The organism is Streptomyces sp. NPDC052396, from assembly GCF_044593195.1.
GTDB lineage: Bacteria > Actinomycetota > Actinomycetes > Streptomycetales > Streptomycetaceae > Streptomyces.
Genome location: NZ_JBIUAW010000013.1, coordinates 1 through 55,311 on the forward strand (window position 1 = coordinate 1; position 55,311 = coordinate 55,311).

54 protein-coding genes, 1 rRNA gene and 1 riboswitch (1 of these 56 only partly in view) are annotated in these 55,311 nt (G+C 70.2%); of the genes, 34 read left to right on the top strand and 21 right to left on the bottom strand.

The genetic code is table 11. The features are described 5' to 3' along the window. The 11 genes from rrf to ACIHFE_RS28240 form a co-directional block, all read left to right on the top strand. Positions 1 to 91 (top strand): 5S ribosomal RNA (gene rrf / locus ACIHFE_RS28190); the annotation flags it as partial. A gap of 142 nt (positions 92 to 233) precedes the next feature. After that, entirely contained in the window at positions 234 to 842 is a 609-nt protein-coding gene (locus tag ACIHFE_RS28195) for a CDP-alcohol phosphatidyltransferase family protein (protein ID WP_400110911.1), read from the top strand. 112 nt (positions 843 to 954) lie between these two features. Continuing rightward, positions 955 to 3,450, top strand: a complete 2,496-nt coding sequence (locus ACIHFE_RS28200; RefSeq protein ID WP_400110913.1) for a sugar phosphate nucleotidyltransferase — start codon at positions 955 to 957, stop codon at positions 3,448 to 3,450. 105 nt (positions 3,451 to 3,555) lie between these two features. Further along, positions 3,556 to 4,452, top strand: coding sequence for a DUF881 domain-containing protein (locus ACIHFE_RS28205; protein WP_400110915.1), 897 nt, complete (start codon positions 3,556 to 3,558; stop codon positions 4,450 to 4,452). Beyond that, entirely contained in the window at positions 4,449 to 4,781 is a 333-nt protein-coding gene (locus tag ACIHFE_RS28210; protein ID WP_004947174.1) for a small basic family protein, read from the top strand. Before ACIHFE_RS28205 ends, ACIHFE_RS28210 begins: the two co-directional genes overlap by 4 nt. Positions 4,782 to 4,786: 5 nt before the next feature. Next, positions 4,787 to 5,746, top strand: a complete 960-nt coding sequence (locus tag ACIHFE_RS28215; protein ID WP_400110917.1) for a DUF881 domain-containing protein — start codon at positions 4,787 to 4,789, stop codon at positions 5,744 to 5,746. A gap of 421 nt (positions 5,747 to 6,167) precedes the next feature. Then, a complete protein-coding gene (locus ACIHFE_RS28220) occupies positions 6,168 to 6,692 on the top strand; it encodes an FHA domain-containing protein (RefSeq protein ID WP_400110919.1) in 525 nt (174 codons plus the stop codon). A 40-nt stretch (positions 6,693 to 6,732) separates the two neighbouring features. Continuing rightward, positions 6,733 to 7,494 carry a MerR family transcriptional regulator gene (locus ACIHFE_RS28225; protein WP_400110921.1) on the top strand — a complete coding sequence of 254 codons (762 nt, stop codon included), beginning with the start codon at positions 6,733 to 6,735 and terminating at the stop codon, positions 7,492 to 7,494. 51 nt (positions 7,495 to 7,545) lie between these two features. After that, the gene (locus ACIHFE_RS28230) at positions 7,546 to 8,019 is read left to right on the top strand and encodes a bifunctional nuclease family protein (protein WP_126913184.1); all 474 of its coding nucleotides are present in this window, start codon (positions 7,546 to 7,548) and stop codon (positions 8,017 to 8,019) included. 167 nt (positions 8,020 to 8,186) lie between these two features. Further along, entirely contained in the window at positions 8,187 to 8,870 is a 684-nt protein-coding gene (locus ACIHFE_RS28235) for a MerR family transcriptional regulator (RefSeq protein WP_400110923.1), read from the top strand. Positions 8,871 to 8,923: 53 nt separating this feature from the next. Continuing rightward, positions 8,924 to 10,336: a DNA polymerase IV gene (locus ACIHFE_RS28240; RefSeq protein WP_400110924.1), complete on the top strand. Its 1,413-nt coding sequence runs from the start codon at positions 8,924 to 8,926 to the stop codon at positions 10,334 to 10,336. Here ACIHFE_RS28240 and ACIHFE_RS28245 read toward each other — a convergent pair. Beyond that, positions 10,264 to 10,629, bottom strand: coding sequence for a PRC-barrel domain-containing protein (locus tag ACIHFE_RS28245; RefSeq protein ID WP_400110926.1), 366 nt, complete (start codon positions 10,627 to 10,629; stop codon positions 10,264 to 10,266). The two genes, ACIHFE_RS28240 and ACIHFE_RS28245, sit on opposite strands and share 73 nt — an antisense overlap. A gap of 156 nt (positions 10,630 to 10,785) precedes the next feature. Next, positions 10,786 to 10,895: riboswitch (glycine riboswitch) on the top strand. Positions 10,896 to 11,079: 184 nt separating this feature from the next. Between ACIHFE_RS28245 and gcvP the strand changes: the two genes are divergently transcribed. Beyond that, positions 11,080 to 13,965, top strand: a complete 2,886-nt coding sequence (gene gcvP / locus ACIHFE_RS28250; RefSeq protein ID WP_400110928.1) for an aminomethyl-transferring glycine dehydrogenase — start codon at positions 11,080 to 11,082, stop codon at positions 13,963 to 13,965. Between the two features lie 83 nt (positions 13,966 to 14,048). Here the strand turns inward: gcvP and ACIHFE_RS28255 are convergent, their stop codons facing one another. Both ACIHFE_RS28255 and ACIHFE_RS28260 read right to left on the bottom strand, forming a co-directional pair. Further along, on the bottom strand, positions 14,049 to 14,255 hold the full coding sequence (locus ACIHFE_RS28255; protein ID WP_400110929.1) for a DUF5999 family protein: 207 nt from the start codon (positions 14,253 to 14,255) through the stop codon (positions 14,049 to 14,051). A gap of 302 nt (positions 14,256 to 14,557) precedes the next feature. Further along, positions 14,558 to 15,148, bottom strand: a complete 591-nt coding sequence (locus ACIHFE_RS28260; protein ID WP_400110931.1) for a hypothetical protein — start codon at positions 15,146 to 15,148, stop codon at positions 14,558 to 14,560. Between the two features lie 482 nt (positions 15,149 to 15,630). Here ACIHFE_RS28260 and ACIHFE_RS28265 point away from each other — a divergent pair, with 482 nt between their 5' ends. After that, positions 15,631 to 17,133, top strand: a complete 1,503-nt coding sequence (locus ACIHFE_RS28265; protein WP_400110932.1) for a glutamate--cysteine ligase — start codon at positions 15,631 to 15,633, stop codon at positions 17,131 to 17,133. Positions 17,134 to 17,186: 53 nt separating this feature from the next. After that, the gene (locus tag ACIHFE_RS28270) at positions 17,187 to 17,999 is read left to right on the top strand and encodes a CPBP family intramembrane glutamic endopeptidase (protein WP_400110934.1); all 813 of its coding nucleotides are present in this window, start codon (positions 17,187 to 17,189) and stop codon (positions 17,997 to 17,999) included. A 12-nt stretch (positions 18,000 to 18,011) separates the two neighbouring features. Here the strand turns inward: ACIHFE_RS28270 and ACIHFE_RS28275 are convergent, their stop codons facing one another. Both ACIHFE_RS28275 and ACIHFE_RS28280 read right to left on the bottom strand, forming a co-directional pair. Then, entirely contained in the window at positions 18,012 to 18,830 is an 819-nt protein-coding gene (locus ACIHFE_RS28275; RefSeq protein ID WP_400110936.1) for a PhzF family phenazine biosynthesis protein, read from the bottom strand. A 134-nt stretch (positions 18,831 to 18,964) separates the two neighbouring features. Further along, the gene (locus tag ACIHFE_RS28280) at positions 18,965 to 19,711 is read right to left on the bottom strand and encodes a TetR/AcrR family transcriptional regulator (protein ID WP_400110938.1); all 747 of its coding nucleotides are present in this window, start codon (positions 19,709 to 19,711) and stop codon (positions 18,965 to 18,967) included. A gap of 136 nt (positions 19,712 to 19,847) precedes the next feature. On the opposite strand from ACIHFE_RS28280, the gene ACIHFE_RS28285 reads away from it, so the two are divergent. The 3 genes from ACIHFE_RS28285 to ACIHFE_RS28295 all read left to right on the top strand — a co-directional run bounded on the left by ACIHFE_RS28285 (position 19,848) and on the right by ACIHFE_RS28295 (position 21,994). After that, positions 19,848 to 20,552 carry an NAD(P)-dependent oxidoreductase gene (locus ACIHFE_RS28285; RefSeq protein ID WP_400110940.1) on the top strand — a complete coding sequence of 235 codons (705 nt, stop codon included), beginning with the start codon at positions 19,848 to 19,850 and terminating at the stop codon, positions 20,550 to 20,552. Between the two features lie 133 nt (positions 20,553 to 20,685). Next, complete coding sequence (locus ACIHFE_RS28290) at positions 20,686 to 21,255, top strand: PadR family transcriptional regulator (RefSeq protein WP_400110942.1); 570 nt, start codon at positions 20,686 to 20,688, stop codon at positions 21,253 to 21,255. Positions 21,256 to 21,442: 187 nt separating this feature from the next. Continuing rightward, positions 21,443 to 21,994 (top strand): Clp protease N-terminal domain-containing protein, encoded by a 552-nt coding sequence (locus tag ACIHFE_RS28295; protein ID WP_400110944.1) that lies wholly within the window; start codon positions 21,443 to 21,445, stop codon positions 21,992 to 21,994. On the opposite strand, the gene ACIHFE_RS28300 is transcribed toward ACIHFE_RS28295, so the two are convergent. After that, a complete protein-coding gene (locus ACIHFE_RS28300; RefSeq protein WP_400111171.1) occupies positions 21,948 to 22,688 on the bottom strand; it encodes a pyridoxamine 5'-phosphate oxidase family protein in 741 nt (246 codons plus the stop codon). The genes ACIHFE_RS28295 and ACIHFE_RS28300 overlap by 47 nt on opposite strands. Positions 22,689 to 22,735: 47 nt before the next feature. On the opposite strand from ACIHFE_RS28300, the gene ACIHFE_RS28305 reads away from it, so the two are divergent. Next, entirely contained in the window at positions 22,736 to 24,067 is a 1,332-nt protein-coding gene (locus tag ACIHFE_RS28305) for an aminotransferase class I/II-fold pyridoxal phosphate-dependent enzyme (protein WP_400110946.1), read from the top strand. Here the strand turns inward: ACIHFE_RS28305 and ACIHFE_RS28310 are convergent. After that, positions 24,058 to 25,038: a DMT family transporter gene (locus tag ACIHFE_RS28310; protein WP_400110947.1), complete on the bottom strand. Its 981-nt coding sequence runs from the start codon at positions 25,036 to 25,038 to the stop codon at positions 24,058 to 24,060. The two genes, ACIHFE_RS28305 and ACIHFE_RS28310, sit on opposite strands and share 10 nt — an antisense overlap. Before the next feature lie 76 nt (positions 25,039 to 25,114). On the opposite strand from ACIHFE_RS28310, the gene ACIHFE_RS28315 reads away from it, so the two are divergent. Then, a complete protein-coding gene (locus ACIHFE_RS28315) occupies positions 25,115 to 26,020 on the top strand; it encodes a LysR family transcriptional regulator (protein ID WP_400110949.1) in 906 nt (301 codons plus the stop codon). On the opposite strand, the gene ACIHFE_RS28320 is transcribed toward ACIHFE_RS28315, so the two are convergent. The 3 genes from ACIHFE_RS28320 to ACIHFE_RS28330 all read right to left on the bottom strand — a co-directional run bounded on the left by ACIHFE_RS28320 (position 26,017) and on the right by ACIHFE_RS28330 (position 28,662). Next, the gene (locus tag ACIHFE_RS28320) at positions 26,017 to 26,523 is read right to left on the bottom strand and encodes a pyridoxamine 5'-phosphate oxidase family protein (protein ID WP_400110950.1); all 507 of its coding nucleotides are present in this window, start codon (positions 26,521 to 26,523) and stop codon (positions 26,017 to 26,019) included. The genes ACIHFE_RS28315 and ACIHFE_RS28320 overlap by 4 nt on opposite strands. A gap of 57 nt (positions 26,524 to 26,580) precedes the next feature. Beyond that, complete coding sequence (locus tag ACIHFE_RS28325) at positions 26,581 to 26,841, bottom strand: Rieske (2Fe-2S) protein (protein ID WP_400110951.1); 261 nt, start codon at positions 26,839 to 26,841, stop codon at positions 26,581 to 26,583. Between the two features lie 672 nt (positions 26,842 to 27,513). Then, complete coding sequence (locus ACIHFE_RS28330) at positions 27,514 to 28,662, bottom strand: FHA domain-containing protein (RefSeq protein WP_400110952.1); 1,149 nt, start codon at positions 28,660 to 28,662, stop codon at positions 27,514 to 27,516. Positions 28,663 to 28,837: 175 nt separating this feature from the next. Here ACIHFE_RS28330 and ACIHFE_RS28335 point away from each other — a divergent pair, with 175 nt between their 5' ends. Both ACIHFE_RS28335 and ACIHFE_RS28340 read left to right on the top strand, forming a co-directional pair. After that, positions 28,838 to 30,583 carry a protein kinase gene (locus ACIHFE_RS28335; protein WP_400110953.1) on the top strand — a complete coding sequence of 582 codons (1,746 nt, stop codon included), beginning with the start codon at positions 28,838 to 28,840 and terminating at the stop codon, positions 30,581 to 30,583. Positions 30,584 to 31,437: 854 nt separating this feature from the next. Continuing rightward, complete coding sequence (locus tag ACIHFE_RS28340) at positions 31,438 to 32,574, top strand: ABC transporter substrate-binding protein (protein WP_400110955.1); 1,137 nt, start codon at positions 31,438 to 31,440, stop codon at positions 32,572 to 32,574. Here ACIHFE_RS28340 and ACIHFE_RS28345 read toward each other — a convergent pair. Both ACIHFE_RS28345 and ACIHFE_RS28350 read right to left on the bottom strand, forming a co-directional pair. After that, entirely contained in the window at positions 32,484 to 33,125 is a 642-nt protein-coding gene (locus ACIHFE_RS28345) for a transposase (RefSeq protein ID WP_400110957.1), read from the bottom strand. The genes ACIHFE_RS28340 and ACIHFE_RS28345 overlap by 91 nt on opposite strands. Positions 33,126 to 33,157: 32 nt before the next feature. Beyond that, entirely contained in the window at positions 33,158 to 33,439 is a 282-nt protein-coding gene (locus tag ACIHFE_RS28350; RefSeq protein WP_400110959.1) for a hypothetical protein, read from the bottom strand. Positions 33,440 to 34,110: 671 nt separating this feature from the next. Between ACIHFE_RS28350 and ACIHFE_RS28355 the strand changes: the two genes are divergently transcribed. From ACIHFE_RS28355 to ACIHFE_RS28375, 5 genes are all read left to right on the top strand, one after another. Next, positions 34,111 to 34,944 carry a HipA family kinase gene (locus ACIHFE_RS28355; RefSeq protein ID WP_400110961.1) on the top strand — a complete coding sequence of 278 codons (834 nt, stop codon included), beginning with the start codon at positions 34,111 to 34,113 and terminating at the stop codon, positions 34,942 to 34,944. Then, positions 34,941 to 35,342 carry a DUF3037 domain-containing protein gene (locus ACIHFE_RS28360; RefSeq protein WP_400110963.1) on the top strand — a complete coding sequence of 134 codons (402 nt, stop codon included), beginning with the start codon at positions 34,941 to 34,943 and terminating at the stop codon, positions 35,340 to 35,342. Before ACIHFE_RS28355 ends, ACIHFE_RS28360 begins: the two co-directional genes overlap by 4 nt. Before the next feature lie 181 nt (positions 35,343 to 35,523). Next, entirely contained in the window at positions 35,524 to 36,285 is a 762-nt protein-coding gene (gene fabG / locus ACIHFE_RS28365) for a 3-oxoacyl-ACP reductase FabG (RefSeq protein ID WP_400110965.1), read from the top strand. Between the two features lie 18 nt (positions 36,286 to 36,303). Beyond that, entirely contained in the window at positions 36,304 to 37,065 is a 762-nt protein-coding gene (locus ACIHFE_RS28370) for an SDR family oxidoreductase (protein WP_400110967.1), read from the top strand. A 103-nt stretch (positions 37,066 to 37,168) separates the two neighbouring features. After that, positions 37,169 to 37,855 carry a uracil-DNA glycosylase gene (locus ACIHFE_RS28375; protein WP_400110969.1) on the top strand — a complete coding sequence of 229 codons (687 nt, stop codon included), beginning with the start codon at positions 37,169 to 37,171 and terminating at the stop codon, positions 37,853 to 37,855. 4 nt (positions 37,856 to 37,859) lie between these two features. Here the strand turns inward: ACIHFE_RS28375 and ACIHFE_RS28380 are convergent, their stop codons facing one another. After that, positions 37,860 to 38,255 (bottom strand): DUF3224 domain-containing protein, encoded by a 396-nt coding sequence (locus ACIHFE_RS28380; RefSeq protein WP_400110970.1) that lies wholly within the window; start codon positions 38,253 to 38,255, stop codon positions 37,860 to 37,862. Positions 38,256 to 38,387: 132 nt separating this feature from the next. Here ACIHFE_RS28380 and ACIHFE_RS28385 point away from each other — a divergent pair, with 132 nt between their 5' ends. Next, positions 38,388 to 39,389, top strand: a complete 1,002-nt coding sequence (locus tag ACIHFE_RS28385) for a helix-turn-helix transcriptional regulator (RefSeq protein WP_400110972.1) — start codon at positions 38,388 to 38,390, stop codon at positions 39,387 to 39,389. Here the strand turns inward: ACIHFE_RS28385 and ACIHFE_RS28390 are convergent. Then, on the bottom strand, positions 39,357 to 39,983 hold the full coding sequence (locus tag ACIHFE_RS28390; protein WP_400110974.1) for a hypothetical protein: 627 nt from the start codon (positions 39,981 to 39,983) through the stop codon (positions 39,357 to 39,359). The two genes, ACIHFE_RS28385 and ACIHFE_RS28390, sit on opposite strands and share 33 nt — an antisense overlap. A gap of 87 nt (positions 39,984 to 40,070) precedes the next feature. Continuing rightward, the gene (gene lnt, locus ACIHFE_RS28395; protein WP_400110975.1) at positions 40,071 to 41,591 is read right to left on the bottom strand and encodes an apolipoprotein N-acyltransferase; all 1,521 of its coding nucleotides are present in this window, start codon (positions 41,589 to 41,591) and stop codon (positions 40,071 to 40,073) included. A gap of 579 nt (positions 41,592 to 42,170) precedes the next feature. Between lnt and ACIHFE_RS28400 the strand changes: the two genes are divergently transcribed. The 3 genes from ACIHFE_RS28400 to ACIHFE_RS28410 all read left to right on the top strand — a co-directional run bounded on the left by ACIHFE_RS28400 (position 42,171) and on the right by ACIHFE_RS28410 (position 44,603). Then, complete coding sequence (locus ACIHFE_RS28400; RefSeq protein ID WP_400110977.1) at positions 42,171 to 42,644, top strand: hypothetical protein; 474 nt, start codon at positions 42,171 to 42,173, stop codon at positions 42,642 to 42,644. Between the two features lie 302 nt (positions 42,645 to 42,946). Further along, a complete protein-coding gene (locus tag ACIHFE_RS28405) occupies positions 42,947 to 43,933 on the top strand; it encodes a terpene synthase family protein (protein WP_400110979.1) in 987 nt (328 codons plus the stop codon). Between the two features lie 22 nt (positions 43,934 to 43,955). Continuing rightward, the gene (locus ACIHFE_RS28410) at positions 43,956 to 44,603 is read left to right on the top strand and encodes a hypothetical protein (protein ID WP_400110981.1); all 648 of its coding nucleotides are present in this window, start codon (positions 43,956 to 43,958) and stop codon (positions 44,601 to 44,603) included. A gap of 121 nt (positions 44,604 to 44,724) precedes the next feature. On the opposite strand, the gene ACIHFE_RS28415 is transcribed toward ACIHFE_RS28410, so the two are convergent. Genes ACIHFE_RS28415 through ACIHFE_RS28435 form a run of 5 tightly spaced genes read right to left on the bottom strand, consistent with a single transcriptional unit; the run spans position 44,725 to position 48,984 of the window. Beyond that, complete coding sequence (locus ACIHFE_RS28415) at positions 44,725 to 46,137, bottom strand: cytochrome P450 (RefSeq protein ID WP_400110982.1); 1,413 nt, start codon at positions 46,135 to 46,137, stop codon at positions 44,725 to 44,727. Further along, positions 46,134 to 46,757 (bottom strand): GTP-binding protein, encoded by a 624-nt coding sequence (locus tag ACIHFE_RS28420; RefSeq protein WP_400110984.1) that lies wholly within the window; start codon positions 46,755 to 46,757, stop codon positions 46,134 to 46,136. Before ACIHFE_RS28420 ends, ACIHFE_RS28415 begins: the two co-directional genes overlap by 4 nt. Beyond that, entirely contained in the window at positions 46,738 to 47,100 is a 363-nt protein-coding gene (locus ACIHFE_RS28425; protein ID WP_400110986.1) for a DUF742 domain-containing protein, read from the bottom strand. The genes ACIHFE_RS28420 and ACIHFE_RS28425 overlap by 20 nt, the downstream gene beginning before the upstream one ends. Then, positions 47,097 to 47,504: a roadblock/LC7 domain-containing protein gene (locus ACIHFE_RS28430; RefSeq protein WP_400110988.1), complete on the bottom strand. Its 408-nt coding sequence runs from the start codon at positions 47,502 to 47,504 to the stop codon at positions 47,097 to 47,099. The genes ACIHFE_RS28425 and ACIHFE_RS28430 overlap by 4 nt, the downstream gene beginning before the upstream one ends. 4 nt (positions 47,505 to 47,508) lie before the next feature. Continuing rightward, the gene (locus ACIHFE_RS28435; RefSeq protein WP_400110989.1) at positions 47,509 to 48,984 is read right to left on the bottom strand and encodes a sensor histidine kinase; all 1,476 of its coding nucleotides are present in this window, start codon (positions 48,982 to 48,984) and stop codon (positions 47,509 to 47,511) included. A gap of 416 nt (positions 48,985 to 49,400) precedes the next feature. Between ACIHFE_RS28435 and ACIHFE_RS28440 the strand changes: the two genes are divergently transcribed. The 3 genes from ACIHFE_RS28440 (at position 49,401) to ligD (ending at position 54,155) form a co-directional block, all read left to right on the top strand. After that, entirely contained in the window at positions 49,401 to 52,103 is a 2,703-nt protein-coding gene (locus tag ACIHFE_RS28440; RefSeq protein ID WP_400110991.1) for an ATP-binding protein, read from the top strand. Positions 52,104 to 52,190: 87 nt separating this feature from the next. Then, entirely contained in the window at positions 52,191 to 53,249 is a 1,059-nt protein-coding gene (locus ACIHFE_RS28445; protein ID WP_400110994.1) for a Ku protein, read from the top strand. Further along, positions 53,250 to 54,155: a non-homologous end-joining DNA ligase gene (gene ligD / locus ACIHFE_RS28450; protein WP_400110995.1), complete on the top strand. Its 906-nt coding sequence runs from the start codon at positions 53,250 to 53,252 to the stop codon at positions 54,153 to 54,155. A gap of 23 nt (positions 54,156 to 54,178) precedes the next feature. Here ligD and ACIHFE_RS28455 read toward each other — a convergent pair whose 3' ends face one another. After that, entirely contained in the window at positions 54,179 to 54,820 is a 642-nt protein-coding gene (locus ACIHFE_RS28455) for an NAD(P)-dependent oxidoreductase (RefSeq protein ID WP_400110997.1), read from the bottom strand. Positions 54,821 to 54,960: 140 nt separating this feature from the next. On the opposite strand from ACIHFE_RS28455, the gene ACIHFE_RS28460 reads away from it, so the two are divergent. Then, positions 54,961 to 55,311, top strand: partial view of a MarR family winged helix-turn-helix transcriptional regulator gene (locus ACIHFE_RS28460; RefSeq protein ID WP_400110999.1) — the 5' portion only. Its footprint extends 150 nt past the window's final position; 351 of the gene's 501 nt are visible here — the first part of the coding sequence; the start codon lies at positions 54,961 to 54,963; its stop codon lies off the right edge, out of view.

Sequence of the window (55,311 nt, forward strand, 5' to 3'; positions counted from 1 at the left end):
GCCCGGTTACATTCCGAACCCGGAAGCTAAGCCTTTCAGCGCCGATGGTACTGCATGGGGGACCGTGTGGGAGAGTAGGACGCCGCCGAACAATCATTCAGTAAGCCCTGGTGGAAACTCCGGTTTCCACCAGGGCTTACTTGCGTTTAGCGCCCCCTCCGCACCGGCCATGGAACGCTACGGGTAAGGTCGGAGCGAATCAGCAGACCACATTTCCCACAGGAGGCCCCCGGGTGGAGGTCCAGGAGACGCGTGTGCAGACCGACCGCGTCCTCACCATCCCGAACATCCTCAGCATGGCGCGCCTGGTCGGTGTGCCCGTCTTTCTGTGGCTGATTCTCTGGCCCAAGTTCGGTGGCCCCAACTGCGACCTCTGGGCGCTGCTGGTGCTTGCCCTGAGCGGCGTCAGCGACTACCTGGACGGAAAGCTGGCCCGTCGCTGGAATCAGATCAGCAGTCTCGGCAGGATCCTCGACCCGGCGGCGGACCGTCTGTATGTCCTGTCCACTCTGGTCGGCCTCACCTGGCGGGAGATCCTTCCTCTCTGGCTCACCGCCGCTCTGCTGGCCCGGGAAGCGATGCTGCTGGTCATGGTGTGGATTCTGAGACGCCATGGCTATCCGCCGCCGCAGGTGAACTTCCTGGGGAAGGCCGCCACTTTCAACTTGATGTACGCCTTCCCCTTGCTGCTGCTCAGCGATAGGACGGGCTGGGTGCACGAGGTGGCCGCGGTTTTCGGATGGGCGTTCGCCGGGTGGGGTACAACCCTCTATTGGTGGGCAGGAATCCTCTATGTGGTTCAGGTCCGCCGGCTGGTCAAGGCGGATGCCACGGCCGACTGATCCCGCCGGAGAGCATGGCCTTTGGCGGACGTCGGCTGCCATGTGGATCGTGGGGCAGCCGGGCGCTCTTCAGTCGGCATGACCGTCGTCTCGCAAGGAGGACGCTTCCGATATGAAGGCCGTCGTGATGGCCGGCGGCGAAGGCACCCGGCTTCGCCCCATGACCTCGAGCATGCCCAAGCCGCTTCTTCCGGTCGCCAACCGCCCGATCATGGAGCATGTGCTCCGCCTGCTGAAGCGGCACGGACTGCATGAGACCGTGGTGACCGTCCAGTTTCTCGCTTCCCTGGTGAAGAACTACTTCGGGGATGGCGAGGAGCTCGGCATGGAGCTCACCTACGCCAACGAGGAAAAGCCACTCGGCACGGCGGGCAGTGTCAAGAACGCCGAAGAGGCGCTCCGGGACGACACCTTCCTGGTCATCTCGGGCGATGCCCTCACCGATTTCGACCTGACCGACCTGATCCGGTTCCACAAGGAAAAGCAGGCGATGGTCACGGTCTGCCTCACCCGGGTGCCCAACCCGCTGGAATTCGGGATCACCATCGTCGACGAGGGCGGCCGGGTCGAGCGCTTCCTGGAGAAGCCCACCTGGGGCCAGGTCTTCTCGGACACCGTCAACACCGGCATCTATGTGATGGAACCCGAGGTCTTCGACTATGTGGCCGCCGATGTGCCGGTCGACTGGTCCGGAGACGTCTTCCCTCAGCTGATGAAGGAAGGCAAGCCCATCTACGGCTATGTCGCCGAGGGTTACTGGGAGGACGTCGGCACTCACGAGAGCTATGTCAAGGCCCAGGCCGATGTCCTGGAGCGCAAGGTCGACGTGGAGATCGACGGCTTTGAGATCTCTCCCGGCGTCTGGGTCGCCGAGGGGGCCGAGGTCCACCCCGACGCGGTTCTGCGCGGCCCGCTGTACATCGGCGACTACGCCAAGGTCGAGGCCGGCGCCGAGCTGCGCGAGCACACCGTCGTCGGCTCCAATGTGGTGGTCAAGAGCGGGGCCTTCCTGCACAAGGCAGTCGTCCACGACAACGTCTACGTCGGCCAGCAGAGCAATCTGCGGGGCTGCGTCATCGGCAAGAACACCGACATCATGCGCGCCGCCCGCATCGAGGACGGGGCCGTCATCGGCGATGAGTGCCTGGTCGGCGAGGAATCGATTATTCAGGGCAATGTCCGGGTCTATCCGTTCAAGACCATCGAGGCCGGTGCCTTCGTCAACACCTCGGTCATCTGGGAGTCGCGGGGCCAGGCTCATCTCTTCGGAGCCCGTGGGGTGTCCGGCATCCTCAATGTGGAGATCACCCCCGAACTGGCGGTAAGGCTGGCCGGCGCCTACGCCACCACCCTCAAGAAGGGTGCCACCGTCACCACGGCGCGCGACCACTCCCGGGGCGCCCGGGCGCTCAAGCGGGCCGTGATCTCGGCGCTCCAGGCCAGCGCGATCGAGGTGCGCGATCTGGAGAACGTGCCGCTGCCGGTGGCCAGACAGCAGACCGCGCGCGGCAGTGCCGGCGGCATCATGATCCGGACCACCCCGGGCGTGCCCGACTCGGTGGACATCATGTTCCTCGACGAGCGCGGCGCCGACCTCTCCCAGGCCGGACAGCGCAAGCTCGACCGCGTCTACGCCCGGCAGGAATACCGGCGGGCGTTCCCGGGCGAAATCGGTGACCTGTCGTTTCCGTCCAGCGTCTATGACGCCTACGCCGGCGGCCTGTTGCGGTCCGTGGACAGCGGCGGGGTCGCCGAGGCCGGGCTCAAGGTGGTGGTCGACGCGGCCAATGGCAGCGCCGCCCTGGTCCTGCCCAGCCTGCTCGGCCGGCTGGGGGTGGACGCGCTCACCATCAACTCCGGGCTGGACGAGGCTCGTCCCACCGAGACGGCCGAGTCCCGGCGGTCGGGGCTGGTGCGGCTGGGCGAGATCGTCTCCTCGGCGCGGGCCGCGTTCGGAGTGCGCTTCGATCCGGTGGGGGAGCGGATCTCGCTGGTGGACGAGCGCGGGCGGATCGTCGAGGACGACCGGGCCATGCTGGTGCTGCTGGACCTGGTGGCGGCCGAGCGGCGCAGCGGCCGGGTGGCGCTGCCGGTGACCACCACCCGCATCGCCGAGCAGGTGGCCGCGTACCACGGCACCCAGGTGGCGTGGACCACCACCTCGCCCGACGACCTGACACGAGTGGGCCGGGCGGAGTCGACCATCTTCGGCGGGGATGGGCGCGGTGGCTTTATCGTGCCCGAGTTCAGCAGCGTCTTCGACGGCACGGCGGCCTTTGTCCGGCTGGTCGGTCTGGTGGCCCGGACCCAGCTCACGCTCAGTCAGATCGACGCCCGGATTCCGCGAGCCCATGTGCTGCGGCGTGATCTGGCGACACCCTGGGCGGTCAAGGGCCTGGTGATGCGGCAGGTGGTGGAGGCGGCCGGTGACCGCTCGGTGGACACCACCGACGGTGTCCGGGTGGTGGAGGCCGACGGGCGCTGGGTGATGGTGCTGCCGGACCCGGCCGAGGCGGTGACCCATCTGTGGGCGGAGGGGCCGGATGACGCCTCCGCACAGGCGCTGCTGGACGAGTGGTCGGCGGTGGTGGACGGCGCCGGGCGCTGACGGAGCGACGTCGGGGGCGCGGTCTGACCGGCTGGTCCGGTTACGATCCGGCACGCCGGTGGGGCCATTGGGAGACAACGCCCCCGACGTGCGACGATGTGCGGCATGCCGCAGCAGCCCCCCGTTCGGAGGACGCCCGCCCCTCCGCCGCGTCCCGATGCCTCCATGTCGCTGCTGACCAATGTGATGGATCACAGCCTGGACGAGGGCTATGCGGAGGCGGCGGCCAGACGGGCGGCCGGCGGTAACGGACTGCCGGGCAAGCTGCGCGCCAAGCTGGGGGTCGCCGCGGCACTGCTGCTGGCCGCCGTGGTGGTCACCCTGGGCGCCGCCCAGGCGCGGATATCGGCGCCGACGCTCGCCAAGGAGCGTCAGCAGCTGATCAACCGCATCGAGAGCGAGACCTCGGCGGCCGACTCCTTGCAGAAGAACGTCGATGGGCTGCGTGACTCGGTCAGTGCCACCCAGCGTGAGGCGCTGCAGAAACACGGCGGTGACAAGGCCGAGTTGGTCTCGCTGCTGGCCGGGGCCACCGCGGTGCACGGCCCCGGCCTCAAGGTGGTCGTCGACGACGCCAAACAGGCCAGGACCACCGGCGGCGGGCCACGGGAGAGCAGTGGCTTCTCCGACACCGGCCGGGTACGGGACCGCGATATGCAGCGTGTGGTCAACGGGCTGTGGCAGTCGGGGGCGGAAGCGATCGCGATCAACGGGCAGCGCCTGACCGCACTTTCGGCCATCCGGGCCGCCGGTGACGCCATACTGGTCGACAACAGGCCGCTGGTGCCCCCGTACACGGTGCTGGCGATCGGCAACGGCAAGCGGATGAACACCACGTTCCAGGACAGTGCGGATGGTCAGTACCTGCATGTGCTGGAGCAGAACTACGGGGTCCGGGCGGCGATTTCCGTCGAGGACGACGTCCGGCTGCCGGCCGCGCCGAGTCTGATTGTGCGTACCGCACGGGCACAGCAGGGCAACACAGGGAAGGGCACATCGTGATCGCCGTATTGGGCCTCATCGTGGGAGTCGTGGTCGGGCTGGTGGTCCGTCCCGTGGTGCCGACGGCGGTTGAGCCCTATCTGCCGATCGCCGTGGTGGCGGCACTGGACGCGGTGTTCGGCGGCCTCCGGGCGATGCTGGACGGGATCTTCGACGACAAAGTCTTCGTGGTGTCCTTCCTGTCGAACGTGGTGGTCGCCGCGCTGATCGTCTTCCTGGGCGACAAGCTGGGCGTGGGCGCGCAGTTGTCCACCGGCGTGGTGGTGGTGCTGGGCATCCGGATCTTCTCCAACGCCGCCGCCATCCGGCGGCATGTCTTCCGGGCGTGAGGCCGATGAGCAACGACGAAACGCCGGAGGAGCCCATCGGCCCGGAGCCGGGCAAGGGGGGCGAGCGGCCGGCCGAGCGCCCCGAGCCACCGAAGAGCCCCGAGTCACCGAAGCGCCCCGAGCCACCGAAGCACCCCGAGCGTCCGGAAGAGCCGGAAACGCCGGAAGAGCCGGCCGGGGAGCCGGAGCCTGAGCAGCAGACCGTGCCGGAGCCGCCCGGGCCCGCCGAGACCGCCCCCACTCAACTGACGGGCCGTCAGCGGCTGATGAAGGGCCTCTGGCCGCCCCGGCTGACCCGGGCGCAGCTCACCGTGGCCCTGCTGCTGTGTGTGCTGGGCCTGGGCCTGGCCATCCAGGTCCGGACAACCAGTGAGAGCAGTGCGCTGCGTGGGGCGCGGCAGGAGGATCTGGTGCGGATCCTCGACGAACTGGACAACCGCACCAAGCGTCTTGAGGACGAGAAGCGGAAGCTGGAGAGCCAGCGGACGGAGCTGGAGAGCAGTTCCAACCAGGCCGCCGAGGCCCGTAAGCAGACCGCGCAGAAAGAGCAGCAGCTGGGGATCCTGGCCGGCACGGTGGCCGCCCAGGGGCCCGGCATCAACCTCACGGTGAGCGACGGAAAGGGGGCGGTCGAGCCCGACATGCTGCTCGACGCCATCCAGGAGCTCAGGGCCGCGGGTGCCGAGGCGATCCAGATCAACGACGTCCGTGTGGTTGCCAATACCTACTTCTCGGGAGGGGCGGGGAAGGTGGAGATCGACGGCAAACCCGTCTCACAGCCTTATAAGTTCAAGGTCATCGGCCGGCCGCAGGATTTGGAGCCGGCGCTCAACATCCCCGGTGGTGTGGTGCAGACTCTGCAGAAGGAACAGGCCGGGGTGAGCATCGAGCGGTCTGAGAAGATCGTCGTTGACGCCTTGCGCCCGGCGAAGCGGCCTGACTACGCTCGGTCGTCATCGCAGTGAGACGGGGTACGCAGGAGCTCTGCGGGGAGGGGCGGCGAGTTGCGGGGGGTCGGCGCACCAAGATGGGGGTGCGTGATGGAAACTGTCTGTTGGCCATGGACGTTGTAAGGATGTCCAGGTCGGCCGGTGAGTGCATCGAGGGTTTGTCCTGCCCCACGGGCGGGTCTGTTTCGGTCAAGGGGAATCGCCCGTGAAGTTGTTTGCGAAGTTGTTCGGCAAGAGCGCACGCCAGAGCGGCGGCGGTTCCGCCCGCCACCGGGCCGCGCGTCCGGAGGGGGAGGAGAGGGGCCAGGAAGAGCGTCCCCTGTTCCGGGATCAGGGCGAGGGTGGCCAGAGCTTCCCGGTCGATCCGGCGGCCCCGGGCCGCATAGGCGCCGGGATGCCGCCGACCTCGAACCCGGGCGGAGGGGCTGCCATGCAGGTGTGTACCAGGTGTGGCCATCAGAGTGGTCAGAGCAGCCGTTTCTGCTCCAACTGCGGTGCTCCGCTGCGGGCGGGAGCCGTCGCCGAGCGGGCCTCGGAGACCACCTCCACCATCTCCATCTCCGGTCTGGAAGCGTATGACTCGGAGACCACCGGTCAGGTGGCGATTCCCGCCCTGTCCCCGGAGGCCCAGGCGGCTGTCGAGGCGCTGCCGCAGGGCTCGGCCCTGCTGGTGGTGCGCCGCGGCCCCAACTCCGGCAGCCGCTTCCTGCTGGACAGTGAGGTGACCACGGCGGGCCGTCATCCGCAGAGCGACATCTTCCTGGACGACGTCACCGTCTCCCGGCGGCATGTGGAGTTCCGCCGGAGCCCGGACGGCGGCTTCACCGTCACCGATGTGGGCAGCCTCAATGGCACCTATGTCAACCGGGAGCAGATCGACTCGGTGGTGCTGTCGAACGGTGACGAGGTGCAGATCGGCAAGTACCGGCTGGTCTTCTTCGGCAGCCAGCGGGGTTACTGACCTCCTCCGGGCCCGGTCCGGGGACGTCCAAGGAAGGCCCATGCTTCAGACACCGTCGGGCGGCACCGGTTCCTCCGGTGCCGCCGCCGCGGAAGGCCGGCTGGTCAGCATCGGCACGGTGCTGAATCTGCTGCGCGAGGAGTTTCCCGAGGTCACCATCTCCAAGATTCGTTTCCTGGAGGCGGAGGGCCTGGTGGAGCCGCAGCGCACACCGTCCGGCTACCGCAAGTTCAGTACGGCGGATGTCGAACGGCTGGGCCAGGTGCTGAGGATGCAGCGCGACCACTACCTCCCGCTGAAGGTCATCCGTGAGCACTTGGACGCGCTGGCCAGGGGCGAGCGGGTGCAACTGCCCGCTCCGGGCCAGCCCCGGGACGTACTCGACCTGCCGGAGGGCGGTGCGGCTGGTACCACGGAGCCGGAGCCGCCCGCCGCTGCCCGGACGGACCGGGAGGAACTGCTCGCCACCACCGGGGTGACCGAGGGCGAGCTGGCGGAGTGGGAGTCCTATGGCCTGGTCACCGCCCACTCGGACGGCGGATTCGACGCCGATTCGGTGGCCGTGGCCAGACTGGTCGCCGATCTGGGCCGTTTTGGCCTGGAGCCCCGGCACCTGAGGTCCATGAAGGCCGCGGCGGAACGCGAGGCGGCCCTCATCGAGCAGGTGGTCGCTCCCCTGCGCCGCCATCGGAACCCGCAGACCAGGGCCCATGCCGAGGCCACCGCCCGGGAACTGGCCGCCCTGTCGGTGCGGCTGCACGCGGCGCTGGTCCAGTCCGCGCTGCGCATCCGCTCCCAGTGACAGCGGCGGCCCGACTACCCAAACCTGCCGAGCACGGCCTAGGGTTGCTGTGTGAACGAGCTCGATGTCGTGGGTGTCCGGGTGGAGATGCCTTCCAACCAGCCGATCGTGCTCCTGCGCGAGGTCGGAGGCGACCGCTACCTCCCGATCTGGATCGGACCGGGGGAGGCGACGGCCATTGCCTTCGCACAGCAGGGCATGGCTCCGGCCAGGCCGCTGACCCATGACCTTTTCAAGGATGTGCTGGAGGCGGTGGGCCAGCAGCTCGCCGAGGTCCGCATCACCGACCTGCGGGAGGGCGTGTTCTACGCGGAGCTCGTCTTCGCCAGCGGGGTGGAGGTCAGCGCCAGGCCGTCCGACGCCATAGCGCTTGCGCTGCGCACCGGAACGCCCATCTATGGCAGCGACGGTGTGCTGGACGACGCGGGCATCGCCATCCCCGACGAGCAGGAGGACGAGGTCGAGAAGTTCCGGGAGTTCCTGGACCAGATCTCGCCGGAGGACTTCGGCAGCAGCAGTCAATGAGGCGCGCGGCGGGACGGTCCGGCGCATTCGAGTAGCCTTTCCCGCTACGGGGACACGTAAAACCACTCTCTGGGTGATTATCACTCGGCGTGCCGAGTGTGGCGATCGTTGACGCACCCCAAGCGACTGCCTACCGTCGAGAAGGCAGGTCAAGGACGGAGGTCGGCGTGAGAAGCACGGGCGACGGTACAGCGGTCGGCAGTCCGTATCCGCTGCATGGGGGAACGGTCGAACCGGTGACCCTCCCCCCCAGCCTGAATGGCATGGGCGGCACCCCCGTCCCCGCCGCGGCGGCGGTCACCGCGCCGCGCGGGCATGACTCCGGCGCGGCCGGGGCCGACAAGACGGCGAGCGGCGGCGACAACATCGGCTATCGCGGCCCGACCGCCTGTGCGGCGGCCGGGATCACCTATCGGCAGCTGGACTACTGGGCGCGCACCGGCCTGGTGGAGCCGAGTGTGCGGCCCGCTTATGGCTCGGGCAGCCAGCGGCTGTACAGCTTCCGTGATGTGGTCGTCCTCAAGATCGTCAAACGGCTGCTGGACACCGGGGTGTCCCTGCAGAACATCCGCACCGCAGTGCAGCACCTGCGCGCCCGAGGGATGGCCGACCTGGCGCAGCTGACGCTGATGAGCGATGGCGCCACGGTCTACGAGTGCGTCTCTCCGGACGATGTGGTCGGTCTGCTGCAGGGCGGTCAGGGGGTCTTCGGAATCGCCGTCGGTGTGGTGTGGCGCGATGTGGAGAGCGCGCTGGCGCAGCTGCACGGCGAGCGCGTGGACACCGGCGAGACCCTGATCGGCCACAACCCGGCCGATGAGCTGGCCCGGCGCCGCAACCGCGCCGGCTGACGCCCGCTCGCGCGACTGCGCGATTGTCAGTGGCATGCGGCAGCATCGATCTTGTGAGAGGTGCGCCGACCATCCTGCATCTGGACATGGACGCTTTCTACGCTTCGGCGGAGCAGGCGGCCAAGCCCAGCCTGCGCGGAAAGCCGGTGGTGGTCGGCGGCATCGGTCCGCGGGGCGTGGTGGCCACGGCCTCGTACGAGGCCCGGGTGTTCGGCGTCCACTCGGCCATGGCCACCGCTCAGGCCAGGCGGCTGTGCCCCAATGCCGCCTACCTCACCCCCCGGTTCTCGCTCTACCAGCAGATCAGCGCCACCGTCATGGAGCTGCTGGGGGCGCTGTCCCCGCTGGTCGAGCCGCTGAGCCTGGACGAGGCCTTTGTGGATCTGGAGGCGGGTGGGATCGAGCCCAGCTCGGCGGCCGCCCGCGCGGTGGGCGAGCGGCTGCGCCGGGACATCCGGGCGGCCACCGGGCTCAGCGGGTCGGTGGGGCTGGCCGGGGCCAAGATGTTCGCCAAGATCGCCTCGGAACAGGCCAAGCCGGACGGCCTGGTGGTGGTCGAGCCCGGCACCGAGCTGGAGCTGCTGGGCCCGATGCCGGTGCGGACCATCCCCGGTGTCGGCCCGGCCACCGCCGAGGTGCTGCGCAAGGCCGGCATCCACACGGTCGGCGAGACTGCCGAGGCGGGCGAGGCGGAACTGGTCCGGCTCCTCGGCAAGGCGCATGGCGCCGGGCTGTACGCGCTGGCCACCGGGCATGACGACCGCCCGGTGGTGGCCGAGCGGGACGCCAAGTCCGTCTCCGTGGAGGACACCTTCGAGGAGGACCTGACCGACCGCACCCGGGTGCAGCTGGAGCTGGCCCGGCTTGCCGACCGCTGTGTGCGGCGGCTGCGGGCCGCGGGCCGGTCGGGCCGGACCGTGGTGATCAAGGTGCGGCGCTATGACTTCTCCACCCTGACCCGCTCGGAGACCCTGCGCGGCCCGACCGACGACCCGGCCGTGGTGCGGGAGGCGGCCATCCGGCTGCTGGAGGCGGTGGACACCACCGCCGGGGTGCGGCTGCTGGGCGTGGGCGTCAGCGGCCTGGCCGACTACACCCAGGAGGACCTCTTCGCCCAGGCGGCGCACGAGGCGGAGGCCGCGATACCGGAGGCCGGCGAGGCGCCGGAGGCGGAGCCCGCCGCGGTGCCGCGCTCCCGCCGGTGGCTGCCCGGACTGGACGTCCGGCACCAGGTGTACGGGGCCGGCTGGGTCCAGGGCAGCGGGGTCGGCAGGGTCACCGTACGGTTCGAGGAACCCTGGTCCGCGCCGGGCCGGGTACGGACCTTCCCGGTGGACGATCCCGCGCTGGAGCCCGCCGACCCGTTGCCGCTGATCCGGCCCGCCGACGATGATCAGCCGGCCGGGGAGCCGGGGAAGCCGTCACCGGACGGACGGGAGGCGTCCGCGGGCAGGCCCAGCCGGTAGTGGTGGTAGAGCCGCAGCTCCTGCTCCGGGGAGAGATGGCGGCCGACTCCCAGGTCCGGAGCCTGGCGGATGAGCGCCCGCTCATAGGGGATGCGCAGCGTGTCACCGACCAGCCTGCTGGGTTCCAGCGGTACGAAGGCGTCCCGGCCGAACAGGCCGGTGCGCACCGCCGCCCACTCCGGCTCCCCGGTCGCGTCGTCGAGGTACACCTCGTCCACCGTGCCGATCTTCGCGCCGTCGCGGTCGTATGCCTTGCGGCCGATCAGGCTCCGGGGGTCGATGTCGGTCTGCATGAGTCCTCCCATGAGTCACGCCTGCCCTTGGGGTATCTCGAAGGAGGTCCCAAACACCCCTGGACACCCCGAGAACCACAAAAAGCGACAAAGCGTTGTATGGCCACTTGGGACATCCGCCTGCGCAGACCCGCTGGTAGGCTGGCGATTGGCCGCAGAATCCGTGCGGGAGAGTCCTTTGGAAGGGGCCTTGACGGCACCCACGAAGGCGCCGAAGGAGCAAATCCTCCCCGGAATCTCTCAGGCACCCGTACCGCATGGATGAGGTCACTCTGGAAAGCAGGGCGGGCCCCGGCCAGACACCATGCGGAGCCCTTCCTCACCGACGGTGAAAGCCGGGCGTGGCATGCCCGGTGAAGCTCTCAGGTTGAGATGACAGAGGGGGAGGCCGTCCGGGTACCCGCGCCGTGGTACCCCTCGCAGGTCGCAATGACCAGGAGGCCCCCGCAGATGACCGCCCACCGCATCTCCCTTTCCGACCTGGAGCGCGGCACTCCGTTCGCCGACCGCCACATAGGGCCCGACGCCGAGGCCCAGGCCAAGATGCTCGCCCAGGTCGGCTTTGGCTCGCTGGACGAGCTCACCGCCGCCGCCGCGCCCGATGTGATCAAGACCGCCGAGGCGCTCCGGCTGCCCGGGCCCCGCACCGAGCCCGAGGTGCTGGCCGAGCTGCGCGGCCTGGCCGACCGCAATCAGGTGCTCACCTCCATGATCGGCCTGGGCTACTACGGCACCTTCACCCCGCCGGTGATCCTGCGCAATGTCATGGAGAACCCGGCCTGGTACACCGCCTACACGCCCTACCAGCCGGAGATCTCCCAGGGTCGGCTGGAGGCGCTGCTCAACTTCCAGACCGTGGTGGCCGACCTGACCGGACTGCCCACCTCCGGCGCCTCGCTGCTGGACGAGGGGACCGCCGCCGCCGAGGCGATGGCCCTCTCCCGGCGGGTCGGCAAGGTCAAGGGCGGTGTCTTCCTGGTGGACGCCGACACCCTCCCGCAGACCATCGCCGTCCTGGAGACCCGCGCCGAGCCCACCGGGGTTCCGGTGGTGGTGGCCGACCTCAGTGAGGGCATTCCCCAGGAGGCCGCGGAGCGCGGAGTGTTCGGCGTGCTGCTGCAGTACCCCGGCGCGTCCGGCGCGGTACGCGACCTGCGCCCGGTCATCGAGCGGGCGCATGAGCTGGGCGCGGTCGTCACCGTCGCCGCCGACCTGCTCGCCCTCACCCTGCTGACCTCGCCGGGAGAGCTGGGCGCCGACATCGCGGTGGGCACCACCCAGCGCTTCGGTGTGCCCATGGGCTTCGGCGGTCCGCACGCCGGCTTTATGGCGGTGCGGGAGACCTTCGCCCGCAGCCTGCCCGGCCGGCTGGTCGGCGTCTCGGTGGACGCGGACGGCAACAAGGCCTACCGCCTGGCCCTGCAGACCCGTGAGCAGCACATCCGCCGGGAGAAGGCCACCAGCAACATCTGCACCGCCCAGGTGCTGCTCGCCGTGATGGCCGGCATGTACGCCGTCTACCACGGTCCGCAGGGCCTGGCCGCCATCGCGCGCCGCACCCACCGCTATGCCGCCGTCCTCGCCGAGGGGCTGCGGGCCGGCGGGGTGGAGCTGGCGCACGACCGGTACTTCGACACCCTCACCGCCAGAACTCCCGGACGGGCCGCGGACATTGTCCGGGAGGCCGGCGAACGCGGCGTCAACCTGCGGCTGGTGGACGCCGACCGGGTCGGCATCGCCTGTGACGAGACCACCACCCGGGACCATCTGGCCGCCGTCTGGGCCGCCTTCGGGGTCCGGGCCGAGGTCGCGGAGCTGGACGAGCGGGTCACCGACGCACTGCCCGAGGAGCTGCTGCGCGCCGGTGACTACCTCACCCACCCGGTCTTCCACCAGCACCGCTCCGAGACCGCCATGCTGCGCTATCTGCGCCGCCTGGCCGACCGGGACTACGCGCTGGACCGGGGCATGATCCCGCTCGGCTCCTGCACCATGAAGCTCAACGCCACCACCGAGATGGAGCCGGTCACCTGGCCGGAGTTCGCCGCCCTGCACCCCTTCGCCCCCATGGAGCAGGCCGAGGGCTACCGCACGCTGATCGGCGAGCTGGAAGAGCGGCTGGCCGAGATCACCGGGTACGACAAGGTGTCCATCCAGCCGAACGCCGGTTCCCAGGGCGAGCTGGCGGGTCTGCTGGCGGTCCGGGCGTACCACCGGGCCAATGGCGACACCGGGCGCGTCGTCTGCCTGATCCCTTCCTCCGCGCACGGCACCAACGCGGCCAGCGCGGTGATGGCCGGGATGAAGGTCGTGGTGGTCAAGACCGGTGAGGACGGCGAGGTCGACGCGGCCGACCTGCGCGCCAAGATCGAGCAGTACCGCGATGAGCTGGCCGTGCTGATGGTCACCTACCCCTCCACCCATGGGGTGTTCGAGGAGCACATCAGCGACATCTGCGCCCTGGTGCATGACGCGGGCGGTCAGGTGTACGTGGACGGCGCCAACCTCAACGCCCTGGTGGGCGTGGCCAAGCCGGGCGAGTTCGGCGGCGATGTCTCCCACTTGAACCTGCACAAGACCTTCTGTATCCCGCACGGCGGCGGCGGCCCCGGCGTCGGCCCGGTGGCGGTCCGCGCCCACCTGGCCCCGTACCTGCCCAACCACCCGCTGCAGCCCACCGCGGGCCCGGCCACCGGCGTCGGCCCCATCTCCGCCGCCCCCTGGGGATCGGCCGGCATCCTGCCCATCTCCTGGGCCTACGTCCGGCTGATGGGTGGCGAGGGCCTCAAGCGCGCCACCCAGGTCGCGGTGCTCGGCGCCAACTACATCGCCAAGCGCCTGGAGCCGCACTACCCGGTGCTCTACACCGGCCCGCACGGCCTGGTGGCCCATGAGTGCATCATCGACCTGCGGCCGCTGACCAAGGCGACCGGGGTGAGCGTGGACGATGTCGCCAAGCGGCTGATCGACTACGGCTTCCACGCGCCGACCATGTCCTTCCCGGTGGCCGGCACCTTGATGATCGAGCCCACCGAGAGCGAGGACCTGGCCGAACTCGACCGGTTCTGCGAGGCGATGATCGCGATCCGTGCGGAGATCGACAAGGTTGGCTCGGGCGAGTGGGACAAGGACGACAACCCGCTGCGCAACGCCCCGCACACCGCAGCCTCGGTGGCGGGGGAGTGGCAGCATCCCTACAGCCGGGCCGAGGCGGTCTTCCCGGACGGGGTCTCGGCGGCCGAGAAGTACTGGCCGCCGGTGCGCCGGGTCGACGGGGCCTATGGCGACCGCAACCTGGTGTGCTCCTGCCCGCCGTTGGAGGAGTACGAGGGCTGATGCCCTGAGACCGGCACACACTTCGGGGCCGGCTCGGCGATACGCCGGGCCGGCCCCTGGTCTTCCACGTGGATGAGATGCCGTCAGGCGGCGGTCGCCACATGCTCGGTGCCCAGCGGCCGGTGCGGAGCGATGATGCGTCCGTCCGGCAGCAGCTCACCGGTGTCCTCGAAGCAGAGGACGCCGTTGCACAGCAGGCTCCAGCCTTGCTGGGGGAAGTGCGCCACGAGCTGGGCGGCTTCCCGGTCGGCGGAGTCGGCTGACGGGCACGCGGGCTGGTGCTGGCACATGGGAGGGTTCTTTCGCTGGGATGTCGGTGATGCTGTCGCTGTGCTGCGGCTCGATGCGGTGGTCATGCCGCCCCCCGTTGCGATGTCGTCGTGTCGGTCCCAGTCTTGCCCTACGGGCGTGATTCCGCAGGGATTTCACGTCAGCGGTCCTCACCGGGTGAAGACGCGTCACCCGTGCGGGCGGTTGCCGCCAACGGCACTGTCCCTTCGGGGGGTTGTGCCCTTCGGAGCGGACTAGCCCGAGCGGGTGAGGGCAGCGCCAGGCGCCCCATGGCGGTGCCACGGGGCGCCTCGGCGTCCGCTCAGGCGGAGGTGCGCAGCAGCGGTGCGGGGGTGAGCCGGAGGGCGAGCACCGGCAGCAGGTCGGCGAACCGGTGCGGGCGGTGCGCGGCGATGCCCGGTGGTGCCGGGGCCAGCGGCACCAGCAGGTCCCCGGGCGCGGGCAGCGGGGAGGCGGGGTCGGCGGTGAGGTCGCCGTGCAGCCAGAGGGTGAGCATGTACAGGCCGGGCACGGTCAGCAGCCGGGGCTGGTAGGGCGTGCTCAGCGACTCGGCCTGGCGCAGGGCGAGTTCGGTGGAGGCGACATACGGTCCCTCGGAGAAGTGCGAGAAGGCCCAGCCGTCGGCGGTCAGCATGCTCTCCCCCGCGGCCATGGCGCGGCCGTCCGCCCCCTTGATCAGGAAGCGCCAGCCGCTGAGGCGGGTGCGGGGCGCCGTGCCGCCCGTCGTGCCCTGCTCCAACACATGGACGGGAAGCGGGAGTTCGCAGGTGAGTGATCCCTGTGCGGACTTCAGGGCCGGGGTGCGGGTCTCACGGACCGCGGTGGGGGAGCCGAGCGCGGTGACGATGCTGCGGAGGGCAGGCGCGGGGGCAGGGGGGAGATGCAGCGGCATGATGGGTCGCCTCTCACTTCGGAGACACGTTGGTGCTGGGCAGGTGACGACGACGCTGTCGGCGTGCGGGGTCAGAGGGGAGCCGGACCGGCTGCCGGGGCGCCTACTCTCTGCCTCACCCCGGAGTTTATACGACACGTGTTCACATGATGTTTCGGCTAGCTGTCGCCGGCATTACCGGCAAGGAGAAATCCGGGCCGAGTGCGCGGAGGATTTCGGTGATTTCGTGCCCGGCACGGACGCCTGACCTCAGATTCTTTCCCGTCAGTGGTAGGCCGAAACTCGTCGGTATTTATCACCAGCGCAATGCGCCCGGCTCCTGATGCACCGTCATGCCATCGGAATGTGCCGGAGTACGCTCGGGGGAGAGCCTAGCGGCAATGCGCGGGGCGCGAGGCGTTTCGATCGCCGTGCCTGGGCATCATCGACCGTGACGAGGGCGGATGGCGCCGCGGGCGGCCCGCTTGAGGAAGGACGCTTCCATGGGTGAGAAGGTCGCGGCCGAGGGGTTCGACCTGGCCGACCGGCAGCTCCACCGGGACAAGCTCCGGCAGTGCCTGCAGGCGCTGGCGCGGATGCTCGAGGAGAAGTCTTTCGACCGGCCCCGCAATCTTGTGGGATTGGAGATCGAGCTGAATCTCGCGGGTTTCGACGGCATGCCGAGCATGATGAATGCCGAGGTGCTGGAGCGTATTGCGAGTCACGATTTCCAGACCGAGCTCGGGCAGTTCAATCTCGAAGTGAACATTGTTCCGCACCGGCTGTCCGGCCGCGTTCTGGACCAGCTTGCCGAGGAGTTGAGCACGGGCCTCGCCTACGCCGACCGAAAGGCCCGTGAAGTCGGTTCGGGAATTGTCATGATCGGCATCCTGCCCACGATCACCCAGGAGGACCTGGTCCCCGCGAACTTCTCCGCCGCCGACCGCTACAAGCTGCTCAATGAACAGGTGGTCGCCGCCCGGGGCGAGGACTTCGCCATTGACATCGCGGGAGTTGAACGGCTGCGGTTCACCGCCCGTTCCATCTGTCCCGAAGCCGCCTGTACCTCCGTGCAGTTGCACCTCCAGGTGACCCCGGGCCGGTTCGCCGCGGTGTGGAACGCGGCGCAGGCCATAGCGGCCGCGCAGATCGCGATGGGCGCCAACTCGCCCTTCCTGTTCGGCCGGGAGCTGTGGCGGGAGTCCCGTCCGCCGCTGTTCGTCCAGTCCACCGACACCCGCCCGCCCGAACTGCAGGCGCAGGGCGTCCGGCCGCGCACCTGGTTCGGTGAGCGCTGGATCGATTCGGCGTATGAGCTGTTCGAGGAGAACCTGCGCTACTTCCCGCCGCTGCTGCCCGTCTCCGGGGACGAGGACCCGCTGCGGGTGCTGGACGAGGGCGGGGTGCCCTCGCTGGAGGAACTCACCCTGCACAACGGCACGGTCTACCGCTGGAACCGCCCGGTCTACGGGATCGCCGACGGGGTGCCCCATCTGCGGGTGGAGAACCGGGTGCTGCCCGCCGGGCCCACCGTGACCGACGTCATGGCCAACACCGCCTTCTACTACGGCCTGGTCAGGGCGCTGGCCGAAGAGCCCCGGCCGGTGTGGACCCGGCTGCCGTTCGCGGTCGCCGCGCACAACTTCGACCTGGCCTGCCGCCATGGCATCGACGCGGTGCTGCACTGGCCCAAGGCGGGGCGCAATCCCACCCCGGTGCCGGTGCCGGCCGTACGCCTGGTGCGTGAGGAGCTGCTGCCGCTGGCCGCCGCCGGGCTGGACGCCTGGGGCGTGGAGCCGGCCGACCGCGACCGCTACCTGGGCGTCATCGAGGGCCGCTGCCGCTATGGCGTCAACGGAGCGTCCTGGCAGGCCGCCACCTATCACCGGGCACTGGCCCGCGGGCTGGACCGGGGCGGCGCGCTGGCCGCCACCACGCGCCGGTACTGCGAGCTGATGCGTACCGGAGAGCCGGTGCACACCTGGCCCGTCGGGATCGGCGGCTGACGCCGCCCACCCCGCTGTCGTACGCGCACCGGGCCGTACGGCAAGCTGGTCGGGTGCGAAGCGACACCGACACCCCGGCCGGATCCCAGGCCCTGCCCCCCGCCGGCACCGGACTGTCGCGGCGGACGCTGGGCAGCGAGACCCTGCTGGTGCTGGCCCTGTCCCTGGGCGCCAGCGCCGTCTCCGCACTGATCAGCTTTGTGGGCGCGGCCACCAAGCCCGGCGGGCTCAAACACCAGGCGGCGCACCTCAATGCCTCGCACGCCCCCGGCCGGCACTGGCTGGACCTGGCCTGGCAGCTGTTCGGCATCGCCACCGCGCTGGTCCCGGTCTTCCTGGTGGCCCATCTGCTGCTGCGCGAGGGCTCGGGCCTGCGTGCCATCGGCTTCGACCGCCGCCGTCCGGGCCTTGACCTGGGCCGGGGCGCGGCGGTCGCGGCCGCCATCGGCGGCACCGGGCTGCTGTTCTACCTCGGGATGCGGGCCGCCGGGTTCAATCTGACGGTGGTGCCGGAGTCGCTGCCGCATGTGTGGTGGCGGTTCCCGGTCCTGATCGCCTCCGCGGTGCAGAACGCGATGCTGGAAGAAGTGGTGGTGGTCGGCTATCTGCTGCGCAGACTGGGGCAGTTGGGCTGGACCCCGGCGGCCGCGCTGGCCGCCAGCGCGGTGCTGCGCGGTTCGTACCACCTGTACCAGGGGATCGGCGGCCTGCTCGGCAATATGGCGATGGGCGTGGTCTTTGTACTGCTCTACCGGCGGTGGGGGAGGGTCGGGCCGCTGGTCGCCGCGCATGCGCTGATCGACACGGTGGCCTTCGTCGGCTATGCGCTGCTGGCCGGCCGGGTGGGCTGGCTGCCGACGGCCTGACCCGCGCCCGCCTCAGACCAGCAGCTCGCCGTCGATCACGGTGACGGCCGAGCCGGTCAGCAGGGTGCGGTCACCGCGCAGTTCGGTGCGGACCAGGCCGGTACGGGCCGAGGCCTGAAGCCCCGTCAGCCGGGGGCGGCCGATCCGGGCGGACCAGTAGGGGGCCAGCGCGGTGTGGGCACTGCCGGTGACCGGGTCCTCGTCGATGCCATAGGCGGGGAAGAAGCACCGCGAGACATAGTCATAGCCGCGGGCGGGGTCCTCGGCCCCGGCGGTGGCGATGATGCCCCGGCGCGAGTGCCGTGCCAGTGCTCGCAGGTCGGGAGCCAGCTCGCGCACGGTCCGCTCATCGGCGAGTTCCACCAGCAGGTCGCCGAGGTGCTCGCTGGTCCCGTGCACGCTCAGCGGCCGGACGCCCAGGGCCCGGGCCAGCTCCTCCGGAACCGCCGCCGGGATGAGCGAGGAGGTGGGGAAGTCCAGGGTGATCGGGCCGTCCGGGTGGGCGGTGGCGCCCAGCACGCCGCAGCGGGCGGTGAAGCGGACCGTCCCGGTGGCCCGGCCGGTGCGGTGCAGCACATGGGCGGTGGCCAGGGTGGCATGACCGCACATGTCCACCTCGGTGACCGGGGTGAACCAGCGCAGCGCCCAGTCGGCCTCCGGTGAGCCGGCCGGCAGCGGGTGGGCGAAGGCGGTCTCGGAGAGGTTGACCTCGGCGGCGATCCGCTGCAGCCGCTCGTCCTCGGGGAAGGCATCGGTGTCCAGGAGCACCACCCCGGCCGGATTGCCGGCGAAAGGGCGGTCGGTGAAGGCGTCAACGATTCGGATGCGCATGGCCGCACGGTAGGCAACCGGACGGCCGCCGGCCCGGGCCAATCGCCGGAAGGTGGACTCATTCCGCCTTGTGCCAGGCCCCATGCGCGGGAGCCCGGTGCCGCGCGACACCCGGCGGCCCGCGGCAGCACTCGTCATCCGGCTCCGCGTATGACGGACGGGACAACTCTCTGGATGCCGAGACCCAACGACCTCACCAGCTGGGCGAGTTCGGCGGCGAAGAGCTTGTCCGGCGAGAGTGTCTGGGCGCGCAGATGGCCGTAGATTTCCAGCGCGATCAGGCCGTGCAGGTGCCCCCAGATCCGCAGTGCCAGGGCCACCCCGGCCGGCGGCAGCTCGGGGAAGCCCGGGCGGACCTTGTCCAGCAGACCGGGGTCGAAGTCGTCCCAGCCGAAGTCGCTCTCCCCGTGCGTCCGTTCGGCGCTGGCCCAGGCCGCGTCCGCCAGCGCGGCGATGCCGACACAGACCCGCCGGGCGGCGTCCGGTGCGGCGCCACCGTCGGGGGCCCGGTAGCCGGGGACAGGGTCGCCGTAGATCAGCCGGAAGCCCTCGGGGTTGGCCAGCGCCCAGGCGCGGAAGGCGTGCGCCCAGGTCTGTATCCGTTCTGCCGGAGTGCCCTGCGCGGAGGTGGCCCAGGCGGCGTCGACGGCGTCCGCGAGCGCGGTGTAGACGTCCGCGATGAGGGCGGTGACCAGGTCGTCGCGGGTGGCGAAGTAGCCGTAGATGGCGTTGGCGGTCATGCCCATCTCGCGGGCGATCGCCCGCAGGGTGATCGCGTCCGGGCCGCCCGAGCCCATCAGCTCCAGCGCGGTGCTCTTGATCTCGGCGGTCGTCTCGGCCCGCAGCCGCTCGCGTCGTCCGGTGTTTCGGGTGCCTGCCACGGGCCCACTCTACAGCGTCACTGAGCTGATTGCCGTTCGAAAACTTCACACCGTATAGTTTTTCCACGGCGTGAGGCTCTCCGGGGCTTCGCGCCGCCCATCCGGCATGACCACGGCATGAATCAAGGGGAGAACCATGCATATCGGCGTCATCGGAGCCACCGGCACCATCGGCAGCCGGGTCGTCACCGAGGCCCTCCAGCGCGGACACCGCGTCACGGCATTCAGCCGCGACGCCGCCGCGATCACCGACCACCGGGAGAACCTGACCTGGTCGAGCGTCGACGTCCTCGACGCCGCGGCCGTCGCCGCCGCCCTGCCGCCCGGCCTGGACGTCCTGATCAGCGGTTTCCAGCCCGGGAACGCGGCGGAGGACTTCGCCGACACCGTCCGGCGCTCGATCGCGGACCCGACCGTCTACGCCACCGCCGCCCGGGCCCTGCTCAAGGCCCTGGAGAGCCACCCCCGTACCCGGCTGATCGTCATTGGCGGCGCCGGCAGCCTGGAGATCGGGCCGGGCGTGGTCCGCGCCGACCATGAGGAGTTCATCCATGCGTCGCTCGACGAGCTCGGCCTCCCCCGCGAGTGCGCGGCCGCCGTGCGCGGGCATCGCGAGGCGCTGAACGTCCTGCGTACCTCGAACCGGCTCTGGACCTACTTCAGCCCCGCCGAGCAGATCGCCCCCGGCGAGCGCACCGGCCGCTTCCGCATCGGCGGCGACCAGCCCGTCCTCGACGCCGACGGCCTCAACCGGATCTCGGCGGAGGACGCCGCGGTCGCGCTGGTGGACGAGGCCGAGCTGCCCCGCTTCGTCCAGCGCCGGTTCACCATCGGCTACTGAGCCGGCTGCTGACCCACCGTCCGCCTGACAGCGCACGCGGACCGCAGGGCAAAACCGGGCGTGCCAACACTCTTGGCAGCCGATCGGTTCCGATATATCGTCGAGACATCGTGATGGATCGACGATGGAGGTAATGAATATGCACTCCCACGGGCATGAGCATCACCGGTCGGATCGGCACGGCTGGGAAGAGCGCGGCGGACGGCGGGCCTTCGGTCCGTTCGGGCCGCCCTTCGGGCGCGGACGCGGTGGCCCGGGCGGCCGGGCGCGCCGCGGCGATGTACGGGCCTCGATCCTGGCCCTGCTGACGGACGGCCCGATGCACGGCTACGAGATGATCCGCGAGATCGCCGACCGCAGCGGCGGCACCTGGCGGCCCAGCCCGGGCTCGGTCTATCCCACCCTCCAGCTGCTGGAGGACGAGGGCCTGATCACCAGCGCCAGCGAGGGCGGCAAGAAGCTGTTCACGCTGACCGAGGAGGGCCGCGCCGAGGCCGCCGCCGGACCCAAGGCGCCCTGGCAGGAGGCCGGGCGCGCGGGTGACTGGGAGACCATGCAGGAGATCCGGCAGGCGGGCGTGGGGCTGATGGAGGCCTTCAGCCAGGTCTGGCGGACCGGCAGCCCCGAGCAGCGGGAGAAGGCGCTCGCGGTGGTCAATGAGTCGCGCAAGAAGCTGTATCTGATCCTGGCCGAAGAGGGATGAGGTACCAACGCGCGGGTGCCGCCGTCCACTTGGCGGCGCCCGCGCCACCGGCGTCCCTGATGCCGGTGTTCGGGGTGACTCCTCCTCAGGGATGACTGCCTGGCGCCCGATGCCCGACTCGCGCCGTACAGGCGAATGGTCCCCGCCGGGGATGCGGGCGAGGGCCGGTGGCTGATGGGGTGGGAGGGTGCAGAGCAGTACATCTGACACCGGGCAGGCGGACGCCGCTTATGAGAGACCGCTCAGTGAGGAGCTGGCCTCGGTGGTCGCCGGTGCCCGCAGACGTGCGCTGCGCGACGGTGACCGGCAGATCGACACCGCCCATCTGCTGCACACCCTGCTGGAGGCCGACCCGGCGGTCCGGGCGGCCATCCCGGGCGGGGCGGGTCAGCTCTCCCGGCTGCTGGGCTATCTGGTGCAGCGCTCCATCGGCTATGGACTGCGCTGGCGCGGCTCGGTGGAGGACTCCTCGGCCGTCGCGCCGCGGCGCGACGGCCAGCCGCCCGGCTGGTCCCCCGCCGCCGCCACGGCCATGACCCGGGCCGGGCTCCGGTCCCGGGAGCGCCGCGCCGAGCAGGTGGAGGGGCTGGACCTGCTGGCCGCCCTGGTGCGTGACCACCGGTGCCGGGCGGCCGATGTGCTGCGGGGCGCCGGTGTGGACGCGGATGCCCTCTTTGTGTGCCTGGACGGGTTTACGCGCCTGGACGGGCCGGAGTCCGCGCTTCCACCAGGTCGTTGAGGTATGCCGGGACCGCGACCTCCGGGCGCAGGTCGTCCGCCGGGACGGGGGTGCCGTAGTGGGTGGACACCGGGATGACACCGCTCCAGTGCGGCAGGCCGACATCTTCCGGGTCGTCCCCCGGTCCGGCGTCGCGGACCTTGGCGGAGACCTCGGCCAGGTCGAGGCGGAGCACGGCGGTGGCGGCCAGCTCCTTGGCCGTCGGCGGACGGGAGTCGGCGGAGCGGCCGGGCACCACCTGGTCCACCAGGGCGTCGAGGGCCTCGGTCAGCTCCTGCGGGTCGGTGACCGTACGGGCCGTGCCGTGCACCACCACCGACCGGTAGTTGAGGGAGTGGTTGAAGCCGGAGCGGGCCAGCACCAGGCCGTCGACATGGGTGACGGTCAGGCAGACGGGCATGCCGGGATCCTCGGCGTGGGCGGCGGCCTGCAGCGGCCGGGAGCCGGTGGAGCCATGGACGTACAGCCGCTCGCCGACGCGCCCGTAGAGGGTGGGCAGGACGACCGGGGCGCCGTCGCGGACAAAGCCGAGGTGGCAGAGGTAACCGGCGTCGAGTATGGAGTGGACCAACTCGCGGTCGTAGGAGGCGCGGTCGCGGTAGCGGGTGGGGGTGGTGCGCTCGGTCCGCGCATAGGACCCGGTCCCCGCGGGGGACCCCTGACCCGCCCCGCCGGTCCGGCCGGCCCGGTCCATCGGCAAAGACATTGCGCCCTCCATTGCACTAGTGCATACTTGGCTTTGTGTCGGGAGAATATCGGATCGAAGGTCGTCGCGCAGCAGAGATCTCGGCGAGCGTGGAGCGCGCCGTGGGGGCGGGCAGGCTGGCGCCCGGTGAACTGCTGCCGCCCATGCGGGAGTTGGCGGTGGAGCTGGGTGTCAACCCCAACACCGTCGCGGCCGCCTACCGCACCCTGCGCGACCGCGGGGTGATCGAGACGGCGGGCCGCCGGGGCAGCCGGGTGCGCAGCCGCCCGGCCAGCGCGCCGCGCGAGCTGATCGCGGTGGAGGTGTCCGAGGGGGTGCGGGACGCCGCCACCGGCAACCCCGATCCCGCTCTGCTGCCCTCACTGGCGGAGGCGCTGGCCGCTGCCGCCGCCGAGCAGGCGAGACGGCCCGCGCTCTATGGCGCGCCCGCCATCGACACCGAACTGGAGCGGATGGCCCGGGCCGCCTTCGCCGCCGATGAGGTGCCGGACGGGCCGGTGGCGGTCACCTCCGGGGCGCTGGACGCCATGGAGCGGGTCCTGGCCGCCCATCTGCGGCCCGGGGACGCGGTCGCCGTCGAGGATCCGGGCTGGGGCAGCCTGCTCGACCTGATCCCCGCGCTGGGCCTGCGCCCCGTGCCCGTCCCGGTGGATGACGACGGCCCGCTGCCCGAGGCCACTGAGCATGCCCTGGAGCAGGGCGCCAGGGCCTTGGTGGTCACCGACCGGGCGCAGAACCCGACCGGTGCGGCCATCAGCGAACTGCGCGCCCGGCAGTTGCGCACCGTCCTGTCCCGGCACCGGGGAATCTTGCTGATCGAGGACGACCATGGCCATGGCATCGTCGATCTCCCGCTGCACCCGCTGGCCGGCGCCACCGACCACTGGGTGCTGGTGCGCTCCTTCGCCAAGGCCTTCGGGCCCGACCTGCGCCTCGCCCTGCTCACCGGTGACTCGGTGACGGTGGACCGGGTGCGCGGCAGGCTGCGGCTGGGGCCGGGCTGGGTCAGCCATCTGCTGCAGGACACCGTGCTGCACCTCTGGCGCACTGGCACCGTGGACTCCGCCGCCGTCGCCGCTTCCTATAACCGCCGCAGGGCGGCGCTGATCGCCGAGCTGGGGGAGCGGGGCCTGGCGGCTCATGGGCGCAGCGGGATGAATGTGTGGCTGCCGGTGGCGGACGAGACGGGTGTGGTGGCCCGGCTGCTGCGGTCGGGCTGGGCGGTGGCACCGGGTGCCCGCTTCCGGCTGGCCGCGCCGCCCGGGGTCCGACTGACCGTCTCCGCGCTGGCGATGGAAGAGATACCGGCGCTGGCGGACGCGGTGGCGGCCGCCAACACCCCACTGTCGGCAGGGCGTTACGCCTGATCGCCGCGCGGCCGGGGCCGGCTCTGGGTGAGGGCCGCTCCGGCCAGCACGATCACCGCGCCCACGGGGGTGTTCCAGGCCAGCCGTTCGCCCAGCAGCACGGCGCCGGCCGCGGTGGCGATCACCGGGATGAAGTAGGTGGTCAGCGTCGCCGTGGTCGGGCCCACCTCGGCCACCAGGCCGTACTGGACGAGCATGGCGAAGCCGGTGCCCAGAGCCCCCAGGGCGAGGACGGCCAGCACGGGCACGGCGTGGAAGGAAGTCGGCAGCGGGCTGGACAGCGGGGCGGCGATGGCGAGCTGGACGGTGCCGAGGAGCAGCTGGGTAGTGGTCAGCGACAGATGGGAGTCACCGGTGCCGGAGAGGGTCCGCCGCACATAGATCCAGCCGACCGCGTAGCAGGCCGAGGCGCCCAGCGCCATCATGGTGCCCGCCGGGTCCTGGCCGGAGAATCCCTGCCAGGCGCCCAGCACGGTGAGCACGCCGAGGAAGCCGAGGCCCAGCCCGGCGAAGCGGCGCCGGGTCGGCCGGTCCTCGGAGAGGGCCACCAGGGAGAGCAGCATTCCCCACAGCGGGGTGGTGGCGTTGCAGATGCCGGCCAGGGTGGAGGGGATGGTCAGCTCGGCATAGGCGAAGAGCGTGAAGGGGAGCGCATTGAGCAGAAACGCGGCAACGGCCAGATGGCCCCAGGTGCGCGGCCGGCGCGGCAGCCGACCGCGTTTGACGGCCAGCACGACCAGGAGCACCGCGGTGCCGAAGAACATCCGGCCGAAGGAGACATAGGCCGGTGCATAGCCATCCGTGCCCAGCTTCATAAAGAGGAAGCTGAAGCCCCAGATGAGAGCCAGGGCGGCAAAGCGCAGCCGCCAGTCCAAGGTGCGGCGCCGCTGGCCGGAGGGCTGGGGGGTGGTTTGGGGGGAACGAGGCGGGGCGGAGGACGGCGCGGTGGGCCGGGACATGGCGGTGCTCATGGTCATCCACAATGACGGGAACCCACTCATTAGGACAAGCAAATAAATCTATGAGAGATCCCGTAGCATCGCTTACATGTTGAACCTGGAGCGTCTGAGGACCCTCAGTGCCGTCGCCCGCCATGGCTCGGTCAGCGGCGCCGCGGACGGGCTGCATGTGACGACCTCGGCGGTGTCCCAGCAGTTGGCCAAGCTGGAGCGGGAGACCGGCCAGCAGCTGCTGGCCAAGCAGGGCCGCGGGGTGCGGCTGACCGATGCGGGACGGCTGCTCGCCGACCATGCCTCGCGCATCCTCTCCCAGGTCGAGCTGGCCCAGGCCGACCTGGAGGCACAGCGCGGCCAGGCCGTGGGTGAGGTGCTGATCAGTGCCTTTCCCACCGCCGCCCGCGGCATGATGCCCGCCGCCCTGGCCGGGTTGCGCCGCACCCACCCCCAACTGCGGGCCCATCTGGAGGAGATGGACCCCGATGACGCGGTGGTGCGGGTGCTGCGCGGTGACCTGGACGTCGCCGTGGTCCTGGACTGGAGCAACAAGCCGATGCCCCTGGCGGACGGGCTGTGCCGGGTGCGGCTGCTGGACGACCCCGCCGATGTCGCGGTGCCCGCCGGGCATCCGCTCCACGACCGGGACGAGGTCGCGCTGGAGGACTTCGCCGAAGACGACTGGGTCTCCTGGCCGCGCGGGGCGTTCTGCCACGACTGGCTGGTGTCCACCTTGAGGGCCAGGGGAGTTGAGCCCCGCATCGCGCATATGGCCGATGAACACCACACCCAGCTCGCCCTGGTCGCCGTCGGCCTCGGTGTGGCGGTGGCACCCCGTCTGGGCCGTGGGCCGCTGCCCGAAGGCGTACGGGTGGTGCCGGTGAAGGACGCCATGTGCCGCCATGTGTATGCGATCTGGCGGCAGGACGCCGACCGCAGGCCCTCGGTGCGGGCGGTGGTCGAGGCCCTGTCCAGGGCCGGGGCGGCCGTCGCGGGCTAGGGCCGGCCCCGCGGGCCGGTGCGGCCGAGGGGGCCGGCCGGTTTGCGGAAGTCCCAGGAGACCACCGAATCCGGGCGCAGCCGCAGCCAGGCATGCCGCCCGTCGTACGGCAGGGTGATCCGCCCGAAGTACTTGGCGGCGAACAGGCGCTCCACCGTGCCGAGTTCATCCTGGCGTTCACCGGCGCGCGGCACCTCGCCCACCACGGTGACCGTCCCGGAAAGCTCCGCGCCCCGCAGTTCCCCAAAGGTCACCCCGTCGTCCACGACCGCCGCCGCCCGGGGGTCATGGCGCAGTTGGGCCCACCGCCGGCTGTGGGTCAGGGAGTAGAGCCATAGGGACCCCTCGTGCCACAGGAACCACAGTGGGCTGAGATGCGGCCGACCGTCCCGTCCGGTGGTGGCCACCCGGCAGACACGCTGCTCACCGAGGAAGGCGTCCAGTTCCGGCCCGGTCATCATTACCGCCCGGCCGCGTCGTTGGCCGTCCATACCTGACGTCATGTCAGAATGGTCGGTGCCGGCGATGGACGGCGCAAGGCGGCCGCCCCCGGCGGCCGTTCACTCCAGCAGCAGTGAGTCCCCGCGCTGCGAGACATTGCGCGCGGGCAGTGGCTGCCGGGCCGGGCCCCGCCGCACGCTGCCGTCCCTGATGTCGAACTCGCTGCCATGGCAAGGGCATTGGATCACCCCGTCGGACACCGATGCCACCGTGCAGCCCTCATGGGTGCAGACCGCCGAGAACGCCTTGAAATCTCCCTTGGACGGCTGGGTCACCACTACCTTCTGCTCCCGGTCCGCGAAGACCTTTCCGCCGCCCACCGGGATCTCCGCCGCCGGCACCGAGCCCGCCCGAAGGCGGGAAGATGCCTGACTTGTCGGCGCCGCATCGGAGGGGGCCGCGTCGGAGGGAGCCGCATCGGAGGGAGCCCGGCTGGTCGCCGGTGACCCCGTGTCCGTGGGTTCGGTTGTGCCGCTCGCGCTGCCCTTGCTCTCCTGGCCGCCACCGGAACCACCGCACGCCGTCAGTGCGACGGCCAGTGAGGCCGCTCCCGCCGACAGCACCACGGCACGCCGGGTGGTGCTCTCCCGCCCTTCCGGAGCAGGTGCGGATGAACCTGATGAACCAGACATATAGGCCCCCTGGGTGCTGGAAGTGTCCGGCGACGGGTACCCCGGCAGGTACCCGACGGATACTCGACCGGCTGTGCAGACGGCCGTACGCACCGACGCGCCCCCGTGTTCAACGGCCCCTGCGGCCGGTCCGCCCACCGCCCCGTGGCCTGGCCTTGCGGCTGCTTCATGGCTCGTGCCCATTGAGGCGGCCGGGAGTTCCAGGTAATTCCCAGGCCTGCTTCCCATCCACGCAGCGTCCCAAGCTGCGGCGCGGCCACTTCATGGAGTGGGCGGGCTCGCCCCTCCGGGGCGTCGTCCGCCCGCTCACCCCGTCCACCCTGTGCGGGCGTCCGGTTACCCGGTGGCATCCCCTGCGGCTCAGCCGAGGGAGGTGGTCTGTGATGCCGCCGTCGGCGGGGACGGCTTGCCGTCGGGGGTCTGCCATGCCGCCGCGAGCTCGGCGGGGAAACGTCGTCCGCTGCGGGTCAGTACCACGCCGGGGGAGAGTTCGACTTCGTCCCCGGGGGCGAAGCGCCGGCTCTGGCCGTTGGGCAGACGAGCCCAAGGGCCCAGCCGGCCATGGCGGTTGAGGGTGCGCATCCGGGTGCCATAGGTGCTGACGTCACGGACGAGCAGGATGCCGCCGGCAGTGGAGACGATCACATGCTCCCGGCTGATGCGTGGGGCCAGCCGGTCAGGCAGCAGATCGTAAAGAGCGATTCCCGCCGTGGGGTTGCGGCCGATACCCGTCCGGGTGCCTTCCTCGACCGTATAGCGGGCCTTGCAGATGCCGTCCACCATGAGCTTGAGCTGGGCCATGGCCGGCCGGGCGCCGGCATCGGCCAGCGGGAGGCCGTGCACCTCACAGGTGGGGACACCGCCGCGCAGGCGAGGCAGCAACACCCGTCCGCTGTGGGCGTCGTAGAGGGTGCAGCGGCGCTCGGGACAGCGCCAGAAGCGGTTGACCACGGTGGACGGTGGCCGACGGGAATTTCTCAGCAGCCCCTGTTTTTTGAACGCCGCGAGCTCCTCGTGCCGTGAGATCTCCGCATCCACGCTGATGCCCATCTCCAGCGGAACGAGACGCACGGACCCGGACGGTGTGGGCACCGGTCTGAGGAATCGGTCGTTGTCGCCCTGCAGCCAGGGGTGTTCGCGGCGGTGGCCGACGAAGCGGTCGCCGGTGATGGCCCTGGTGCCGGCCGCGCTGGTCAGTTCCAGCAGTTCCAGCATGCGCTGGTCGGCGTCATCGACCTCCTCGACCAGCCCGGCCGAGATCCACCGTCGCAGGACCGTCACATCCCGCCGGTCGGCGAATTCCCGGGCTCCGCCGAGCAGACTGGTGTCGGCCACCGGGTGGACGGCGACCCGGGAGTCCGTGGTCATGTGGACCAACGCCCGTATCACCAGGCGGAATCGGTGCAGGGACCGCGGCCCCGGTCCGCCGAGCGACCGGTCGCGTACCACATTGGACAGGTCGACCAGATAGTCGGCCGCCAGGGCCGAACCCGGCAGGTTTTCTTCCATCGTCCCTCCGGCGTCATGGACCGCCTTGTGTGGGGCCCGATGCGGTATGGAGCATCAATGCGTGTGTGGCACAACAGTGTTTTCGGCCACTGTGGCCTCGTTCTGCCGGTAGCATCGCACCCTCAGTGCGACCGGGGAGGGGATTCGCATCGATTACCCAGGTGAAGCAGGACAGTTGAGCCCGCTGAGGGCCGGCGATCCGGGGGAAGTGGCGGGCTACCGGCTACTGGCCCGGATCGGCGAGGGAGGCATGGGGTCGGTGTTCCTGTCCCGTACCCGGGGCCGGCAGCCGGTGGCGCTGAAGGTGATCCGCCGTGAGTTCGCGGACGACGAGGAGTACCGTCTGCGCTTTCAGCAGGAGGTCCGGGCCGCCCGCCAAGTGCGCGGCTATCATGTGGTGCCGGTCGTCGACCATGACACCACCGGCGCCCGGCCATGGCTGGCCAGCACCTATATCCCGGGACTCTCGGTGGCGTCCGCCCTGGAGGCGTATGGGCCGCTGCCGGTCCCGGTGGTGCTGCGGCTGGCCGGCGGTGTGGCGGAGGCGCTGCGTGCCGTCCATGCGGCCGGAATCATCCACCGGGATCTGAAGCCGAGCAATATTCTGATCGGCTCCGAGGGGCCCTGGGTCATCGATTTCGGTATCGCCCGCGCCGCCGACTCCACACAACTGACCCGCAGCGGAGGGGTCGTGGGCACCCCGCAGTACATGGCTCCCGAGCATGTGGCGGGCGAGCCGCTCACCCCGGCCGCCGATCTGTTCTCCCTCGGCCTGGTCGTGGCGGTCGCCGCCACCGGTCACCACCCTTTCGGCGACGGCCAGGCGACCACCCTGGCCCACCGCATCGGCAACGCCGCGGCCAGCCCTCCCGATCTCAGCGACTACCCCGCCGCCCTGCACCCGCTGCTGGATCGCTGCCTGGACGCCGATCCACAACGGCGTCCCGAGCCAGGCGAGTTGGCGGCGATCTGCGCACAGGCGTGCGGGGGAGAGCCGCTCGGCTTCCTGGGCTGGCTGCCCGCTCCCCTCGCTGCCGAGAACACCCGCAGAGAACAGACCGTGGCAGCGCTGCCCGACACCCCGCTGCGTACCGAGGCCGGGCCGGTGACGGCGGGTCCGGACGGCCTGACCCAGCCACCGTCCACGACCGGACTGCCCGGGCCGAACGCTCCGGGCACGGTGTCCGGCACGGTGCCCGGCGACTGGATGCGGCCGGAAGCCGGCATTCCGACGCCACCGGCGTCCCCCGTCCCCGAAGCGGTGAGGCATAAACCCGCGTCGGCCTGGCGCCGCCGCCGTACGTCCGTGCTCGCCGGGGCCGGCCTGGCCGTCCTTGGGATCGGCGCGGCGTTGCACTGGGGGACGGGCGGCAATGGCGGGGCGACCGGCACGCCGCGCCCCCCGTCGGCCGCTACCGCCCGGGGCGCTTCACCGTCCGCCTCCGCCGGCACTCCGTCCGGCTCCTCCACCGGCGCGACAGCCTCAGCCGTCCCGGCCGTCCCTGTCTTCGCAGCCCGCCCGCTGACCCTCCGCCCGCCCAGTGGCAACACCCTCTTCGCGGACCTGGACGTGCCACAGACCACCACCGACAACTCCCACACGGCCGGAGTGGTGGAGCTTTACTACGACAACATCGACGGAGGGCCGGACATCTTCCACCGGCTGCACTTCGTCACACCCACGGGGGTGAGCAGCGGCACCACCTACCAGCAGTGCCTGGCGGGGGCGCAGACCGATGTCCTGCCCTCCGACATCGCCAAGAAGGACCTGATCGACGGCACCACCCTCCACAAGGGCATGGTGCTGTGCACCATCACCACCGAACACAACCTGGCCATGATCGAGATCAAGGACGTTGTCCGCCGGGCGGAACTGCCCGAGTTCGACACCCAGCTCACTCTCTGGAGAATCCCCAACTGACCTTTGCCACGGCCGTCTGCCGGCCTCGCTGGGCACGTTGCCCGCCACATCGGCCCGGCGGCGCACGGGAGCACCCTTGCCGGATGTGGTGCGTGTTCTGGGTGTCGAGGGTGAGGGCGGAAGTGCCCACTTGGCTACCGGTGTTGCCGTTACTCATGGAGCGCGGGGCTTGGCGGAGGCTCCCGTTCGCGTGAAGCGGCGTGAATCCCCGCAGTTCATTGCGCGACCGGAGCGATCATCAGGGCACACGGGAAAGGGGGAACGGGCGGCATCGGGGGTGATGGCACCGGCACCCCGGGTAACCGGAACGACGGTGGTGGCGCCGGGGGCTTCGCGAACGGTGTCGGCCCGGTGCCGGGGGCGGCGGGTATCTGTGCAGCGCGCCGGCGGGAATGGATTCGCGGGGAAAGGGCCTGGTCGCTCCGTGTGGAGGCGACGCCCGCGGTCACACCGCCGGCGCCGGCGGCCTGCGAGGCTACCAAGCCGGCCTGCCGGGGCCCATGGTGAAGACCGCGGGTCAGGGCGGCGCGGGCGGCCCCGCGGTGACGACTTCGGCAGCGGCAGCAATGGCCGTAACGGGTATGTAGTCGTGCGCTGGGAGACCGCCCAGTCGGGGTGAGCCGCCCGGCATCGATTCCGCCGGTCTCTCGGGGCCAGAGTGAACGGCCCGAGCGAAGCGGTGTTCAGCCGCCGACGGAGGTGTCGTCCGCGCCGTTGAGCCCCGGTCTGCCCGGTGGTAGGGGGAGTGGCCGGCCAGGGTTTCTTGAATATTCAAGAAGATCGCCCTAGGGTGCACCTTGAGGAGATCCTTGAAGTTTCAAGAATCTCTGCTTCCCCCTCGTGAAGGAGTTGTCGTGAAGTCCACCCGGAAGGTCTGGGCCACAGCCGTCGCTCTCGGCGTGCTCGCCGCGAGCGGTGCCACCGTCGCCGCCGCCACCCCCTCCGCCCGCCCCGCGTCGCAGAGTGCGAGCGAGGACGCGCAGCTGCAGAAGCTGTACAAGGAGGCCGTGGCCGAGGGCGGCCGTCTGGTCGTCTACGCAGGCGGCGACAAGCCGGGTCAGGCCGACTACCTCAAGAACGCGTTCGTCAAGCAGTTCCCCAAGATGAAGGTCGACACCGTCGTCGACTTCAGCAAGAACCACGACGCGCGCCTCGACAACCAGATAGCCGAGCACAAGGTCGTGGCCGACGTCGTCCACCTCCAGACCCTCGACGACTTCCCGCGCTGGAAGAAGGAAGGGGCCCTGGAGAAGTACAAGCCGGTCGGCTGGAACAAGGTCTACGACAAGATCAAGGACAAGGACGGCTACTACACCGGCCTGTACTTCATCGGCTTCGCCGACGTCACCGCGACGACGCTCGGCAGCAACGCCCCTGTCGAAGCCAAGGACTTCCTCAAGCCTGAGTACAAGAACAAGCTCGTCTTCACCTACCCCAATGACGACGACGCCGTCCTCTACTACTTCAAGCAGCTCACCGACAAGTACGGCTTCGACTACCTGAAGAAGCTGCGCGCCCAGAACCCCAAGTTCGTCCGCGGCACCGCCGACGCCGCCGCCCAGGTCGGCAAGGACGGCTACGTGGCCAACTTCGCCAGCTCGGGCAGCTCGAGCGGACTGTCGAAGACGAGCATCCCCGAGAAGTCCCCCTGGGTCGCGTGGCCGCAGACCGGCGCCATCCTCAAGGACGCCCAGCACAAGGCCGCCGCCAAGCTGTACATGAGCTGGATCCTGTCGAAGCAGTACCAGCAGAACGCCTACGGCTGGAGCGCCCGTACCGACGTCCCCGCCCCGGCCGGCCGCAAGGGCATCTTCGACTACCAGAACATGAACCCGCTCGGCCTCGGCAAGTTCATGAGCGACCGCGCCGCCCTCGACCGCTACAAGGCCCGCATCAGCCTCTACGTCGGCGACGTCAAGGGCACCGACCCGGCTGACCCCGACGGCAGGCTCGGCCTGTACCCCGTCGACCAGAACGGCACGCAAGGCTGAGCGGCTTGGGCGACGTTCCTTGCTGATTCACGGATCCGGTCCCGTTGTCGGGTCATGGCCTTGCCGACAGCCTGGCCGATGGCGTCGATGCTGGTCCGGACGCGCTGCGGGTAGTCCTTGTACTTCGCCGCGCGCCAGATGCGTTCGATGTCGTTCAGCTCCGGGCTGCGCGGCGGCAGATAAAGCAGTTCCACTCCGGTCTTCGCCAGCTGTTCGCGTCGGCCCTTGAACATCCGGGCCGTGTGCGCCGAGGCGTTGTCCAGCACCACGGTGCACGGTCGGGGCCGTCGCCAGAGGGGGATCGTGCCGGCGCCGAGGCTGTCGGCGGCGAGCTCCAGGGCGGCGGCCCCGCCGGGCAGCCCGGCCAGGTGCGCGCAAGTGAAGTCCAGCAGCATGACGGCGTCGATTTTCCCGTCGGTGCGCTGCCGGACCAGGTCCGGACGGGTGCCGACGATTTTGGCGCCGAGCACGTTGACGCGGCGGTTGCGGGTGTCCTCCCGCGGCACCACGGCCCGCTGTCCGATGCGTGACCAGGTGTAGCCGGTGGGCATAGTGGGGGCGAAACCGGACTCGTCCAGGAAGATCAGATCCCGGCCGCCGGCGTCCGCCTCCTGCCGCAAGGCCGCAAGTCCTCCAGCCGGGCTCGGGCGGCCTGCTGGGGGACAGGGTCGGCCTGGTGCCGCACACTGTCGCGGGTGCGCTTCCAGCGGAAGCCACCGCGGCGCAACAGCTTTCCCAGCCAGTGGAACGCCCCTGCGCGCAGCCACTCACACTGGGCAGGGGCGTTCCAGGTGGCCCCCGCCTCGGCGGAGGCGTCCAGCAGCCCGGCCGGCGCGGCGTGGTTCCCGGCGGCCGTTGACGACAAGCGGCTCGCCGGGAACCCGATGCATGCGAAGTCCGTACGGTGGCCCAAGGCGCCGCGGGAGCGGCGCGAGGCGTGGTCGCTGGAGACGGCCCTTCGTGTCCAGGAAGTGATCGGCCCGCGGAACCGGATATCCGTCGTCCTTGGGTTGTCCTTGGGTTGGGGTGCGGACTGCGTCAAGGTGAAGTCTTCGGGTTGAGCCCGGAGGACATCGACTATGCCCGGGGGCCCTTCATGTCCGTCGCCAAGTTCAGGCCATCAACGGGAAGTTGTACTTCGCCCTGCCGAAGGGGGCGCGGCCGGCGTCATCCCGCCGCGCCCGCGCGGTGCGAAACCTTGGCAATGGGAGGCAGCGCCGAAGAACGGATTCCATGTGCTGCGGCACACCTATGCCTCCGTCATGTCGGAGGCGGGGGAGTCCGTGGTGACCTTGGCGCGCTGGCTCGGGCAGTCCTCGCCGGCCATCACGCTCGGTTACTATGCTCACTTCATGCCGGAGGCCGGAAGCAAGGGTCGCACCGCCATCGACGGACTGCTGGGGAGACAAGGGGATCAGGGTGCCAGCCGAAACTCCCCGGATTCTCCCCAGGGTTGATTGGCGGCCGACTTCCCATCTCGCTCTGGCCAGCCTCCGCTGTCGAACGCAAGATTGAGAAGCAGGACGGCCTGGGAAAATGCTGCCAGAAGTCACCGCCACCCGCTATGTCACACCCCTGCGTGAGGGCGGCTCACTGCCCGGCATCGTCGAGGCCGACGATCTCGGTACCTATGTGATGAAGTTCACCGGCGCCGGCCAGGGCCGCAAGACCCTGGTCGCCGAGGTGATCTGCGGGCAACTTGCCCGCCGGCTGGGTCTGCGCGTACCCGATCTGGTGCGCATCCAGCTGGACCCGGTCATCGGACGCGGTGAGCCCGACCCGGAGGTGCAAGGGCTGCTCAAGGCCAGCGGCGGTCTCAACCTGGGCATGGACTTCCTCCCCGGCGCCCTGGGCTTCGACCCGCTGGCCTTCGAGACCGACCCGGCCGAGGCCGGGCGCGTGGTGTGGTTCGACGCCCTGATCGGCAATGTGGACCGCTCCTGGCGCAACCCCAACCTGCTGGTCTGGCACGGCGAACTCTGGCTGATCGACCATGGCGCCACCATGATCTGGCACCACAACTGGCCGACCGCGGCGGCCGCCGCCGGCAAGGGGTACGACGCCTCCGACCATGTGCTGGCCACCTTTGAGCCGGATCTCGCCGCCGCCGCGGCCGACCTCGCCCCGCTCATCACCGAGGACCTGCTCGCCGAGGTGGTGGCCGATGTGCCCGAGGAATGGCTGGCGGACGAACCGGGCTTCGACGGACCGGAGGAGGTACGCCGGGCCTACGCCCGGACGCTGCTGAGCCGGGCCGCCACCATCGGCAACCGGATCACTCTCGGCGAGCGCAGCAAGGACAAGCCCTCGCAGGCGCCGGAGTGGGTGCGGGTCAGGTTGAACAGGAACACCGGAAAGTCGGCACGATGAACACCACCACACAGCACAACGGCCGCGAGGTCTTCGAGTACGCGCTGCTGCGCGTGGTCCCCCGCGTGGAGCGCGGCGAGCAGATCAACGCCGGTGTCGTCGTCTACTGCCAGGCGCGGTCCTTTGTGGCGGCCCGGATCCACCTGGACGAGGCCCGGCTGCTGGCGCTCGACCCCGCCGCGGACGTGGCCGGGGTGCGCGCCGCGCTGCACGCCGTCGAGGGCGTCTGCGCCGGCGGCGAACGGGCCGGACAGGCCGCCTGTGACGACCCCGGCCGCCGGTTCCGCTGGCTGATCGCCCCACGCAGCACCGTCGTCCAGCCCGGCCCGGTGCACACCGGCCTGACCGCGGACGTCCAGGGCGAGCCGGAACGGCTGCTGGACCTGCTGGTCAGGTGAGCCCCGCCAGGGGCCGGCCCAGGGCCCGGGCCGGCGACCGACAGCGCACCGTGGTCCGGGCGTTGACAGCGGGTGGCGGTGCTTCTAGCGTCTGATCGCCGACGCTACTGAGCAGTTGCTCACCTGTGCTCCCCCGCCGGTGAGCCGCTGGTGCACCACCTTCGAGGTGAGGAGAACCCGCATGTCCACCACCGAGCAGCGCGTAGCCATCGTCACGGGCGCGGCCCGTGGCATCGGCGCCGCCACGGCCCGGCGACTGGCCGAGGAGGGCCGCGCGGTCGCCGTGCTCGACCTCGACGAGGCGGCCTGCGCGGACACCGTGGACCGGATCCGGAAGGCCGGCGGCACCGCGCTCGCCGTCGGCTGTGATGTCTCCGACGCCGCCCAGGTGGAGGCCGCCGTCGCCCGGGTCGCCCAGGAACTGGGCGCACCGGTGATCCTGGTGAACAACGCCGGGGTGCTGCGCGACAACCTGCTGTTCAAGATGAGCGAGAGCGACTGGGACACGGTGCTGGGCGTCCATCTGCGCGGCGCCTTCCTGATGTCGCGCGCCTGCCAGAAGCACATGGTGGACGCCGGCTTCGGCCGGATCGTCAACCTCTCCAGCAGCTCCGCCCTGGGCAACCGCGGCCAGGCCAACTACTCGGCCGCCAAGGCCGGCATGCAGGGCTTCACCAAGACGCTCGCCATCGAGCTGGGCAAGTTCGGCGTCACCGCCAACGCGGTGGCCCCGGGCTTTATCGCCACCGATATGACGGCCGCCACCGCCGCCCGGGTGGGCATGGGCTTCGAGGACTTCCAGGCGGCGGCCGCCACCCAGATCCCGGTGCAGCGGGTCGGACAGCCGGCGGACGTGGCCCACGCGGTCGCCTTCTTCACCGGCGAGCAGGCCGGTTTCATCTCCGGCCAGGTGCTGTACGTGGCCGGCGGCCCGCTCGACTGACCTATGGAGAACGGACGGATGGCAGCACAGCAGCAGGCGGACAGCGGCCGGGTCGCCCTGGTCACCGGCGCCAGCCGGGGAATCGGCTATGGCATCGCCGAGGCGCTCGTCGCCCGGGGAGACCGGGTGGTGATCACCGGCCGCAATGAGGAGGCCCTCCAGGAGGCCGTGCAGCGGCTGGGCGCGGACCGGGCAACCGGCGTGGCGGGCAAGGCACATGACGAGGCCCACCAGGCGCACGCGGTCCAGCAGGCGATGGAGACCTACAGCCGGGTCGACTACCTGGTCAACAACGCCGGCACCAACCCGGTGTTCGGCCCGGTCGCCGAGGTGGACCTCGCCGTGGTCCGCAAGGTCTTCGAGACCAATGTGATCTCCGCCCTCGGCTTTGCCCAGCACACCTGGCGGGCCTGGCAGAAGGACAACGGCGGGGCGGTCGTCAATATCGCCTCGGTGGCCGGACTGGCCGCCTCCCCCTTTGTGGGCGCCTATGGGATGAGCAAGGCCGCCATGATCAACCTCACCCTGCAGCTGGCCCAGGAACTGGCACCGGACGTCCGGGTCAACGCCATCGCCCCGGCGGTGGTCAAGACCAGATTCGCCGCCGCCCTTTACGAGGGCCGGGAGGCGGAGGTCACCGCCCACTACCCGCTGGGGCGTCTGGGGGTGCCCGAGGACATCGGCGGGGCCGCCGCCTTCCTGCTCTCCGACCAGGCGGCCTGGATCACCGGCCAGACCCTGGTGGCGGACGGCGGCCTCTTCCTCAACGCCGGGTTCTGACGGGCACTGGGCGAGCTCGGACAGGACCCCGTGGGCGGACCATTGTCAGTGGCCCCCGGTAAGTTCGTCACCGAGAACGGAACGAACCCCGGAGGTTGCTGACGTGACCGTCACTGACGTGCTGCCCGAGTCCTGGCACGGCGTACTCGGCGAAGAGCTGGAGAAGCCGTACTTCAAGGAGCTCACCGAGTTCGTGGAGGAGGAGCGCACGAAGGCGCCGGTGTACCCGCCGCGCGGCGAGGTGTTCGCAGCCCTGGAGGCGACCCCCTACGACCAGGTCAAGGTCCTCATCCTGGGCCAGGACCCCTACCATGGCGCCGGCCAGGGCCATGGCCTGTGCTTCTCCGTCCGCCCCGGCGTCAAGACCCCGCCCTCCCTGCGCAACATCTACAAGGAGATGCGCGAGGAACTGGGCTATGACGTACCGGACAACGGCTTTCTGATGCCCTGGGCCCAGCAGGGCGTCCTGCTGCTCAACGCGGTGCTCACGGTCCGTGGCGGGGAGCCCAACTCCCACAAGGGCAAGGGCTGGGAGAAGTTCACCGACGCGGTCATCCGCGCGGTGGCCGCCCGCCAGGACCCGGCGGTCTTTGTGCTGTGGGGCAACTACGCGCAGAAGAAACTGCCGTTGATCGACACCGACCGCCATGTGGTGGTCAAGGGCGCCCACCCCTCCCCGCTGTCCGCCAAGAAGTTCTTCGGCAGCCGCCCCTTCACCCAGATCAACGAGGCGATCACCGCCCAGGGCCATGAGGCCATCGACTGGCGGATCCCGGACCTGGCGGTCTGAGCGGTCAGCTCCATTCCGGAGTGAAGTCATAGGCGATGGCCTGGACACCGGGCCCGGCGACATAACCGCCGTGCCCGGCAAGCCCGGTCAGCGCCCCGGTGCCCGAACCGGCCACCACCACAAAGGAACTGCGCACCGTGCCCTGCACATCGAAGGTGCCGTGCTCGCTCAGCACAAAGCTCCCGGACCGGCCGTCGACCGTACCCGTGAAATGCTGATAGCCGGAGAACTCGCCCGACTTGTCGTCCCGGTACACCAAGGTGTAGCCACAGATCCCGGTCGCAGTGATCACTCCGGTGAAGTCATTGCGCACCGAGGCCCGGGCGATGGGCAGGTCCTCCGCCTGCCGCTGCTCGTCCCAGTGGGAGTAGCGGAAGGTGCCATGGGCGGAAGCGGTCATGGGGGGGCGTCCTTTCGTCCGGGAGACACCGGGCCATCCGCCCGGTGTCCAACCGAGCCATCCGCCCGGTGTGCACCCCAGCCTGTCGCCGGTACCTGACATCCTCTGTCAGGTACCGGCGACAATGGTGCGATGCGTGCCGACCGGTTGCTCTCCCTGCTCCTGCTGCTCCAGAACCGGGGCCGGCTGACCGCGCCGGAACTCGCCCGGGAACTGGAGGTCTCGGTGCGCACCGTCTACCGGGACATCGAGGCACTGAGCGCCTCCGGCGTCCCGGTGCTCGCCGACCGGGGCCCCTTGGGCGGCTACCGGCTGCTGGACGGCTACCGCACCCGGCTGACCGGCCTCACCGGCGACGAGGCGGGATCACTGCTGCTGGCCGCCCTGCCCCAGGCCGCCGCCGAGCTCGGCCTGGGCGCCGAACTCACCGCCGCCCAGCTGAAGTTGCAGGCCGCACTCCCCGACGGGCCGGGCGAGCACGCCCGCCGGATCCGGGAGCGCTTCCACCTGGACGCCCCGGCGTGGTTCCGCGCCGGCGACCCCGTACCCCACCTCGGCCCGATCGCCGAGGCGGTCTGGCGGCAACGCCGGCTGCGGCTGCGCTACCGCTCCTGGTCCGGTGAGGCGCACCGCACGGTGGAGCCGCTGGGGCTGGTGCTCAAGGGCGGCATCTGGTATCTGGTGGCGGCCACGGAGCGGGGTACCCGCACCTACCGCGTGGGCCGGGTAGCGGACGCCGAGGCCCTGGAGGAGACCTTTGAGCGCCCGGCGGACTTCGAGCTGGCCGCGGTCTGGCGGGAATCGGCCCGGGCCATGGAGGCCGGACGTATCCGCGGCGAGGCCCGGCTGCGGCTCTCCCCACGCGGCCTGCGGCTGCTGCCCGCCAAGTTCGGAGCCGTGGGGGAGCGGGCGGTGGACGGTGCCGGGCCGCCCGGTGCCGATGGCTGGGTCACCGTGACGCTGCCGGTGGAGAGCCTCCAGGTGGCCGTCCACGACCTGCTGGGACTCGGCCTGGAAGCCGAGGTACTGGGACCACCCGAACTGCGCGCCGCCCTGGGCGACATCGTCCGGCGGCTGGCCGCCCGCTACCCGGACGGCGGCTCAACGCCCATACACCTGACGGCAGATCCGTGATGCGTCCCCGCCCTGCTGCCAGTGCCCATAGCTCTCACCCAGGGCACACATCCCCGGACGGGCCCCGGGCGCCGGGGCCGGTGCCGGAGGGCGGGGCTCCGGCGCGGGACGGGGCTCGGCGCGCGGCGGAGGCGGCGCGGGCGCCGGCGGGGGCGCCGGACGAGCGGGCGGCGGGGCGGCCGGCACCGTCACCCGGTGGTCGGGTCCCGGCACCCGCACCGTGGGCAGCGCCGAGCCGGACGGCTCCCCCCAACGCCCCTGGGAATCATGGGAGTCAGGGCGACCGGACTCCGAGCCGGTGGTGCCCCCGGCCCCCGGCCCCCGGCCGCCATCCGGCCACGCGGCCCCCGACGGCCCCGGCGTCACCCCGGCCGGCCGCGCGGAATCCGGGGCCGCGCCGCCCGGATTCGGATCGCGGGACCGCCCGTCACCGGTGTCGGCCAGCGACTCACGGGCCGGCTCCTGCCCGAGGCGCGGCTCGGTGACATGGGAGACCCCGCCGGAGCGGGCGGGCTGCGGGGACAGGGCGACACAGCCGGCGGCGGTCGTCATCGTCACCAGCACCAAGGCCGCCACCACGGGCATCCGAGACACTCGCCAACCATGAGGCAAACCACGCCCGTTGGGAATTCCACTCAAGGGTGACACGGGATCGCGCCGCCCGCTCAAGCCCCCACCGTGTCACATCCGCCGGCCCCGGACGCCCCGCACCACCTCCACCACCGCATACCCGGCCAGCACGGCCAGCGAGGCATAGACCACCCAGTCACCGAACCGCACATAAGGGCTGGTGCCGCGGGCCAGCGGCACTTGGTACACGGCGGCCGTCCGGGCGTCGGTGCCCAGCCGCCGGCCCACCGTCCGGCCGCGCGCGTCGGCCACCGTGCTCACTCCGGTCAGTGTGGCGTGCACCATGGGCCGCCAGGTCTCGGCGGCCCTCAGGGCGGCCAGCGAGGCATGCTGGGCGGGCGCCCAGCTGTGCTGGAAGGTGGAGGTCGCCGACTGGGCCACCAGCAACTGGGCCCCCTCCGCGGCCAGATGGCGGCTCATATCGGGGAACGCGGACTCGAAGCACACCAGCGGACCGACCCGCAGCCCGTCCGGCAGCCTCATCACCACCTGCCCGGTGCCGCGCATCCGGTCCTCCTGTGCCGCCTTGCCCACCGAGGTGGCCCAGCCCAGCACCGAGCGCGCCGGCACATACTCACCGAAGGGCACCAGCCGCATCTTGTCGTAGCGGTCACCCGTGGGCCCATTCGGTCCGATCAGCTCCGAACTCTTAAAGATTCCGGGCCGGTCCGAGCGCCGGGCGTCCACATTGACCAGCGCATCGGCACCGACCGTACGGGACAGGGCGGCCAGCCGGTCCCGCAGATCCCGGCGGTCGCCCAGATCCGCCCCCACGCTGCTCTCCCCCCACACCACCAAATCCACCCGCTGACCGGCCAGTTGGCGGGTCAGCCGCTCCTCCAGGTCAAACCGCGGGCCGGCTCCGTCGACCACTCCCGGCTGCACCAGCGCCACCCGTACCGTGCCGGCCGGCCGGGGCAGTGGCGCCCACCACCAGACCCCGGCGCCCGCCAGGACACAGCCGGACAGCCCGGCCAGCGCGGCGATCCGGGCCCTGGGCGCCGAAACCAGCGCCGCCAGTGCCGTGTTGACCGCCACCAGCAGAAAGCTGACCAGCCACACCCCGCCCACCGAGGCCAGCCGCAGCGCCGGCGCGACCTGCCACTGACTGGCGCCCAACAGCCCCCAGGGGCCGCCCAGATACTCCCAGGACCGCACCAGTTCGATGGCCAGCCAGAGCGAGGGCACCACCACCAGCGCCACCGCCACCCGTCCGGGCCCCGGAGAGCCGCCCAGCAGCCGTCGCACCACCAGCCCCCAGGGCGCCCACAGCAGCCCCAGCAGCGCGGCCAGCACCAGGATGAACACATGCAGGCTGGGCAGCAGCCAGTGGTGCACCACCAGCAGAAACCCGGCGCCGCCCAGCCAACCCTCCAGCGCCGCCCGGCGGTTGGTGGGCGCCGAGCGGACCAGCAGCAGCCAGGGCACCAGCCCGATGTAGGCCAGCCACCACCAGGACGGCTCGGGGAAGGCGGGTGCGGGCAGCGCTCCCAGGACAGCCGCCAGCACGCTCCGCCGCCACGGGGCGGCGAAGAACCGCCCCCCGCGCGCAGCCGGTGACTTGTCCGCCATGGGGCGCCTCCCTCATGCCTGCCTGCGATGCTGCCGCTTCCGGCCAGGGACCAGTGTGCGTGAGGTACCCGATTGGACACAGGGGGCACCGGTAGCGACACGCTGCGTACCCTGGGTAACCGTAGGGCGGGGCAAAAGGGCGTGAATCCGGAAGTGGTAGCGCCCCCTTCGATCGCCTGCACACCATACGCCTGAGCGAGATCCAGCCATATGCCGTGCGTCCGGATAGCGGTTCCCGGACAGGCCAAAACCCCGACAACAGCGTGCAACTTTCAGCCTTTCTGGTCGCTACGCGATACAACATCGGCGCAATCTGTTCTAGAACGAAGAGAAGCGGTCTGGGTGCACGGCTTCAGAAAGGCGCACGGCGGTACGTAACGTGGGTTATCGCCGATGGGTCTTGGGCAGGTAGCGGGCAAAACTGGACAGGAATGCTGGTCGCTTGTGCCGGGGGGCGGCGTGACTCGCAGGTGTGATCCATCAGCACTCCCCTTGCCGGAGGGGACCGCCGAGCATTCCTTCCGTTCTCCACCTCCTTGTTCCACTGTCCACCGACAGCCGATGTCCCGGAGGGAACCCATGGACAACCTTGTTGCCGATGAGGCCGCTGCGTCCGAAGCGGTGTGTGGTGACACCCAGGTGCCCTCGTACTACACCCGGAAGACCGCCGACATCCTGCACAAATACGGCCCCGGCCCGCGCATCCACTTCCACGTCGGCATCTTCGAACCCGGGATCACCCCCGACACCACGGTCTCCCAGAAGGTGATCCGGGACCGGCTGCGCGCCTCCCAGGAGGCGGTCCTGGACGACGCCGCCCGGTCCTGGGGATTCCCGAAGGATCTGCCGGCCCGCCTCTTCGACATCGGCTGCGGCCCGGGCGGCGGCTCCATCTACTGGGCCACCAGGTCGGGGCGGAGGACTGGTCACCCCCGACCTCGGCGACATCCACGGCCTGCGCGAGGAACGCATCTACGACGCAGCCGTGGCCATCGAGAGCTCCGGCTGCACGGGCCGCGAACGGCTCTTCACTGTCGTGGCCAAAGCTCTTAAGTCGGGCGGTTGGTTCGGCATCCGGGAGCACTTCCTGTGCCGCCCCGAGTGGACGACAGTCAGCGACGGCTACTACAGACCCGCTTAGGCACCCTTGCCGAGTACATAGCCGCCCACTCGGCCGGCTTGGAGGCCCGGCCTGCTGGCCGCATCGCCCCCTGCCGCGCCCCGTCGAGCCGGCCCCAACCGATAGCAAGCCCAGGTTCGTACGCGTCCGAATGCAGTCGCACAACACGATCCGCCCCGCCCTCGTCGCCTTGTTCTGGACAGGTCGACAGGCTTGATCAAGGGAAGTGATCCACGTGAGCACTCACCACGCGATCCTCCACTACCCCGATGAGTGGGTCCTTGCTCCGGACCCCGAGCTGCACGAAGAGCCCGAACGCCTCTCCTGCGGCTGGCTGGCCAGCCATGGACTGCTCGAGACCGCCGCGCTCAGGGAGGCGAACCTCAGCCAGGTCAACGGGCATGTAGCCGCCGACTTTTATCCCCTCGGGCTCCGGGAACGCATGCCGATCATGGCCGCCTTCTGCGGTCTGTGGTACCTGCACGACAACAAGTACGAAGGGGTTGGAGCTTACGGGCGTGAGTCCTGGATCAGGCAGGCTATCCTCGACGGCCACGGCGATTATCCGTCCGAAGACCCTGAGATGCGCGCGTGGACGGACTACGGGGCAGAGCTGCGCTCCCTCATGAGCGGACGCTGGGTCGAGCGGTATGCCAACCACATGCGCGGCTGGGAAATCTCCGTAATCGACGAGGCGGAAGCCATGAAGGCCACCGGCATCTACACAGGAGTCGAGCAACTCCTCGCCGTACGCCGGCAAACCGTCGGCATGCACATCATCGCCGATCTCATCGAGTTCATGTATGGCCGTGAACTCCCCGCCGCAATCTTTGAGCAGCAGGAATTCCAGGAACTCTGGCGCCTGTTCGTCGATCTCGGAGTCATCGACAACGAACTCTTCTCCTATACCACCGACCTCCACAACAGGTGGTACAACCTGATCACCTCGCTCGCCCACGAACGGCACTGCACCATCCCCGAGGCCTTTGACATCGCCTGCGACCTGCACAACGCCCACCTAGACCGCTGGCTGACGGTCGAACGCCACCTGCGAGAGGTCGAAGGCCCCGGGATCGACTGGTGGCTGAACGCCGCGCACTACGCCCTCACCGGCGGTGTCATCCGAAACTCCAGGGCCCCCCGCTACAGTCTCTCCCACGGCGCCGACGACGTGACCGTACAGCTGCATCTGTCCTGGCAGAGGGCCGATAGCCATGTATGAGGGGTGGGTCACTGCCGCACTGGTGTCGTTCGTCGCCGGATACGCCCTCAATATCCGGCGTGGATACAAGGACCGAACCTACTGTGTCCCGCTCGCGGGGGTGGCGCTCTCGCCGTTCTGGGACGCCCGCTACGTCACCGGCCACTACCACTCCTGGCTGCCGCTGCCCACGTGGCTGTTCGCGGTCTACATTGGAGGGCACCTGCTCGTATTCGCCCAGGTCGCCATATACGGGCCCGCAGAGTTCCCGCACCTGCCGCGTGGCGTGTTCTACGCTATGGTCGCCGCGTTCATGCTCATGGCCGGAGCGGGGATGCTCCAGTTCGAGCATCTGACGCACGACACATGGGGAGTCCAGTCCTCGCTGCTCTGCCAGGCCGCCACCGCGACGATGTCCCCAATGATGCTCTACCACCGGCAGAGCCTGCGCGGGCAGTCCATCCCCGGCAACGCCCTCAATCTCGTCACCAGTGTGTGCTGCTGGTTCGCGTTCATCCAATATCCGCCCCCCGCCTCGGGCCTGGCGGGGTCGGGGATGCTCCGGTTCACGATCTGCACTGCAGTGGTGATGTGCGCCGTCTACCTGGCCTGCTTGCTCGCCTTTCGTCACCAACACCGCGCCAAGGAGGTGACACAAGCCAATCCGGCCAGAATCACTTCAATGACGTGATCTCGACCGCGTAGCTTCGAGCGGGTGCGACCTCCTGGCGGGACGCACCCAGTGATCCTGCCACCGGGCCCCTGCCGATACCGTCCGCGGCCTGGTGGCGGGATCAACTCGACGCCTCGGCTCAGTGTCGGAAGAGCCATCGCGTCAGGGACCTCCACCAGGAGGCCGGGGCCGGGGAGTCGGGCGCGGGGGCCGGTGTGGAGGGCTGCGTACTTGGCACATCCCCCTTCGTCAGCACGGGTGTTACGGGTGGCTGTGGGGCCTGTGGCGTGAACTCCGTTGGCAGAGCAGTGAGATGACGGGACATCAAGCTGCCGACCCAGTTGAGCTCGGATTCGGCGACTGCCATCCGGATGTCGGGAAGCCGGCTCATCAGCGCGTCGATGCCTGTGTCCGCGATGGCCCGGCCGATGTCCTGGCCAGGGCACTCGTGCGGGCCTCCGCTGAAGGCGAGGTGGGAGCGGTTGCCGTGGACAGGGGCTGTCGGATCGGGCCGGATCGCCGAGTCCACGTTAGCTGCGGCGAATCCCAGCACCAAGGCGTCTCCCGCCTTGATCTGCTGGCCCGCGAGCTCGGTGTCCTGGGTCGCCCAGCGCGCGAGGACGGCGTTGAACGGCGGCTCGTCCCACAGGGTCTGCTCGACAGCGTCGGGGAGCGTCATATGGCCGCCGGCCAGATTTGCGCGGCACCGGGGGTCGGTCAGCGTCAGACGCAGGGTGTTGGCGATGAGGTTCGCAGTGGTCTCGAACGCCGCGATCAGAACCAGGCGCAGATGCTGCTGCACCTCGTCGTCCGACAGCTTGGCCGGGTGCTCCAGCAGCCAGCTGGTGAAGTCAGGTCCCGGGTCGGTACGTTTGCGGACCACTGTCTTGTGCAGGGACTCCATCACATACTCGTTGCTGGCGACCGCGGTCTCCGTGCCCTTGAGCATGTCTCGGGCCGCCTGGACCAGGCGCGGTCCGTACTCCTCGGACATGCCGAGCAGCTGGGTCATGACCAGCATGGGGAGTGGCTCGGCGAAGGCGTGCACGAGGTCGGCCTTGCCGGAGGCGCAGAAGCCGTCGACCAATTGGTTGGCGAATCGGGTGATGTGACGACGGACGCCACGGCGGTCGAAGCGGGCCAGGGAGTCGTTGATGGCACCGCGCCACCGCTCGTGCAAGTCGCCGTCGACGAAGGCGCAGATGGGCTGCCAGACGGAGATGGGGGCCAGTGGATGCTCCGGGGTGAGCTTGCCCTCGCGCGCGGCGCGCCAGAGCCGCGGGTCACGGGAGAAGCGCGAGGGGGTACGAGCGACGTCGAGGACCTCACGATAACCGAGGACCAGCCAGGCCGGCAGATCGCCGGGCAGCAGCACCGGCGCAACCGCGCCGTGCCGCTCGCGCAGCTGCTCGTACAGCCCCATGGGGTCGGTCTCCGCGGCGGTCCCATACAACCGGGCCACACCCCCCGCACCGTACGCGTGCGCAGGGCACTGCGGCGGGGGAGCGGCCAGCGCGGAGTCGGCGCGGGAGGGTTCGTCGGGTGGGGTCACTGTGGCTCCGGGGTCTTGTGTGCGAGGTCGTACAGGTAGCGCATGAGGGTCATCAGGGCGTCCCGACAGGACGCCCGGTCGCGGGCGTCGCAGGTGAAGATGGGGACGCAGTCGGGCAGGTCCATGGCGGCGCGCAGTTCGGAGACGGGATGCACCGGCGCTCCCGGGAAGGCGTTGACGGCGACCACGAAGGGCACCCCGCGCTCCTCCAGGATGCCGACGACTTCGTAACTCACTTCCAGTCGGCGGGTGTCGAGCAGCACAACCGCTCCCAGCGCGCCCTCGAAGAGACCGTCCCAGAGGAACCAGAAGCGCTCCTGGCCGGGTGTGCCGAACAGATACAGCACCAGCTGCTCGTTGATGCTGATACGCCCGAAGTCCATGGCAACGGTGGTCTCGATCTTCTGCTCGACCCCGGCGAGGTCGTCGACGCCGACACCGGCCTGAGTCATCGTCTCCTCGGTGGTCAGCGGTCTGATCTCGCTCACCGTGCCGACCATGGTCGTCTTGCCCACACCGAACCCGCCGACGACCACCACCTTCACGGCTGCTGCCGTGGTGGCCGGGAGGATGTCCTCCCTCCTGGGGCCAGCGTGTGGATCAGAGGTTTTGTAGTCCATGCATCACCGCCTCCAGGAGGCCTACGTCGGGGAGGGCAGCAATCGGGACCGGCGGCTTGGCTTCCACGAGTCCGCGAGCGAGCAGATCCGTGAGCAGGACGGTCACCGTGCTGACGGGCAGCGTGAGATACGCGGATATCTCGGCGACAGAGAGCGGGTAGTCGCACATGCGGATGATGGTTCCGTGCTCGGGCTGCAGGCCGGGATCGGTCTCGGTCCGGGAAACGATCAACGTCACCAGGTCGAGCCCGAACGTCGGCCTGTCGGTGTCGTCGCAGCCTTTGGTGACGATGTACAAGCGGTCCGGATTGCCGGGGTCCCATGCCCTTTCGGGTTTGCTCATGCCACCGGCCCGTTGACGCGCGGCGGACTGGTGAGGTGCTCGCCGATACGGGCCACGAGGTCGCGCATCCGCTGGCCCATGAGCCCGGCGTCCACGTCGTCGTCGGCCAGCACCGCCAGATAGGCTCCCGCCCCGGCCGCCATCAGATAGAAGAAACCGCCGTCGACCTCGATAACGACCAGGCGCATCTGCCCGTCCCCGTGCGGGAATTCGGCGGCCACCGCCGTGGACAGGCTCTGCAGACCCGCACAGGCCGCGGCCAGGCGGTCCGCGGCATCTGTGTCCGTACCGTGCTGAGCCATGCGCAGGCCGTCCGAGGACAACACGATCACGTGGCGGGTCTGAGGAACGCTGGATGCCAGATCCTTGAGCATCCAGTCCATGTTGAACCGCTGCTGCGTCACTTGGCTACTCTTTCTCGTCTGACGATTCATCACTGATCGGCTCTCGGCCGGACTTTGGTTCGTCGCCCTTGAGGGCACTGGTGAAGGCGGCCAGCCAGATGCCCGGCTGGGTGGGCTCGGAGCCCGCGGGCTTGTTGTGGGCGCCGTCCGCCGGGGCCACCGCGGCGGCCCGTGCGGCCATGCCCAGCGAGCGCCTGCGGCGCTGTGGGAGTCCGCCCAGGGTGTGTGACTCCACGGGAGTGGCCTCGAGGGGCGGCGGCTCCGGCAGCGGTCGGCCGGGCTTCTTCCTGGGCTTCGGCGGCGGCAGCGTCGCGGCGCGGGCGATCTCGCCGCCCGGTGTGGCGCTCGCCGTGACGAGGTGGCTCGGGATGATCAGGACCGCACGTACGCCGCCGTAAGCCGATGGCCTCAGCGAGATACGGAACTGGTACGCCCTGGCGAGCCGGCTGACGACGGACAGGCCGAGCCGCGGGGTTTCGCCCAGGTCGTTGAGGTCGAGGCCGCGGTTGGCCAGTTCCAGTACCGACTCGGCGCGGCGGCGAGCCTCCTCGGTGAGGCCGACACCGGCGTCCTCGATCTCGATGGCCACACCCGACTGGATTTCCACCGCGGTCAGGTGCACCCGGGTCTCCGGAGGGGAGTACCGGGTCGCGTTGTCCAGCAGCTCGGCCGTCGCGTGGATGACCGCTTCGACGCCGGGGCCGGTCACCGCGACGTCCGCCACCGAATGCAGGTCCACCCGGCGGTAGTCCATGATCCGGGACATGGCGCCCCGCAGGACGTTGTAGAGGGGGACCGGGTTTTTCCACTGGCGCCCGGGACGGGAGCCGCCGAGCACGGCGATGCTGTCCGCGAGGCGGCCGATCAGGGCCGTTCCATGGTCGAGGTGCAGCAAGTCGCTGAAGAACTTGGGGTTGTTGCCGTGCCGGTCCTCCATATCCCGGAGGTCGGTGGCCTGTTGGTGCACGATCGCCTGGACGCGTCGAGCGATGTTGACGAACGCGCGGTGTGCGGAGTCGCGCAGGCCTTCCTCCGCCTGCACCGCCTTGATGACTGACCGCAGAACCGACTGGTGCTCGACCGCTAAGGCCGCGCCGGACGAGGGCGGTGCCACTTCTCGCAGCACTTCCTCTGCGGAGGCCCCCTGTTCGAGCATCTTCACCGCGGTGGGCAGCAGGACGCTGGCCAACCGCTCGCTCTCCGCCTGCTGTTGGGCCAGCTGCTGCCGGAACATGGCCTCCTGCTCGGCGCACCGCCGGCGCAGCCCGCTGATGACACGTCCGCGCCGCACCGCCTCCGAGGAAGTGATGGCCACTGCAATGGTGGCCATCGTGCCGCACCAGGCGGTCGGAATGCGTACTTGGGTCGGCACGAGGAAGACTGCGGTCGCCGTGCAGACCGCCAGCACGACAGGAGGGACCAGCCATATGAGAGTGGAGGCGGGCCGCCTGACTTGGGATGACGATCCAGTACCAACCATCGAGGTCCTCGGGGGCTCGGGAAACGTTCGGGGTGACGGGAACAGACACCGTCTTTAGGGAAGTTCTGCGGGGAAGCGCAGTGTGGAGTTCTCCGGTCGCGGCAGGCCAAGGCAGCCGCTGCAGGCGTCATGCCTCGCTGCGCGGGAAGGAGCGTAGCCTGTCGAGCCGCTCTTCCGAGGGGATGTTGTCATATTCACAGAATGGCCCGACGGGCCAATTCGAAATGCGTCACAATGACCCTGACCCTTGTTCCCGAAAAGGTTTTTGAAAGTCATGGATGAGTGTTCGGAGTGATCTGCAGTGGCCTACAGGTCATGCGGATCATGCTCACGAGTGGTCTGTCCGCAGAACCCCACCCCAAGCGGTTGCGTACGAGGCTAGGCTCGCCTCACAACACTCACCCGGGAGACACTCCATGACGGGGAACCAGCACGAACAGCGCCCGCACACTGTCCTGTTCGAGCGTGAGCAGGAAATCGCCGCAGCGGCTCTGGCCGTGGACGCCTTGTTCGGCCGGCAGGGCGACGGAGACGCTGCCATGGGCGGGTTGCTGTTGTACAGCGGTGAAGCAGGTGTCGGTAAAACGGCGTTGCTTGGAGAGCTGCGGAGGATCGTCACCGCGCGCGGCGGCTGTACAGTGCTCGCCGCGCGTGGCAGCGAGCAAGCGCAGGCCGTGCCGTTCCACGTCGTCCGGCAGTTGCTGCAACCGGCTCTCGTTCCTCTGGAGGAGACGCAGCACAAACAAATGCTCGGCGCGTGGTACGACATCGCAGGGCCCGCGCTGGGGATCGCGCCGCTCGTCGGCCAGGCTGACCCGCAGGGTGTGCGCGACGGGATCGACTGGCTGGTCACCCGGTTCGCCATGACGCGCGAGCCGCTGGTCCTGGTCGTCGATGACGCCCAGTGGTGCGATGCGGCCTCGCTTGGGTGGCTGGCATCGTTCGCCTTGCGGTTGAGGGAGCTGCCGATCCTCCTCGCGATCGCCTACCGTCCGGAGGAACTCCCGGACCACTCACCGGCGTTCAAGGATCTCGTCACGAGCCGGGGCAACCGTCCGGTGACGCTGCACCCCCTCACCCCGGGTGCTGTGGCTGGGCTGGTGCGCACCACGCTGGAGCCTGAAGCGGACGATCCGTTCTGCCGCGAGGTCTGGGCTGTCACCGGCGGAAATCCTTACGAGGTAGTCGAGTTGATCGCGAAGACACGTGACCGTCAGCTCAAGCCGCTTGAGGAGTCGGCCGCGTTGCTGCGCGAGCTTGGCGCCGCCGCGCGGGGCAGCGGTCTGGTCGCCCGGCTGGAGCGGCTGGGCAATCCTGCGACCCGGTTCGCTTGGGGTGCGTCGGTGCTCGGCACGGAGATTTCCCCCCGGCTTGCCGCCATGCTCGCAGGGATGAATCCGGCGGAAGGCGCCATGTGCGCGGACCGGCTGCGCGAGGCCCGTATCCTCAAGGGTGTTACTTCACTCGAGTTCGTCCACCCGCTGATCGCCACTGCCGTCTACCAGGCCATTCCGGCGGCCACGCGTACCGCGATGCACGGGATGGCAGCCTGGGCGGTCGCCAACGCGGGCCACGGGGCCGCCGCCGCGTCACGGCACCTGCTGGAAGTTCATCCGGAGGGTGACCCGGACCTCGTGCGGCTGATGCGCGCCGCTGCCCGGGAACACCTCGCAGTCGGCGCACCGGAGGCCGCTCAGCGCTGTCTTGAGCGTGCCCTCGCGGAACCGCCGCCCGAGGACGAGCGGGCGGAGGTCCTTTACGAGCTGGGCTGTTCAGCACTGCTCACCTCGCCGCCGACCACGATCAACCATCTGCGGGCGGCCCTGGACGACCCGGGGCTTCCCCAGGAGCTGCGCGTCGACGCGACGTACCGGCTCTCGCAGGCGTACACCCACAACGGCCAGCTCACCCAAGCCGCCGAGGTGGTGGCACGGGCCGCCGACCGCATGCCGGTCGGTCGGGGCAAGATGCGGCTCCAGGCGGCGCACTTCCTTTGGAAGGGGATTCAGCTCGAGGAGGAGGGAGCCCACGAGAGGTCCCGGAAGATCGCCGAGCTCGCCGACCACCTGGAGGGCCGCGACAGCTCCGAGTGCGCCCTGCTGGCCCTGCGTGCCTTCGACTGCATGATCCGCAGCGAGAACGCCCTGCACGTTGTTGAACTGGCTGACCGCATCCTCGTGGACGGCTGTCTCCCAAAAGGACTGGGCTGGACGAACACCGAGTGGGGCTTCGAGATCCCCAGCCTGATCGGCGTCTCCTGTGCCTATGCCGACCGGCTCGACCACGCCGAGCAACTCTTCACCGAGGCCGTGCGCGAATTCGAGGTCTCTGGCTGGCGCGGCGCTCATCTCGCCTTTGCCCATGAGTTCCTGGGCCTCGTCCACCGCCGGCGTGGAGACTTGGAGCTGGCCGAGCAGGCTCTGCAGGAGGGGCTGCGGCTGTGCGACCGGCTGGGCCCTGGACTGCCCATCCAGTGGGACGGCACCTGCATGCTCATTGACACCCTGCTGGCCCGGGGACACCTGGAAGAGGCCCAGAAGGTGGCTGAGAAGTACTCCTTCGGCCCGCCCTATCCCCCGGCGATGGTCATGCCTGACGCCGCTTGCATGGTGGGGCGGCTGCTGCTCGCGCTCGGCCGCACGAAGGAGGCGGTGGCCGAACTTGAGGCGGCGGGCCACCGATTGGCCGAGCGGGGCCGTTACAACACTCTCTGGGGACCGTGGGCCCTGGACCTGGCCGTTGCACTTGCTCCCGATGAACCGGACCGCGCCCGCTCCCTCGCCGGCCAAGCCCTCCAGCACGCCATGCGATTCGGCACCGACACCGCCATCGGCGAGGCCCTGCGCCGTTCGGCTCAGCTGGTCGAGGGGCCGGAGGCGCTGGGCAAGCTGGAGCGGGCGGTGGCGCATCTGAGCAAGTCGCCGTGCCGGTATGAGTACGCGGCGGCCCTGGTGGACCATGGCGTGGCGCTGCGCAAGGCGGGGCGGGCCGCGGAGGCCGCCGGGCGGTTGCGGGAGGGGCTGGAGCTGGCCGAGGAGTGCGGGGCGGACGGGCTGGTGGAGACGGCCCGGGCCGAGGTCGCCGTGGTGGGGTACGAGGAGGCCGGGCCCGGCGCCTGAGCGGCCGGGCCGCGCGATTGCCCGTGCCGGGATGCGATCACCGTCGCCTGGGGTTCCGATGGAGGAGACCAGGAGGTGGTGGCGGCCATGGCGCATGCGGTCTGGAGCGGGGCGCTGTCCTTTGGGCTGGTCGCCATCCCGGTGCAGCTGTTCTCCGCCACCGAGACCCATACGATCCGCTTCAACCAGCTGCAGCGCGGGACCTCGGACCGGGTGCGCAACAAGCGGGTGAACGAGCGCACCGGCGAGGAGGTCCCGCTGGCCGAGATCGTCAAGGGCTATGACATGGGCGATGACTATGTCGTGGTGGAGCCGGGGGAGCTGGACGAGATCGCGCCGGGGCGGTCCAAGGCGCTGGAGATCAGCGGGTTTGTGGACCTGGAGCAGGTCGATCCCATCTTCTTTGACAAGACCTACTATCTGGCCCCGAAGAGCAAGGAATACGCCAAGGTCTACGCCCTGCTGCAGGAGGCCCTGACGCGTTCGAACAAAGTGGGGGTCGCCACCTTTGTGATGCGTAACCGGGAATACCTCGTGGCGGTGAAGGCCGAGGGCGACATCCTGACGCTGCACACCTTGCACTGGGCGGATGAGATTCGCGATCCGCGCAGCGAAATCGGCACCTTGCCGGAACGCGGGAAGGTCGCGGACCGGGAATTGCAGACGGCCGTACAACTGGTCGAGGCACTGAGCATCGACTGGGATCCGGCGACATACCAGGACACCTACAAGGACAAGGTGCTGGAACTCGTCCAGGCCAAGCGCGCCGGGGCCACCGTGGAGAAGAGCGAGCCGCCGCCGCGTTCGACGAATGTCATCGATCTGATGGGCGCCTTGCAGGCCAGCATCGACAAGGCGAAGGCAGGAGGGAAGGCCGGCAAGGGCCGGGCCTCCGCCGTGGCGGAGCGGGAGGTGCGGCCGCCCACCGAGCTCAAGGCGGCGGCGGAGAAGCGCCGTTCGCGGCAGGCCGCGAGGAAGACGGCGCAGAAGCGGTCGAAGGAAGCGGAGTTGGCGGGGCTGAGCAAGACGGAGCTGTACCAGCGGGCGAGCGAGGCCGGCATCCCGGGGCGCTCCGGGATGAGCCGTGAGGAACTGGTCCAGGCGCTGGCGGCGGCCGGCGGGCGCCGTAAGAAGCGGGCGTCCTGAGTGGTGCCCGGGGCGGCCGGCCGGCAGACGGTGGAGGTGGAGGGGCACCGGCTGTCGCTGTCCCATCTGGAGCGGGTGCTCTTTCCGGCCACCGGCCATACCAAGGCCCAACTGCTGCGCTACTACGCCGAGATCGCCCCGGTGATGGTGCCGCATCTCAGCGGCCGCCCGGCCTCGTTCGTCCGGGCTCCGGAAGGGCTGGCGGGGGAGAGCTGGGTGGCCAAGACGCCGCCGCCGGGCGCCCCGGACTGGGTGCCCCGGGTGACGGTGGAGCACAGCGAGGGGACCGCCGAGCAGGTCGTGATCGACTCCACCGCGGCGCTGGTCGCCATGGCCAATCTGGGCGCCTATGAGGTGCATGTCCCGCAGTGGAGGGCACGGACGGGGCGGGACCGGCACGACCGGCTGGTGCTGGACCTGGATCCGGGGCCCGGCACCGATCTGGTGGTCTGCTGCCGTATCGCCGAGCGGCTGCGGCAGCTGCTGGAGGGCGATGGGCTCACCGCCTTCGCGGTGGTCTCGGGCGCCAAGGGCCTGCATCTGTACGCGCCCGTCCGGCCCGTCCCCGGGCGGATGGCCAGCGGCTATGCCAAGGCCCTGGCCGGCCGGATGATGGGCGAGCACCCCGGACTGGTGGTGGTCTCCATGACCCGCCTGGAGCGCCGGGACAAGGTGCTCATCGACTGGTCGCAGAACGCCAGCGCCAAGACCACCGCCGCGCCCTACACCGTGCGGCTGCGGGAGCTTCCGCTGGTGGCGGCGCCGGTCACCTGGGACGAGGTGGCCGCCTGCCGGGATCCCGCGGACCTTGCCTTCACTCCCGAGCAGGTGCTCCAACGGGTGGCCGCACAGGGCGACTTGTTCGCCCCGCTGCTGGGGGATGCCGGCCGGGCCGCGCTGCCCTGAGCGGTCGTCGGAAGGCGACGTCGTCAGTAGGCGACGGTGAACCTGGCCCGGGAGAGCCGGGGGGTCTCGGCCTCGTCCAGCAGAGCCACCGCGAAGTCCTCCATGGAGATCGTCGAGCTGCCGTCGGGGCGGACCAGCAGCTCATCGGTGCCCCGCCGGTAGACCCCGGTGCGCTCGCCCGGCTCCAGCAGCGCGGGCGGGCTGAGGTAGGTCCAGTTCGCCCAGGAGTGGGCCTGGCAGACGGCGAGTTGATCGTTGCAGGCCAGGGCGATCGGGCGTACGGCGGCGGGGACATAGGCCGGGTCGTCGACCAGCAGGGTGCCGCCGCTGCCGGGGACGGTCAGGCTGCCCGCCCCGCCGACCAGCAGCAGCCGCACACCGGTGGTGGTGAGCCCGGCCAGCAGTCCCCGAGCGGCCTTGACCAGGTCGTCCTCCTGGCCGGGCGCGGGGCGGGTGGCGCTGATCACCAGGTCCTGGCCGAGGCTCAACTCGGCTACCTGGTCCGGGTTTTCGGCGTTGCCGGTCCGGATCCCGACGCCGGCCGGCAGGGTGCCGCGGCGGTCCGGGTTGCGTACCACGGCGGTGACCTCATGGCCACGGGACAGGGCCTCGGCCACCACTCGGCTGCCCACATTGCCGGTGGCTCCGAAGACGGTGATGCGCATGGTTGGGGCTCCCTCGATACGTCGGTCATGCGTAGGTCGGTACATCGATGATGGTTCCTTAGCGCTAAACAATCTAGCTCAGTGCTAAGCTAACTGACCGTGATGTATCTCACCGCTAAAACAGTTTGGCCGGGATGCCGATGACGGCCGATCATGTGGACTTTGTGCTGCGGCAATGGGCCGAGGAGCGCCCTGACCTCGATGTCTCGCCGATGGCGGTGCTCGGGCGGCTGAAGCGCCTGATGCGGGTGGTGGAGGCCGAACAGAACCGGACCTTCGCGGCGCATGGGCTGGACGCCGCCTCGTTCGACGTTCTGATGACTCTGCGGCGCAGCGGCCCGCCGTACCGGCTGACCCCGACCGAGCTGAAGAACTCGGCCATGGTCACCTCGGGGGCGATCAGCCAGCGCCTGGACCGGCTGGAGGGGCGTGGACTGGTGCGCCGCACCGCCAGTGAGCAGGACGGCAGGAGCGTACGGGTGGAGCTCACC

Excerpts from the sequence above, each read along its gene's own strand:
- ACIHFE_RS28200 (WP_400110913.1), top strand. The coding sequence starts at position 955 with ATGAAGGCCGTCGTGATGGCCGGCGGCGAAGGCACCCGGCTTCGCCCC.
- ACIHFE_RS28205 (WP_400110915.1), top strand. The coding sequence starts at position 3,556 with ATGCCGCAGCAGCCCCCCGTTCGGAGGACGCCCGCCCCTCCGCCGCGT.
- ACIHFE_RS28215 (WP_400110917.1), top strand. The coding sequence starts at position 4,787 with ATGAGCAACGACGAAACGCCGGAGGAGCCCATCGGCCCGGAGCCGGGC.
- ACIHFE_RS28225 (WP_400110921.1), top strand. The coding sequence starts at position 6,733 with ATGCTTCAGACACCGTCGGGCGGCACCGGTTCCTCCGGTGCCGCCGCC.
- ACIHFE_RS28245 (WP_400110926.1), bottom strand. The coding sequence starts at position 10,629 with ATGCAGACCGACATCGACCCCCGGAGCCTGATCGGCCGCAAGGCATAC.
- gcvP (WP_400110928.1), top strand. The coding sequence starts at position 11,080 with ATGACCGCCCACCGCATCTCCCTTTCCGACCTGGAGCGCGGCACTCCG.
- ACIHFE_RS28255 (WP_400110929.1), bottom strand. The coding sequence starts at position 14,255 with ATGTGCCAGCACCAGCCCGCGTGCCCGTCAGCCGACTCCGCCGACCGG.
- ACIHFE_RS28260 (WP_400110931.1), bottom strand. The coding sequence starts at position 15,148 with ATGCCGCTGCATCTCCCCCCTGCCCCCGCGCCTGCCCTCCGCAGCATC.
- ACIHFE_RS28265 (WP_400110932.1), top strand. The coding sequence starts at position 15,631 with ATGGGTGAGAAGGTCGCGGCCGAGGGGTTCGACCTGGCCGACCGGCAG.
- ACIHFE_RS28275 (WP_400110936.1), bottom strand. The coding sequence starts at position 18,830 with ATGCGCATCCGAATCGTTGACGCCTTCACCGACCGCCCTTTCGCCGGC.
- ACIHFE_RS28285 (WP_400110940.1), top strand. The coding sequence starts at position 19,848 with ATGCATATCGGCGTCATCGGAGCCACCGGCACCATCGGCAGCCGGGTC.
- ACIHFE_RS28290 (WP_400110942.1), top strand. The coding sequence starts at position 20,686 with ATGAATATGCACTCCCACGGGCATGAGCATCACCGGTCGGATCGGCAC.
- ACIHFE_RS28300 (WP_400111171.1), bottom strand. The coding sequence starts at position 22,688 with ATGGACCGGGCCGGCCGGACCGGCGGGGCGGGTCAGGGGTCCCCCGCG.
- ACIHFE_RS28310 (WP_400110947.1), bottom strand. The coding sequence starts at position 25,038 with ATGAGCACCGCCATGTCCCGGCCCACCGCGCCGTCCTCCGCCCCGCCT.
- ACIHFE_RS28315 (WP_400110949.1), top strand. The coding sequence starts at position 25,115 with ATGTTGAACCTGGAGCGTCTGAGGACCCTCAGTGCCGTCGCCCGCCAT.
- ACIHFE_RS28320 (WP_400110950.1), bottom strand. The coding sequence starts at position 26,523 with ATGACGTCAGGTATGGACGGCCAACGACGCGGCCGGGCGGTAATGATG.
- ACIHFE_RS28330 (WP_400110952.1), bottom strand. The coding sequence starts at position 28,662 with ATGGAAGAAAACCTGCCGGGTTCGGCCCTGGCGGCCGACTATCTGGTC.
- ACIHFE_RS28345 (WP_400110957.1), bottom strand. The coding sequence starts at position 33,125 with ATGCCCACCGGCTACACCTGGTCACGCATCGGACAGCGGGCCGTGGTG.
- ACIHFE_RS28355 (WP_400110961.1), top strand. The coding sequence starts at position 34,111 with ATGCTGCCAGAAGTCACCGCCACCCGCTATGTCACACCCCTGCGTGAG.
- ACIHFE_RS28360 (WP_400110963.1), top strand. The coding sequence starts at position 34,941 with ATGAACACCACCACACAGCACAACGGCCGCGAGGTCTTCGAGTACGCG.
- fabG (WP_400110965.1), top strand. The coding sequence starts at position 35,524 with ATGTCCACCACCGAGCAGCGCGTAGCCATCGTCACGGGCGCGGCCCGT.
- ACIHFE_RS28370 (WP_400110967.1), top strand. The coding sequence starts at position 36,304 with ATGGCAGCACAGCAGCAGGCGGACAGCGGCCGGGTCGCCCTGGTCACC.
- ACIHFE_RS28380 (WP_400110970.1), bottom strand. The coding sequence starts at position 38,255 with ATGACCGCTTCCGCCCATGGCACCTTCCGCTACTCCCACTGGGACGAG.
- ACIHFE_RS28385 (WP_400110972.1), top strand. The coding sequence starts at position 38,388 with ATGCGTGCCGACCGGTTGCTCTCCCTGCTCCTGCTGCTCCAGAACCGG.
- lnt (WP_400110975.1), bottom strand. The coding sequence starts at position 41,591 with ATGGCGGACAAGTCACCGGCTGCGCGCGGGGGGCGGTTCTTCGCCGCC.
- ACIHFE_RS28400 (WP_400110977.1), top strand. The coding sequence starts at position 42,171 with ATGGACAACCTTGTTGCCGATGAGGCCGCTGCGTCCGAAGCGGTGTGT.
- ACIHFE_RS28420 (WP_400110984.1), bottom strand. The coding sequence starts at position 46,757 with ATGGACTACAAAACCTCTGATCCACACGCTGGCCCCAGGAGGGAGGAC.
- ACIHFE_RS28425 (WP_400110986.1), bottom strand. The coding sequence starts at position 47,100 with ATGAGCAAACCCGAAAGGGCATGGGACCCCGGCAATCCGGACCGCTTG.
- ACIHFE_RS28435 (WP_400110989.1), bottom strand. The coding sequence starts at position 48,984 with ATGGTTGGTACTGGATCGTCATCCCAAGTCAGGCGGCCCGCCTCCACT.
- ACIHFE_RS28440 (WP_400110991.1), top strand. The coding sequence starts at position 49,401 with ATGACGGGGAACCAGCACGAACAGCGCCCGCACACTGTCCTGTTCGAG.
- ACIHFE_RS28445 (WP_400110994.1), top strand. The coding sequence starts at position 52,191 with ATGGCGCATGCGGTCTGGAGCGGGGCGCTGTCCTTTGGGCTGGTCGCC.
- ACIHFE_RS28455 (WP_400110997.1), bottom strand. The coding sequence starts at position 54,820 with ATGCGCATCACCGTCTTCGGAGCCACCGGCAATGTGGGCAGCCGAGTG.